General features: G+C 71.2%; 60 protein-coding genes and 1 tRNA gene (1 of these 61 cut by a window edge). 16 read left to right on the forward strand and 45 right to left on the reverse strand.

The annotated features are described in order from the left end of the window. Nucleotides 1–531 carry the start of a polyhydroxyalkanoate depolymerase gene (locus tag GNT64_RS10085; RefSeq protein ID WP_156681534.1) on the reverse strand. The gene continues 699 nt to the left of window position 1, outside the view, so the window shows 531 of its 1230 coding nt (coding positions 1–531); it begins with the start codon at nt 529–531; the stop codon falls past the left edge of the window. Between the two features lie 129 nt (nt 532–660). On the opposite strand from GNT64_RS10085, the gene GNT64_RS10090 reads away from it, so the two are divergent. After that, entirely contained in the window at nt 661–2448 is a 1788-nt protein-coding gene (locus GNT64_RS10090) for an ABC transporter transmembrane domain-containing protein (RefSeq protein WP_156679419.1), read from the forward strand. A gap of 441 nt (nt 2449–2889) precedes the next feature. Here GNT64_RS10090 and GNT64_RS10095 read toward each other — a convergent pair whose 3' ends face one another. The 23 genes from GNT64_RS10095 to GNT64_RS10205 form a co-directional block, all read right to left on the reverse strand. Next, nucleotides 2890–3981, reverse strand: coding sequence for an OmpA family protein (locus GNT64_RS10095; protein WP_156679420.1), 1092 nt, complete (start codon nt 3979–3981; stop codon nt 2890–2892). A gap of 200 nt (nt 3982–4181) precedes the next feature. Then, nucleotides 4182–4682, reverse strand: a complete 501-nt coding sequence (locus GNT64_RS10100) for a DUF2793 domain-containing protein (RefSeq protein WP_338420417.1) — start codon at nt 4680–4682, stop codon at nt 4182–4184. Beyond that, a complete protein-coding gene (locus GNT64_RS10105) occupies nt 4679–6880 on the reverse strand; it encodes a phage tail protein (protein WP_156679422.1) in 2202 nt (733 codons plus the stop codon). Before GNT64_RS10105 ends, GNT64_RS10100 begins: the two co-directional genes overlap by 4 nt. Next, nucleotides 6881–7291, reverse strand: coding sequence for an NlpC/P60 family protein (locus GNT64_RS10110; RefSeq protein ID WP_156679423.1), 411 nt, complete (start codon nt 7289–7291; stop codon nt 6881–6883). A 1-nt stretch (nt 7292) separates the two neighbouring features. After that, nucleotides 7293–8108, reverse strand: coding sequence for a DUF2163 domain-containing protein (locus tag GNT64_RS10115; protein WP_156679424.1), 816 nt, complete (start codon nt 8106–8108; stop codon nt 7293–7295). After that, complete coding sequence (locus GNT64_RS10120) at nt 8105–10423, reverse strand: DUF2460 domain-containing protein (RefSeq protein ID WP_156679425.1); 2319 nt, start codon at nt 10421–10423, stop codon at nt 8105–8107. The genes GNT64_RS10115 and GNT64_RS10120 overlap by 4 nt, the downstream gene beginning before the upstream one ends. Before the next feature lies 1 nt (nt 10424). Then, a complete protein-coding gene (locus GNT64_RS10125; RefSeq protein WP_156679426.1) occupies nt 10425–10997 on the reverse strand; it encodes a tail tape measure protein in 573 nt (190 codons plus the stop codon). Further along, complete coding sequence (locus tag GNT64_RS10130) at nt 10990–11190, reverse strand: phage tail assembly chaperone (protein ID WP_156679427.1); 201 nt, start codon at nt 11188–11190, stop codon at nt 10990–10992. Before GNT64_RS10130 ends, GNT64_RS10125 begins: the two co-directional genes overlap by 8 nt. Beyond that, nucleotides 11187–11465 carry a GTA-gp10 family protein gene (locus GNT64_RS10135; protein WP_156681535.1) on the reverse strand — a complete coding sequence of 93 codons (279 nt, stop codon included), beginning with the start codon at nt 11463–11465 and terminating at the stop codon, nt 11187–11189. Before GNT64_RS10135 ends, GNT64_RS10130 begins: the two co-directional genes overlap by 4 nt. Before the next feature lie 35 nt (nt 11466–11500). Continuing rightward, a complete protein-coding gene (locus GNT64_RS10140; RefSeq protein WP_156679428.1) occupies nt 11501–11908 on the reverse strand; it encodes a phage tail tube protein in 408 nt (135 codons plus the stop codon). 37 nt (nt 11909–11945) lie between these two features. Beyond that, nucleotides 11946–12341, reverse strand: coding sequence for a DUF3168 domain-containing protein (locus GNT64_RS10145; protein ID WP_156679429.1), 396 nt, complete (start codon nt 12339–12341; stop codon nt 11946–11948). Next, a complete protein-coding gene (locus GNT64_RS10150; protein WP_156679430.1) occupies nt 12338–12547 on the reverse strand; it encodes a hypothetical protein in 210 nt (69 codons plus the stop codon). The genes GNT64_RS10145 and GNT64_RS10150 overlap by 4 nt, the downstream gene beginning before the upstream one ends. Beyond that, nucleotides 12544–12876, reverse strand: coding sequence for a head-tail adaptor protein (locus tag GNT64_RS10155; protein WP_156679431.1), 333 nt, complete (start codon nt 12874–12876; stop codon nt 12544–12546). Before GNT64_RS10155 ends, GNT64_RS10150 begins: the two co-directional genes overlap by 4 nt. After that, the gene (locus GNT64_RS10160) at nt 12873–13388 is read right to left on the reverse strand and encodes a head-tail connector protein (protein WP_156679432.1); all 516 of its coding nucleotides are present in this window, start codon (nt 13386–13388) and stop codon (nt 12873–12875) included. Before GNT64_RS10160 ends, GNT64_RS10155 begins: the two co-directional genes overlap by 4 nt. Next, nucleotides 13385–13690, reverse strand: coding sequence for a phage fiber-tail adaptor protein (locus tag GNT64_RS10165; protein ID WP_156679433.1), 306 nt, complete (start codon nt 13688–13690; stop codon nt 13385–13387). Before GNT64_RS10165 ends, GNT64_RS10160 begins: the two co-directional genes overlap by 4 nt. Before the next feature lie 77 nt (nt 13691–13767). After that, complete coding sequence (locus GNT64_RS10170; RefSeq protein ID WP_156679434.1) at nt 13768–14904, reverse strand: phage major capsid protein; 1137 nt, start codon at nt 14902–14904, stop codon at nt 13768–13770. Nucleotides 14905–15092: 188 nt separating this feature from the next. Continuing rightward, nucleotides 15093–15518, reverse strand: a complete 426-nt coding sequence (locus GNT64_RS10175) for an HK97 family phage prohead protease (protein WP_156679435.1) — start codon at nt 15516–15518, stop codon at nt 15093–15095. Further along, nucleotides 15515–15841 carry a DUF6127 family protein gene (locus tag GNT64_RS10180; protein WP_156679436.1) on the reverse strand — a complete coding sequence of 109 codons (327 nt, stop codon included), beginning with the start codon at nt 15839–15841 and terminating at the stop codon, nt 15515–15517. The genes GNT64_RS10175 and GNT64_RS10180 overlap by 4 nt, the downstream gene beginning before the upstream one ends. Continuing rightward, complete coding sequence (locus GNT64_RS10185; RefSeq protein ID WP_156679437.1) at nt 15838–16950, reverse strand: phage portal protein; 1113 nt, start codon at nt 16948–16950, stop codon at nt 15838–15840. Before GNT64_RS10185 ends, GNT64_RS10180 begins: the two co-directional genes overlap by 4 nt. 103 nt (nt 16951–17053) lie before the next feature. Continuing rightward, the gene (locus GNT64_RS10190) at nt 17054–17317 is read right to left on the reverse strand and encodes a hypothetical protein (protein ID WP_156679438.1); all 264 of its coding nucleotides are present in this window, start codon (nt 17315–17317) and stop codon (nt 17054–17056) included. Nucleotides 17318–17340: 23 nt separating this feature from the next. After that, the gene (locus tag GNT64_RS10195; protein ID WP_231639512.1) at nt 17341–18600 is read right to left on the reverse strand and encodes a DNA-packaging protein; all 1260 of its coding nucleotides are present in this window, start codon (nt 18598–18600) and stop codon (nt 17341–17343) included. Nucleotides 18601–18677: 77 nt separating this feature from the next. Continuing rightward, nucleotides 18678–19142 (reverse strand): hypothetical protein, encoded by a 465-nt coding sequence (locus tag GNT64_RS10200; RefSeq protein ID WP_156679439.1) that lies wholly within the window; start codon nt 19140–19142, stop codon nt 18678–18680. Between the two features lie 123 nt (nt 19143–19265). Then, complete coding sequence (locus tag GNT64_RS10205) at nt 19266–19703, reverse strand: DUF6456 domain-containing protein (protein WP_156681537.1); 438 nt, start codon at nt 19701–19703, stop codon at nt 19266–19268. 333 nt (nt 19704–20036) lie between these two features. Here GNT64_RS10205 and GNT64_RS10210 point away from each other — a divergent pair, with 333 nt between their 5' ends. The 6 genes from GNT64_RS10210 to GNT64_RS10235 all read left to right on the forward strand — a co-directional run bounded on the left by GNT64_RS10210 (nt 20037) and on the right by GNT64_RS10235 (nt 23817). Then, nucleotides 20037–20615, forward strand: a complete 579-nt coding sequence (locus tag GNT64_RS10210; protein ID WP_156679440.1) for a helix-turn-helix domain-containing protein — start codon at nt 20037–20039, stop codon at nt 20613–20615. 237 nt (nt 20616–20852) lie between these two features. Next, nucleotides 20853–21803 (forward strand): helix-turn-helix domain-containing protein, encoded by a 951-nt coding sequence (locus GNT64_RS10215; RefSeq protein ID WP_156679441.1) that lies wholly within the window; start codon nt 20853–20855, stop codon nt 21801–21803. A 70-nt stretch (nt 21804–21873) separates the two neighbouring features. After that, nucleotides 21874–21946: transfer RNA gene (locus GNT64_RS10220), tRNA-Val, on the forward strand. A 151-nt stretch (nt 21947–22097) separates the two neighbouring features. After that, entirely contained in the window at nt 22098–22994 is an 897-nt protein-coding gene (locus GNT64_RS10225; protein ID WP_156681538.1) for a tetratricopeptide repeat protein, read from the forward strand. Beyond that, nucleotides 22994–23617: an LON peptidase substrate-binding domain-containing protein gene (locus GNT64_RS10230; protein ID WP_156679442.1), complete on the forward strand. Its 624-nt coding sequence runs from the start codon at nt 22994–22996 to the stop codon at nt 23615–23617. The genes GNT64_RS10225 and GNT64_RS10230 overlap by 1 nt, the downstream gene beginning before the upstream one ends. Continuing rightward, on the forward strand, nt 23614–23817 hold the full coding sequence (locus GNT64_RS10235) for a Trm112 family protein (protein ID WP_156679443.1): 204 nt from the start codon (nt 23614–23616) through the stop codon (nt 23815–23817). The genes GNT64_RS10230 and GNT64_RS10235 overlap by 4 nt, the downstream gene beginning before the upstream one ends. Nucleotides 23818–23823: 6 nt before the next feature. Here GNT64_RS10235 and dapE read toward each other — a convergent pair whose 3' ends face one another. The 8 genes from dapE to GNT64_RS10275 form a co-directional block, all read right to left on the reverse strand. After that, a complete protein-coding gene (dapE, locus tag GNT64_RS10240; RefSeq protein WP_156679444.1) occupies nt 23824–24948 on the reverse strand; it encodes a succinyl-diaminopimelate desuccinylase in 1125 nt (374 codons plus the stop codon). Continuing rightward, entirely contained in the window at nt 24945–25610 is a 666-nt protein-coding gene (locus tag GNT64_RS10245; protein WP_156679445.1) for a glutathione S-transferase family protein, read from the reverse strand. Before GNT64_RS10245 ends, dapE begins: the two co-directional genes overlap by 4 nt. Nucleotides 25611–26057: 447 nt before the next feature. After that, entirely contained in the window at nt 26058–26723 is a 666-nt protein-coding gene (gene yihA, locus GNT64_RS10250) for a ribosome biogenesis GTP-binding protein YihA/YsxC (protein ID WP_156679446.1), read from the reverse strand. Next, a complete protein-coding gene (gene yidC / locus GNT64_RS10255; protein WP_156679447.1) occupies nt 26720–28435 on the reverse strand; it encodes a membrane protein insertase YidC in 1716 nt (571 codons plus the stop codon). Before yidC ends, yihA begins: the two co-directional genes overlap by 4 nt. A 47-nt stretch (nt 28436–28482) precedes the next feature. Continuing rightward, nucleotides 28483–28695 carry a membrane protein insertion efficiency factor YidD gene (gene yidD, locus GNT64_RS10260; protein ID WP_156679448.1) on the reverse strand — a complete coding sequence of 71 codons (213 nt, stop codon included), beginning with the start codon at nt 28693–28695 and terminating at the stop codon, nt 28483–28485. Next, entirely contained in the window at nt 28692–28958 is a 267-nt protein-coding gene (rnpA, locus tag GNT64_RS10265) for a ribonuclease P protein component (RefSeq protein ID WP_231639433.1), read from the reverse strand. The genes yidD and rnpA overlap by 4 nt, the downstream gene beginning before the upstream one ends. A 71-nt stretch (nt 28959–29029) precedes the next feature. Beyond that, entirely contained in the window at nt 29030–29164 is a 135-nt protein-coding gene (gene rpmH, locus GNT64_RS10270; protein WP_156681539.1) for a 50S ribosomal protein L34, read from the reverse strand. 88 nt (nt 29165–29252) lie between these two features. Next, a complete protein-coding gene (locus tag GNT64_RS10275; protein WP_231639434.1) occupies nt 29253–29561 on the reverse strand; it encodes a hypothetical protein in 309 nt (102 codons plus the stop codon). 92 nt (nt 29562–29653) lie between these two features. Here GNT64_RS10275 and GNT64_RS10280 point away from each other — a divergent pair, with 92 nt between their 5' ends. Further along, nucleotides 29654–31162: a YifB family Mg chelatase-like AAA ATPase gene (locus GNT64_RS10280; protein WP_156681542.1), complete on the forward strand. Its 1509-nt coding sequence runs from the start codon at nt 29654–29656 to the stop codon at nt 31160–31162. Nucleotides 31163–31249: 87 nt separating this feature from the next. Here the strand turns inward: GNT64_RS10280 and GNT64_RS10285 are convergent, their stop codons facing one another. Beyond that, complete coding sequence (locus tag GNT64_RS10285) at nt 31250–32041, reverse strand: SDR family oxidoreductase (protein WP_156679449.1); 792 nt, start codon at nt 32039–32041, stop codon at nt 31250–31252. 144 nt (nt 32042–32185) lie between these two features. On the opposite strand from GNT64_RS10285, the gene GNT64_RS10290 reads away from it, so the two are divergent. From GNT64_RS10290 to GNT64_RS10305, 5 genes are read left to right on the forward strand one after another with little or no spacing between them, the layout of a single operon-like run. Then, entirely contained in the window at nt 32186–33385 is a 1200-nt protein-coding gene (locus GNT64_RS10290) for a glycosyltransferase (RefSeq protein WP_231639436.1), read from the forward strand. An 8-nt stretch (nt 33386–33393) separates the two neighbouring features. Next, a complete protein-coding gene (gene glf, locus GNT64_RS10295; protein ID WP_231639438.1) occupies nt 33394–35739 on the forward strand; it encodes a UDP-galactopyranose mutase in 2346 nt (781 codons plus the stop codon). Next, nucleotides 35736–37817, forward strand: a complete 2082-nt coding sequence (locus GNT64_RS21535) for a glycosyltransferase (RefSeq protein WP_197277354.1) — start codon at nt 35736–35738, stop codon at nt 37815–37817. Before glf ends, GNT64_RS21535 begins: the two co-directional genes overlap by 4 nt. Further along, nucleotides 37810–38910, forward strand: coding sequence for a zinc-dependent alcohol dehydrogenase (locus tag GNT64_RS21860; protein ID WP_231639440.1), 1101 nt, complete (start codon nt 37810–37812; stop codon nt 38908–38910). Before GNT64_RS21535 ends, GNT64_RS21860 begins: the two co-directional genes overlap by 8 nt. Further along, nucleotides 38907–41177: a glycosyltransferase family 4 protein gene (locus GNT64_RS10305; RefSeq protein ID WP_156679450.1), complete on the forward strand. Its 2271-nt coding sequence runs from the start codon at nt 38907–38909 to the stop codon at nt 41175–41177. The genes GNT64_RS21860 and GNT64_RS10305 overlap by 4 nt, the downstream gene beginning before the upstream one ends. Nucleotides 41178–41219: 42 nt before the next feature. On the opposite strand, the gene GNT64_RS10310 is transcribed toward GNT64_RS10305, so the two are convergent. From GNT64_RS10310 to GNT64_RS10325, 4 genes are all read right to left on the reverse strand, one after another. After that, nucleotides 41220–42377 (reverse strand): epoxide hydrolase family protein, encoded by a 1158-nt coding sequence (locus tag GNT64_RS10310; RefSeq protein ID WP_156679451.1) that lies wholly within the window; start codon nt 42375–42377, stop codon nt 41220–41222. A gap of 75 nt (nt 42378–42452) precedes the next feature. Further along, nucleotides 42453–42842 carry a DUF1801 domain-containing protein gene (locus GNT64_RS21540; RefSeq protein ID WP_231639441.1) on the reverse strand — a complete coding sequence of 130 codons (390 nt, stop codon included), beginning with the start codon at nt 42840–42842 and terminating at the stop codon, nt 42453–42455. Next, a complete protein-coding gene (locus GNT64_RS10320) occupies nt 42839–43663 on the reverse strand; it encodes a M15 family metallopeptidase (RefSeq protein ID WP_156679453.1) in 825 nt (274 codons plus the stop codon). The genes GNT64_RS21540 and GNT64_RS10320 overlap by 4 nt, the downstream gene beginning before the upstream one ends. After that, nucleotides 43647–44930 carry a caspase family protein gene (locus tag GNT64_RS10325; RefSeq protein WP_197277356.1) on the reverse strand — a complete coding sequence of 428 codons (1284 nt, stop codon included), beginning with the start codon at nt 44928–44930 and terminating at the stop codon, nt 43647–43649. Before GNT64_RS10325 ends, GNT64_RS10320 begins: the two co-directional genes overlap by 17 nt. Before the next feature lie 178 nt (nt 44931–45108). Here GNT64_RS10325 and GNT64_RS10330 point away from each other — a divergent pair, with 178 nt between their 5' ends. Next, a complete protein-coding gene (locus tag GNT64_RS10330; protein ID WP_156679455.1) occupies nt 45109–45297 on the forward strand; it encodes a hypothetical protein in 189 nt (62 codons plus the stop codon). 24 nt (nt 45298–45321) lie between these two features. Here GNT64_RS10330 and GNT64_RS10335 read toward each other — a convergent pair whose 3' ends face one another. From GNT64_RS10335 to GNT64_RS10370, 8 genes are all read right to left on the reverse strand, one after another. Continuing rightward, a complete protein-coding gene (locus GNT64_RS10335; RefSeq protein WP_156679456.1) occupies nt 45322–45591 on the reverse strand; it encodes a GlsB/YeaQ/YmgE family stress response membrane protein in 270 nt (89 codons plus the stop codon). 203 nt (nt 45592–45794) lie between these two features. After that, nucleotides 45795–46781, reverse strand: coding sequence for a flagellin N-terminal helical domain-containing protein (locus GNT64_RS10340; RefSeq protein ID WP_156679457.1), 987 nt, complete (start codon nt 46779–46781; stop codon nt 45795–45797). Between the two features lie 134 nt (nt 46782–46915). Next, a complete protein-coding gene (locus GNT64_RS10345) occupies nt 46916–47437 on the reverse strand; it encodes a DUF1993 domain-containing protein (RefSeq protein ID WP_156679458.1) in 522 nt (173 codons plus the stop codon). Further along, on the reverse strand, nt 47434–47904 hold the full coding sequence (locus tag GNT64_RS10350; RefSeq protein ID WP_156679459.1) for a MaoC family dehydratase: 471 nt from the start codon (nt 47902–47904) through the stop codon (nt 47434–47436). Before GNT64_RS10350 ends, GNT64_RS10345 begins: the two co-directional genes overlap by 4 nt. Beyond that, nucleotides 47904–49775, reverse strand: a complete 1872-nt coding sequence (locus GNT64_RS10355) for an acetyl/propionyl/methylcrotonyl-CoA carboxylase subunit alpha (protein WP_156679460.1) — start codon at nt 49773–49775, stop codon at nt 47904–47906. Before GNT64_RS10355 ends, GNT64_RS10350 begins: the two co-directional genes overlap by 1 nt. Further along, nucleotides 49769–50158 (reverse strand): endonuclease domain-containing protein, encoded by a 390-nt coding sequence (locus GNT64_RS10360; protein ID WP_277873267.1) that lies wholly within the window; start codon nt 50156–50158, stop codon nt 49769–49771. Before GNT64_RS10360 ends, GNT64_RS10355 begins: the two co-directional genes overlap by 7 nt. Before the next feature lie 98 nt (nt 50159–50256). Next, nucleotides 50257–51864: a carboxyl transferase domain-containing protein gene (locus GNT64_RS10365; protein ID WP_156679462.1), complete on the reverse strand. Its 1608-nt coding sequence runs from the start codon at nt 51862–51864 to the stop codon at nt 50257–50259. Nucleotides 51865–52006: 142 nt separating this feature from the next. After that, nucleotides 52007–53164, reverse strand: coding sequence for an isovaleryl-CoA dehydrogenase (locus tag GNT64_RS10370; protein WP_156679463.1), 1158 nt, complete (start codon nt 53162–53164; stop codon nt 52007–52009). Nucleotides 53165–53253: 89 nt separating this feature from the next. Between GNT64_RS10370 and GNT64_RS10375 the strand changes: the two genes are divergently transcribed. Together GNT64_RS10375 and GNT64_RS10380 are read left to right on the forward strand one after the other, a co-directional pair. Continuing rightward, nucleotides 53254–54135 (forward strand): LysR family transcriptional regulator, encoded by an 882-nt coding sequence (locus GNT64_RS10375; RefSeq protein ID WP_156679464.1) that lies wholly within the window; start codon nt 53254–53256, stop codon nt 54133–54135. Nucleotides 54136–54173: 38 nt separating this feature from the next. Continuing rightward, entirely contained in the window at nt 54174–54830 is a 657-nt protein-coding gene (locus GNT64_RS10380; RefSeq protein WP_156679465.1) for a peptidylprolyl isomerase, read from the forward strand. The last annotated feature ends 185 nt before the right edge of the window (nt 54831–55015 follow it).

Below are 55015 nucleotides of genomic sequence, written 5' to 3' on the forward strand. Positions count from 1 at the left end.
CGAGGGCTGGCACACGGCCAGCACATGCGTGCGCGGCCCTATGTGGCGCAGAAAGTCGATCACATAATCGATGTAGGTGTCCAGGTCGAAGCGGCCCGCATCGGTTGGCACCATCTTCGCATCGCGCCAGTCGGTGATGTACACGTCGTTGCCCGGCAGCATCCGCTCCACCGTGCCGCGCAGCAGCGTCGCATAATGGCCGGACATGGGCGCCACGATCAGCAGCTTCGGCCCGCCATCCACACCCTCGCGCACGAAGCGCTTTAGCTGGCCAAACGGCTTGCGCAGCACCACTTCCTCGTGAACCGCAACGCTGCGGCCATCGACGATCGTCTCGGTGAAACCGAATGCGGGCTTCCCGCGGGAGGCCGACGCATGAGCGAACACGTCAAGCCCGGACGCCAGCATCGGCGCGGCGGCGCCATAGGATAGCGGGTTGACCGGGTTCTGCATCCATCTTGCGCCCATGTCGGCGAAGGCGCTCGCTCCGGCCAGGAACGACCTCTGTAACTCATACGCGTTATAGATCATCTGTAACTTTCCTGGCCACTGGCGGGCGCGCCATGCCTGCATGGTCTACGCTTTAAGCCTACAATCCTGCAAACCCGTATATACGGAGGATCATTGAGGACCAACGCGACCGCTGCTAGGCGGTTCCGCATGGCCGATCCCGCCCCCAGCCGCCCCGCAGACCGCAAGCTGGGCAACCTCTCGCTCATATGGCGCTTCGCGGCGCGCTATCCCGGCCATATCGCGATGGCTGGGCTTGGCCTGCTGATCGCGGCCTCGGCCACCCTCGCCATCCCCAGCGGCTTCCGCCGCGTGATCGACAAGGGCTTCATCGCCGGCGGCGGCGATGTCAGCCCCTATTTCCGTTACCTGCTGATGATCGTGCTGGTGCTCGCCGCCGCCACGGCGCTGCGCTTCTACTTCGTCTCCTGGCTCGGCGAACGCGTGGTGGTGGACATTCGCGGCGCCGTCTACCGCAACCTCCTGTCGCTGGCGCCGGCCTTCTTCGAGGAGAACCGGCCGTCGGAGATCGCCTCGCGCCTCACCGCCGACACCTCGATCATCGAGCAGATCGTCGGCACCACGGTGTCGATCGCGCTGCGCAACATCGTGATGGGTATCGGCGGCATCGTCTACCTCTTCACCCTCGCGCCCAAGCTCACCGGCCTGCTGCTGCTGGGCATCCCGATCGTGATCCTGCCGATCGTGCTGCTGGGCCGCCGCCTGCGCGAGATGTCGCGCCACAGCCAGGACCGCATCGCCGACGTGGGCGCGATCATCGCCGAGACGCTCGGCGCGATGAAGATCGTGCAGGCGTTCGGCCAAGAGGCGCGCGAGGATGCGCGCTTCGGCACCGCCGTCGATGCCGCCTTCGCCACCGCCCGCCGCCGGATCGGGGTGCGCGCGATCATGACCTCGATCGTCATCGCTCTGGTGTTCGGATCGATCACGATGGTGATGTGGCAGGGCGCGCTCGATGTCGCCTCGGGGCGCATGTCCGGCGGCACGATCGCGGCGTTCGTCATCACCGGCGGCCTCGTCGCCGGGGCGTTCGGCGCCTTGACCGAAGTCTATGGCGATCTGCTGCGCGGCGCCGGCGCCGCCGGCCGCCTGGCCGAGCTGCTTGCCGAGCGACCGACGATCGCCGCACCCGCTCAGGCGGTCCCGCTGCCGCTGCCCGCGCGTGGCCGCCTGTCGTTCGAGCATGTCACCTTCCGCTATCCCACCCGGCCGGAGGTGAAGGCGCTCGACGATTTCAGCCTCGCCGTGCAGCCGGGGGAGATGGTGGCCGTGGTCGGGCCTTCGGGTGCCGGCAAGTCCACCCTCATCCAGCTCGCCCAGCGTTTCTACGATCCGGCCGAGGGTATCGTCCGGCTCGACGGTGTGGCGTTGCGCGACGCCGATCCCGAGGATGTCCGCGCGCGCATCGCGATGGTGCCGCAGGAGATGGTGATCTTCGCCGCATCGGCGCGCGACAATCTGCGCTACGGCCGCTGGGACGCCGACGATGCCGAGATCTGGGCGGCGGCCGAGGCCGCGAACGCCGCGAGCTTCCTTCGCGCCTTGCCGCAGGGGCTGGAGACTTTCATGGGCGAGGGCGGCGCCCGCCTCTCCGGCGGCCAGCGCCAGCGCCTCGCCATCGCCCGCGCCGTGTTGCGCGACGCGCCGCTGCTGCTGCTGGACGAAGCCACGTCGGCGCTGGACGCGGAGTCGGAGCGGCTCGTTCAGGATGCGCTCGAAGCGCTGATGGTTGGCCGGACGACCATCGTGATCGCCCACCGCCTCGCCACCGTCCGCGCGGCGGACCGGATCATCGTCATGGATCAGGGCCGCATCGTCGAGCAGGGCACCCACGACAGTCTTCTCGCGGAAGGTGGCCTCTACGCCCGCCTCGCCCGCCTCCAGTTCGACGGCAGCCTGGCCGTCCCCGGCAGATAACTCGCCCGCACGCTGCTGCTTATCCCGGGTTCGAGGATCGGCGCGTTCGGCTGAGAGGCCGGAAGATCGCCCCGATACGGGATGCCAGCGGCGCACTTCCCCTCGCTATAACGCTACGTCATGCTGAACTCGCTTCAGCATCCACCGCTTACGACACAAAGCCGACGGGACAGAGTGGACCGACGATCTCAGGCGCTGCCACGGACGGCGACGAACCCTGAACCACGTCGACCCTGACCATCGGCCGCCAGCGGCGATCGCCCCTCGTCCCCGAACAAGCCAAAGTCCAGGCCCACCCCACTCGATCGCCGTCACTGCGACTCGAGAGATAGCCTACACCCACACAGACCGCCCTGCGCTTGAACACCCAGCTGCCTTCGCAGGACAACAAAAAAGGGAGCCGGCTCTCGCCGACTCCCCTTCTTGAACGAGGTAGGTCGCTTACTGACCCGAACCCGGACCGAACGTGATTTCCACGCGGCGGTTCTGCGGCTCGCGCACACCGTCGGCGGTTTCGACCAGCGGACGGCTCTCTCCGAACGCTTCGGTCGACAGCGCGGTCTCCGGGATGCCCTTGCCGGCCAGATAGGCCTTCACGGAGTCCGCACGGCGCTGCGAGAGGCCGACGTTGTACGAGTCGGAGCCCGACTTGTCCGCGTGGCCCGCCAGCATGACCGAAGCCGAACCGCCCGAGGCGTAGGCTGCGGCGGCGTTGTCCAGGATGCCGGCCGCTTCGGTCGTGATGTTCGACTTGTTCCAGTCGAAGAACACGATGAACGGACCAGGCGCTGCCGGAGGCGGCGGCGGCGGGGTTTCCACCGGCGGCGGCGGCGGCGGCGGCGGGGGCGGCGGGGGCGGCGGCGGTGCGGCCGGCTCGCCGAAGTTGTACATCACGCTCGCCAGCAGCGAGTGCGAACGGAAGCGCGTCTCGGCGCGGTTGCCGTTGGCAGCCACAACCTTGATGTCGTCGACGTTGAAGAAGCGATACTTCAGGCCGAGATCGATGTTCTGCGTGATCGGCGCGCGGACACCCGCGATCGCCTGCCAGGCGAACTTCGAGTCGCTGTCGTCGATGAGAATGACCTCGTTCGAGCGCAGGCGATTGATCGCGCCCTTCACGCGGGCGATACCGGCACCGCCGCCGACATAGCCGCTGATGCCATCGTCGCTGCCGAAATCGAGCAGGCCGTTGACCATGAAGCTCAGCGCATCGGTGTGACCGCCGCCACGACCGCCAGTGGTGGTCGCCGTCGTGATCTCGTCGACCTCGGCGCGCTTGTAGCCGACTTCGCCTTCGACACGCAGCATGCCGAAATCGTAGCCGATGATGCCGTCGACGTCGAAGCCGTACTTCGAGTCCACATTGTAGGCATTGTTGGTCGTGACGCCGGCCGCATTCGTCAGATCATATTTCAGATCTTCGACGATCATGCCGCCGCCTTCCGCACCCACATACCAGGCGCCGTCACGCGCCATGGCCGGCGCTGCCAGCGCCGTGGTGGCGAGCGCAGCCATAATGGCGAGCTTCCGCATATTAATCCCCTTTCAATCGAGATTCTTTCGAAACCTCGGGCTACGTAACCAAAGCGGAACTGGCGCGCAAGCGTGCATGTCCCACATCTGTTGCTGAAAAGTCGCGGCTATTAGCTAACGAACAAGTTCGACCCCCGGCTCAGATGCGCGTTGAACTCACCTCGAAGAAAACGGTTTCTCGCGCTGCAAAAAAAATCTGCTCAGCTGTTTATCAGGCCGTGCGCCCGCATTGCGGTTAATATCGCGGCAATGCACGCGCGCGCTTCGGCGTCGATTGTCGTGCCGCCGGCCGGGGCTGCGATGGCGGCCTGCCGGGCGGCGATAACCTGTTGCCCATTCACCGCAATTCCGCCAGTCGGCAGTGCGCCGCTGCGCCACCCGGTGCCGTCATGCCACGCCCACCGGCCGGCCGAGGCCACCCACGCGGTCATCCCCGCCACCGGCACGATGAAGCGCCAGCCACCGGCGCTCGCATGCGCCAGCTCGCCCGCATGGCCGATCCACGCTCCGGTCGGCGCGGCGCCGACGATCCAGGAGGAACCCGTAACGGGCGTCGCGGGCGGATCGTTGGTGGCGGTCGCGGCGACCTGCGCGTGCAGCGCCGCATCGATCCGCACGAGCGCCTCGTTATGGTAGAGCTCCTTCTGTGCCTGGCCAGGCTGCAGCAGCGGCAGGGCGAAGCGGGCACTCGTCTCGGTCACAATCTGCCTCCCATCGGGTTGAACGTGGCACGTGCGGCGTCCGGCGTCGCGCCATGGTTGCCAAGCTGCACTACCGAAACGGCGAAGCGATCCGCCGCCCCGGCGCCATCGGCGGCGATCGCCGCCGCGTCATAGTCGCAACCCGGCAGAGCCACCTCGACGGTGCGGGCGGCGCCGGCATTCGGCGTGATCGTCACGCGATAGCGTTCCGTCTCCTCGCCCAGCAGCACGTCGCCGCCGTCCGTCCATGCCCAGCCGACGCGGCTGCGGCGGACCCAGGAGAGGCGCAGGCCGCCGCCCGGCAGCGGCGCCGCCGTCAGATGCACCGGGCATGGCGGCCGCAGCGCCCGGCCGGTGGCGATCGCGCCGCTCTCCACCCCCGCCGCATCGGCCACCCCGGTCGCGATCACCCGCACATTCGCGCCGATGCGATCGGGCGGGACTTCGATCGGCAGCAGCGTGTCGGCCGTCACCAGCACGAAGCGATCGCCCACCGCATGGCCGCTCATGGCCGCCTCCGTCCCGCGCCGGCCGCGGATCAGGCCCGACAGGCGCCACCGCCCGCCACCGATCGCGTCGGCCTGTCCGAACTGGATCAGTTCGTCGCCGATCATCGCCAGATTGGCGCCGTCCACCAGCGCGTCGCAATCCCGCGAGAGCAGCGTCATCGCTTCGTTCAGCAGCGCCACCTCCACGAACGATCGCGCGTCGAACAGCGCCGTGTCGTCCGGCGGCAGCACGGTGAGCGCATCGCCCATGATCGCCGGCGCCGCCGTCGCGCCGATCTCCTGCCAGCTCGCCCCGCCGTCGGTGCTGGCGATCACCGCCGCCCGTCGCCAGCCGGGTGAGACGCCCGCCGCCGCGAGCCACAGGCGCGGCCCGGCCGCGCCGTCGTCCACGGGCGGCAGGTTGAGCAGCGCCAGGCTGGTCGGCCCGTGCACCGCATCGGCGCCGGCCGTCGCCCGCCCGGGCTGGGCGACGATCGCGGAGAGATCACGCTCCGCCGTCGCGCGCAGGGTCAGGGTCAGCACCATATTCTCAAGCGTCCAGCCGCCGATGCGCCACACGCGGCCGTCCTGCGCGGTGATCGTGTCGCCGGGCCGCAAGTCCAGCCGCCGCCAGGGCAGCGTCGCCTTGGCCGTGGCGCGCGCGTCCCACGCATCAGCCAGCCGACGCTCCGCCACCGCCTTGGCCGCGCCTGCCGCCATCGCCGCGGCAAGCTCGATCGCCTCCACCCGCCGCCCCGGCCCACCGCCGCGGCGCGCCCGCTGCAGACCGGCCTGATAGTCGCGCTCCGGCTCGTAATAGGTGATCGTCACCTCGTCGGGCAGCGTGCCGGCCGCCGCGCGGTCCACCCGCCGCCGCTCCGCCCGCGCCTCGCCGTCCGCCGTGCCCAGCTCGTCGGCGGCGATCGGCATGGCGGCCGGCACCGTATCGCCGATCAGCAGCCGCGTCCCGTCGTCGCGCAGCGAGAGGGGGATGGCGCGCGCGATCGTCTCGATCGCGCCGCGCACGCTGTCGCCGCTCGCCGCATAGCCGCCCAGCGTCGCGGCGGTCGGGCCGGCGACGGCGCCGTCGCTCAGCAGCCCGGCGATCGTGCCGAGCGGCACTGGCGCCGAATCGGCCTCCACCTCGAAGGTGAGCGAGGGGATGCGGTTGCCGAAGTCGGCCAGCTGCATGTCCTCGAACACGGCATAGGCCATGCCGCGATAGGCGGGCGTGCCGGCCGCCCCCTCGGCCGCCGCGATCAGCGGGTCGATCGCCTGCGCCTCGTCGCCGGGGTGGAGCCTGAAGCCGGTCTCGCTCTTCCAGTCGCCGGCGGCGCCGCGCAGCAGCTTGCCGTCCGCCCAGATGCGGTGCACCGCGCGGATCGGCCGGCCGGAAAGCGCCACCGCGAACGAGGCCGAGTAGCTGTAGCTCGTCGTCTTCGGCTTGCCCTTGCCGCCGCCGGATGTGCTGCGGTCCTCGCGAAGGTCGGTGGCCCATATCACCGTGCCGGCCACGCGCAGCGTGCCGAACAGCTTGGGGATGGGCTGGCCGTAGGCGGAGGTCTGCACCGTCAGCGCGCCCAGTCGCGCGCCCTGCCGCCTGGGGCCGAGCAGGCGCTGGTCCACCTGCTGCCCCAGCACCGCGCCGATCGCGCCGCCGATCGGCCCGCCGATGACGGTGCCGATGGTCGTGAGCACCAAGGTCGCCATTCAATCCTCCCCGTCGATCCGCCACGCGCCCGCGATCGGCCATGGCGGCGCGCCCGGCACCTCCGTCACCCGCCGCAGCCGTGCATCGGCGTGCACGAAGCCGTCGGCCGTCAGCACCGCCAGGTGCCACTGGCCCGGCCCGGTCGTCAGCAGCAGCAGGTCCCCCGTTCGCGCCCCGGCGGCATCGATCGGCGCGAATCCCGCCGCCGCGATCGCCGCCACGATCGTCTCGCGCCCGCCGCCGCGCTGCGCATAGGCGCGCGGCACCGCCGTGCCGGACAGGTGATCGCGGCAGGCGACCGCCACCAGCCCCACGCAGTCCAGCCCCGTCGCCGGATTGCGCCCCTGCGGCCGGAACGGTGCGCCCACGCACGCCTGCGCCGCCCGCGCGATCGCCTCACCCCGCTCCATCTCAGGCGCCCGGATAGCGGGTCAGCAGATCGTTGCCGGCCAGATGCGGCTCGCCGCGGAAATTGGCCATGTTGGCGAAGCGCGCCCGGCACGTCGCGAACGCCTTGTCGCACCCCTCGATGAGCTCGACATGGTCGCCGATGGCAGCCGCCGTTGAAGGAGGATCGCGCAGCGTCAGCGTCGTCCCACTGGACGCAAGGATCGCGGTGGCGATGCCGCTGTTCGCGCCGTCGATCCAGCGCAGCCGGCCATAGGCGTAGCTGCCGGGCGCGTTCTCGGCCCGGTCCAGGGTCAGCGATGCGCCGCCCGCCGCGACGATCCGCGCCACGGTGCGGCGCCCGGCCATGTCCACCCGGCAGCGCCGGTCGCCCAGCTCGGCGCGGCATTCCGGCGATGTCTGCTCCACCACCGGCCGCTCCAGCAGCGCGGTCGGCCCGCGCAGCTCGGCGGTGAAGCCGCCGTCGCGTAACCCCACGTCGCCCAGCTCGCCGCGCGCCAGCGGCAGCACGGCGCCGTCCGCGTCCGTCCAGTCGATCGCGAACAGCCGCACCCGCGCGCCGTCCCAGCGCCCGGCCGCGAGATCGTCGGCGCTGATCGCGTCGGCCGAAAGCGCGCCGGATATGTCGAGCGTGTCGACGTCGAACCCGTCCGACAGGCTGATCGCGGACGGCAGCATACCCGGCGCCGCGCGATACGGCAGGCCGGCGATGATGATGTCGCGGTCATGGCCGGTGAAGCCCAGCGACACGCCGTCGCGCCGGTCCAGCCGCCAGCACAAGGCGATCGTGGTCAGCTCGGGCGAGAGGAACGGCGTCACGCCGTCGCCTCGCGCAGTTCGATCAGCGGCACGCTCGGCGCCGCCCCCGCGCCGAATGTCGCGCGGCTCACCTCCAGCCGATCGGTGGCGAAGCGCACCGGTACGTCGAACAGGAAGCCTGCCGTCACCCCCGCGCCGGTCGCGGGCGCGCTGTCGAACGCCACGATGCCGCCGGGTTCCAGCGTCCAGCCGGTGATCCGCTCCACGCCGTTCACGGCCACGCGCACGCTGCCGGCAACCGGCCGCGTGATGCGGCGGCGCTGCGGGTCCTCGCCGCCGTACAGCTTCACCAGCGGGAAGCGCGTCGTCGTCCCGTCGCCCCGCCCGATCGCCTGGTCGGCGAAGCCGGGTGTGCCGCCGGCCGAGCCATGATCGAACGGATCGCGGAAGCGGAAGCCGCGCGCCGCGCCCCGCCGCGCGCGAAAGAAGGCGATCAGCGCCTGCACGTCCGCCTCCGATCGCACGCCCGGCCCGGCGTCGAACCGCAGGCGCGCATCCGCCCAGTCGCTGTTGCGCTGCTCGTGGCCCGATCCCGTTGTCACGATCGCGGTCGAGAAGCCGGGCTCCACGCTCGCCTCACGGCCGATCGCGATCGGGAACGGCACGTCGTCGAAAGCCTGCACCGCGCTCTCCTCACCGATGTCGAAATGGACGAAGCCGTCGCGCAGCACCTGCGGCAGCGCCCAGACGAAGGTTTCCGCGCCGCCGCGCGCCCGCGCCGCCTCGGCCGCCGCGTCGATGTCGGCCCATAGCCCCGCATCCTCCGGCCGCAGCACGAAGCCGGCGAAATAATGCTGCTCGCCGATCGGGTAGCCCAGCCGCGCCGTCGCCGCGGCGATGCCGCGCGCGGTCGATCCGCGATCGCCGGCTGTCACCCAGTCATAATCCTCCAGCTGCAGCACGTCGAAGGCCGGGTGCGCCCAGCCCACCGGCACGTTCGCCCGCTTGGCCTCGGGCGCGGCGGCATCCAGCACGGTGGGCAGATAGACGAGCAGCAGCACCTGCGCGCCCGGCGCCTCGTCGCGCACCGCGTCGCGCAGCGCCAGGGTGGAGGCCGCCAGCAGCGCGCCGGCCGCATCCAGCAGCGTCTTCTGCGCGGGCGACAGCGCGGTCGACCGGATCGTCGGGATGGACGCCGGCGATCCGCCGAACGCCGCGCGCGCCGCCGCGTCGTACAGGCACGGCCGCCCGTCGGCCGGCATCGTCCACCACCACGGCTCGCCGATCTGGAAGCGCACCGCCAGCCCGGCCTCGTCCGCGATCGCCACGAAGGCGCGCGCCACCGCCTGAAGATAGGCCATCGCATCGTCATGCGCCGGGGACAGCAGGGTCGAGGGCGGCACCCACCCGGTCAGCGCCGGGTCGCCATTCTCCGCCCGCTGCTTCCACGCCGCCGGCGCATGGGCATCGAACAGTTCGTACGACAGCGAGAGGATCAGCTCGTATCCCAGCGCCCGCGCCTGCGCGGCCAAGTCGCGATGCCAGGCGCGGCAGGCGGCGTTCAGCGCGCCGCCCGCCAGCGTCACCGTCAGCGGATCGCCGTCGAGCCGAAAATAGTGGCTCATGCCGACATAGTGGTTGATGATCCCGCGATAGCCGAGGTGCATCGCGTTACGCAGCATCCGCGCCGGGGTCATATCGTACAGGTCGTCATAGCCTGTCGCGATGCGCAGTCCGTGCGCCGGCACCTGCCCGTCGCCGATCGCCAGCACCGATCCCGGCCCGTCGCAGACGATGCCGCTCATCTCCGCCCACCCCTCGACCGGCGTCGGCAGCAGGGCGGCGCCGGCATCGTAGCCGGGCGCCACCAGCGAGATGAACATGCGGTCCACGTCGCCCGCCCACACCGGGTCCGCCTCGCCGGGCAGCAGGAAGCCGCCATCCAGGTCGGCGAAGTCCAGCGCCACGGTCGCGTCGGTACGCGTGCCGGTGGCATAGTTCCACAACCGCACGTACCAGGCGCGCGCCACGCCGCCGGCGTCGCGTCCCTCGATCGTCAGCGTCGGGCCGTGCAGCGCGTCCAGCGCCCGCACGCCCGCCGATCGCCAGCGGAAGCGCAGCGTGCAGGCGCGGAAGTCGCGGTTCGTCTCATAGGCCAGCAGCGGGTGGTCGTGGCGGTCCTGCGCCGCCCAGATCAGCCCGGCCAGATCGTCGCGGCGATAGAAGGCGGCGTCGACGCGCAGCGCATCGGGCGCCGTGGTCGTCACCGCCGCCATCATCGGCCGGGGAAAGTTCACCGTCCAGAAGCGCGCGTCGAACCGCTTGATGAAGGCGGTCTCCAGCGCGTCGTCGGCCGCCGCCAGTCGCCAGCCCATCTCAGCGGTCCGCCGCTTCGATGGCGGCGCGCACCGCCCGCGCCACCTGCCGGCTCGATTGGGCGAGCGCGCGCGGCTCGCCGCCGTCGCTTGCGTTCACGGTGATCGCCACGCGCACGTCGCGGCTCCCTCCCATGGCCGTCTCGATCCGCCCGCTGGTCGTCGGCACGAACAGCTCCGGCCCGCGCTCGCCCACCATATAGCCGCGTCCCGGCGCCACCGCCCCGCCGGTGGCCCGTCCCGGCACGCCCAGCAGCGAACCCAGCAGCTGCGTTCCCGCGCCCAGCAGGCCACCGCTGCTGCCGCCGCTTCCGGTGATCGCGCCGATGCCGCTGCGTACCGCCGCCGCGGCGATCTCGCTCAGCGTCGCCAGCGCCACCCGGCGCAGGTCGTCGAAGCCGAACTTGCCGGTGCGCGTCGCGCGGACCAGCGCGGTCTCGATCGCCCGCCCGGCCCGCTCCGCCCCCCGCTCCAGCGGTCCGTCAAGCTGCCCGCGCATGGCCGCCACGTCGCGGGCGAAGCCGGCGGTGTCGGCGCGCACGCGCACCACCAGCCGGTCGATTTCCTCATCCATCGGGGAACATCTCCTTCAGCCGCGCCAGATCGTCCGATCCGGCCGGCACGCTCATCCCGTCCTCGCCGAAGAAGGCGCGCAGCACGGCCGCCAGCTCCGCCGGCGTCGCCCGCCAGAACTCGTCCGGCCGCCAGCCGATCAGCGCGCCGGCGATCCCAGCCAGCCGCGCGGCGCCTTCAGCGAAGCGCATCACCGCCCCTGCAGGATCTGGCCGATCAGCACCCGCAGCGCCGGCGTCGCGGCAACCAATCCGGCCTCCGCCACCGCCTCACCCAGCCGCTCGCGGGTCAGCGCCGCCGGCGCTTCGTGGCGGCAGTGCCAGAACAGGCCCACCAGTTCGGCCAGCGTCAGCCCGCCGCCGGCGGCCCGCTCCACCAGCGCGAACAGCGGCCCCAGCTCCTGCTCGGCCGCCACCAGCGCGCCGAAGCTCGGCCGCAGCGCGATCGCCTCGCCCGCCACCCGCAGCATCGCCTCGCCGCGCGCCGGGTTCGCGCCCGCCGCGCTCACGCCGACACCACCGCGCCGGAGCTTTCCAGCGCCAGCGTGTAGGTGCGTTCGCCGTTGAAGTCGCCGGCATAGTCCAGCCGCGTCACCAGGAAGCGGCCGCGCAGCCGTTCGCCGCTCTCGAAGCTCAGCTCGTAATCGTCGAGGATGCCGGAGAGCGCACTCGCCTTCACCCGCACCTCCGCCGCCGATCCGGTGAACACGCCGGCCGCCGAGACGGAGACGGAGCGGACGCCCGCGCCGGAGAGCAGCTCGCGCCACCCGCCGGAATCCTTGCTCGTCACCACCACGGCCTCGCCGTTGATCTGCGCCTGCGTCGTCCGCATCCCCGCCACGGTCGCGTAGACCACCGGCGTCGCGCCGTTCCCCACCTTCAGCAGGAACGCGCTGCCCTTTTCCGCCGCCATCTTCGTCTCCCTGATTGATTGCCGCCAAGGCCGATCGTCACTCGGCCAGCGTCCGCACCCGATAGTCGGCGATGCTCGCCCACGGCCCGTCCCGGCTCTCGCGCAGCATCCGCGATCGCATCAGCACCAGGCTGACGATGCGATGCCCGTCCAGCACGCGCGCCATGCCCTCGATCGCGCTCTCCACGGCGCCGGCCAGCACGATCGCCCGGCCCGGATCGACGTCCCACAGCGATACCGCCAGCCGGTGCTCGCGCCCGCTGCCGGTCTTGTGGCTCCAGTCGGCGCTCACCGCCCCGCCGATCGCCACATAGGGGTAGACCGCCCGCGCCGGCGGACCGAGGAATACACCGCTTACATCCGCCATCAGCGCCACATGCCCGCGCAGCGCCGCCACGAGGGCGGCCTGCACCGCCGCCGCCGCACCGCTCACGCGTCCCTCGCGGGCAGGCCGGGCGCGGCGAAGCGCGCGTCGAACGCCCGCCGCCGCAGCAGCCGCGGCCCGCTGAAGATCACGCCGTCGGCGTCCCGCTCCGCCGTCACGCCGGGCGGCAGGTCGGCGCTCGCGATCGCCGCCAGCGCGGCCTCGGCCCGCGCCCGGCCGGCGCGCAGGCCGCGCGCCTCCAATCCCTCCATCATCGGATCTCCTCCACCCGCAGCACGATCCTGTCCGGCAGCGCCGGATCCTCGCTCAGCGCGCGCACCCGCAAGGTGCGGCCCGCCCAGCCGATGCGATCGCCCGGTGCCACCGCGATGCCGGGCCGCATCGTCACGCGGAACCGCGCGGGCGCGTCGGCCGCCTCGGCCACCACCGCGTCGCCGCCGCCGTCCGCGTCGATCGCCGCCCAGCGCGTCGCCGTGATCGTCCACCCCGTCTCGGCCGCGCCCAGAGGGTCGCGCTCGTCCGGGGCGTGGGCGATCGTCACCCGCTCGCGCAAGCGCCCGGCCAGCTCCCGCGCCCCGCTCATCGTAGCCGCATCCGGCGCCACGGCCGCCACAGCGCCGCGACGGCCGCCGGCGGCCCCTCCCCGTCCGCCGCGTCGCGATGCGCGTAGAGGTGGGCGACCAGCCGCAGCATCCCCTGCGCCAACGGCTCGGGCAGGCCGGCGGCGTCGGCGGCGATGCCCGCCTGCACGCTCACGATCGCGCGCGACACGCCGGCCGCGCGATCGATCCGCACCCAGCCGTCGCCGGCAGGATCGATGTCGATCGCATAGCTCGCCACCGGCAGGGCGAAGGGCATGCCGGCCGGCGGCAGCCCCTGCACGGCCGTGATCGCCCGCACCGGCGCCGCCTTCAGCCGCCGCCAGTCGCCGGTCGCGGCCACCGTCTCGGTCAGGTCGCGCGCCACCGCCACCTGGCCGATGAACTGCTCGCAATAGCCGCCCGCCGCCGCGATCAGCCGGCCGATCAGCGCATCCTCGTCGCCGCCCTCGATCCGCAGATAGGCCTTGGCGTCCTCGACCGAGACCGCCATCATCGCGCCTCCGCCATCGGCCGCGCGCGTTCCGCCGCCACGCGCAGCGCCAGCCCGCGCGTCGCCACGCCGCCGTCGGCAAAGGTCGCGCGGCCGCTGATCCGATAGTCGTGCCCGGCCACCCCGCCGGTCAGCCGCACGCGCGTCGCGGTCGGGCCGATCAGGTCGGTCGTGATGCCGATGCCGCCGGCCTCGGCCGGGTGGACGCTCCAGTCGCTCGCCGCGATGGCGCGGCCGCTCATGCCGCCGCCCCAGTCGATCAGATAGTCGACCGCGGTCTGCGGGTGCTTGGGATAGATGCTCATCGCCGTCTCCGCCGCGGGTGAAAAAGGGCGTGGACGCGGAAAAGGGGATGTCCGCGTCCACGCAGGCCCGGCGCGCCTCAGCTGGCCGAGAACTTCATCAGCTTGATCGCCTCGGAATTGCTCACCGCGCCGCCGATCCGCTTCACCGCGTAGAACTGCACGAACGGCTTGTTCGTGAAGGGATCGCGCAGGATCTGCGTCTCGCTCCGCTCGGCGATCAGGTAGCCGGCGCGGAAGTTGCCGAAGGCGATCGAGTAGCTGTTCGCCGCGATGTCCGGCATGTCCTCGGCCTCCACGATCGGATAGCCCAGCAGCGTGTCCGGCCGCCCCTCGATCAGCCCCGGCTGCCACAGGAAGGCGCCGTCCGCCGTCTTGAACTTGCGGATCGCGGTCAACGTCGCCGAGTTCATCACGAACGCGGCGCCCTGCCGGTACGGCGACCGCAGGGATTGGATGAGGTCGATCAGCCGGTCCTGCGGGCTGGTCGCCGGGAAGCCGCCGGCGGCACCGCTCGCCAGATACTGGATCGTGCCGAACGCGCGCACCCCGTCCGTCTCGGCCGTGATCGGTCCGGCCAGGAAACCGCGGGGCTTGTTCGTGCCGTTGCCGTTCACGAAGGCCGCGCCCTCGGCCCGCGCGAACTCGGTCGCCACCTCGTTCGCCAGCCACTGCTCCACGTCGAAGGCGGCGTCGTCCAGCATCGCCTGCGTGGCGGCCGGGTTGGCGTAGAGCTCGCCCATCGGCGGCGCCACCTCGGCGAAGGTGGGCGTGTCGGTCACGGGCCGCGCCCCGTTCTCGGCCACCCAGCCGGATGCGACGCCGCCCGTCGTCACCAGCTTGCGATAGCCCGACGTGCCGACCGTCACCACATTCGCGATCGCCCGGATCGGCGAGATCGCCTTCAGCGTCCGGTCGATCATCGCGTCGATCTCGCGCGGCACGGCATAGCCACCGGCGTCGCCGGTCACGGCGGCCAGGCTCTTCAGCTCGACGCCGGTCTCCACCCCCTTGCGCAGATACGCCTCGACGAACGCCTTGCGCTCGGCCGAGATGGCGCCACCGGCACCCGCCAGCGCGGGCCGGGCGGCGGCCACTGCCTGCGCATCCATCCGCCCGCGCATCGTCGCCAGCTCGGCGCGCAGCTCCGCCACCTCGTCCACCCGCGCCGCCTCGGCGAAGCTGGCCTCCAGCGGATCGGCTTTCACTTCGTACATGCACATCTCCTGTCGTGAGTCTTCGGAAGATTTCGAAAAGCGGATGCGCGCGGAGACGCGGAGACGCAGAGAGGAAGCTCTCGCGCCGCAGGCACTTCATAGTGTCGGGCCGAAGCCGGGTGCGGCTTCGCCGCTTCCGCGCCATCCCGGCGTCTCCGCGTCTCCGCGCGAAAATCACAGCGGGCGGGTCAGTCCTCCGCCACCGCCAGCACGGTCGCCCTGGGCTGCATCGGAAACGTCACCAGCGAGACCTCGACCAGGTCGAGATCGCGCAGCTCGCGCACCAGCCCCGGCTTCGCGTCGCGCACCCGGTAGCCGAAGCTCAAGCCCCGCACCGCGCCGTCGCGCAGCAGCGCCGCCGCCTCGCGGCCGGCGCCCGATGTCGCGGAGAGCCGGCCGATCACGCGCAGCCCGCGCCCGTCCTCGGCCATACTCTCGATCCGGCCGATCGGCTTGCCCGCCTCATGCTGCCACAGCAGCGGCACCGCCCCCGGCCCCGCCTGCACCGCGCGGGCGAAGGCGCCGGGCCGCACCACGTCGCCGCCGCGATCCACCCGGTCGAAGATCGCGGCATAGCCTGCGAAGCGGGTGGCCGCGTCGTCCGCCCCGCTCATGCCCGCACGATCCCGAACAGGCTAATCTTCGCCATCAGCCCCAGCTTCATCGCCATGCCCAGCAGCAGCATCGCCAGCATGATCCGCACGAACCACGTCACCGCCGCGTTGCGCGCGCTGCGTTTGGCGTCGCGCCAGGCGCCCAGCAGTTCGCGCAGCTCGCCCAGGTCGGCGTGCGCCCGCGCATCGCCCAGCCCCATCCGCTCCAGCGCGGCGGTGGCGCCGGCGCTGCTCGCCTCCTCGATGATCGCGCGCAGCGTCACCAGGTCGGCGCCCTTCGCCTCGGCCTGGCTCACCAGCCGGGCCAGCATGTCCACGCTCATGCGATGCCTCCCGCCGGGCCGAAGCCCAGCATCTCGCGCTTCTCGTCCACGCTCAGGAAGTCGGCGGCCGCCACCTGGCCCCACAGCCGCTCGCGATCCGCCGACAAAGCCGGGATCGCGTCGAGGTCCAGCTGCAGCGCCAGCCCCGGCCACCACGCCGCGAGCGCCGCGCCCAGTCCCGCCACGATCTTCCCCGCCAGCGGCACGATCGCGAGCCGCCACAGCGCGCGGTTCGCCTCCGAATAATTGGCGTAGCTCACGTCGCCGGGCAGCCCCAGCAGCATCGGCGGCACGCCGAAGGCCAGCGCGATCTCCCGCGCCGCCGCCGCCTTCAGGGCGACGAAGTCCATGTCGGCCGGCGTCAGGCTCATCGCCTGCCACTTCAGGCCGCCCTCCAGCAGCATCGGCCGCCCGGCATTGGCGGCGCCGGCGAAGCCCGCCTCCATCTCCGCCTTCAGCCGCTCATACTGGTCGGGCGAGAGCACCGCCCCCTCGCCCGCATCGTAGACGAGCGCGCCGGAGGGCCGCGCCGCATTGTCGAGCAAGGCCTTGTTCCACCGCGTCGCCGCATTGTGGATCGCCACCGCGCCGGCGGCGGCACCCAGGCAGCCGAGGCCATAATGATCGTCCAGCGGATGCAGCGCCTTCAGGTGGACGATGGTCGCCCGCCCCAGCGCGTCCGCCGCCGGATAGCGCGTCACCGCCTCGCCCGCCCGGTAGAGATAGCCCGCCGGCCAGCCGCGCGCGTCCTGCTCCACCGTCACCCGCTCGGGGCGCAACGGCAGCAGCTCGACCGGCATGTCGCCCGCGTCGGCGATGACCTGCACATAGGCGTTGCCGTGCAGCAGCATCTGCGCGGCGATCGCCTCGATGACCGGCGGCACCAGCGCCGCCGCCGGCGCCTGCCCGGGCGCGGCATAGACGGGCACCCCCGCCACGCCCTCCGCCACCAGCCGCACCGCCCGCTGGGCGACGGGATTGGCGACATAGGCGTCCCGCACCTGCGCCTCATAGGATCGCGGCCACTCGCCCAGCGGCACACCGATGCCCGATCGCACCAGCGCCGGCCGCGCGAGCGGCTGCGCGGCCTTCCAGCCGAACCATTTCATGTGTTTCTCCTGACTAGATCCTCCCCGGCACGGGGAGGGGGGACCATCCGCAGGATGGTGGAGGGACAGGGCGGCAAGAAGCCGCCGGCCCGGTGTCGTCTATTCAGTCACGGATCAAACGAAACGTCGACCAGTCCGGACGTGCGTGCCATGACGGTGTGGAAGCGTGGCGCTCCAATCGGCCTTCAACCTCGAACTCGTCGCCCGGATCGTTGTAGTAGAGCGTCACCTCCTGACCCTGCTCGAGTCTCAGCGACAGGGCCAAGTCGTCGAGGCTGGTGAGCTCGGGGCCATATGCCAAGCACCAGCATGCGTCGTCGTTGCATCCGCCAGAATTGAAGTCGGCCCAGATGCGCAACTTGGTCATCGGCGATTGTCTCTAAGCCGCCTCTACAACGTCCGCAATCCCGGCCGCCCCGCCTTCCCCAGCATCAGCTCGGTCAGCGCCCATACCAGAGCATCCGCCCGGTCCGGGCTGCGCGTCGGCCCGGCATAGCCGCCGCCCGCCTGCAAGCCGGCCAGCTCGTCCTCCAGCATCGGCAGCGCGCCGACATGGAACACCCGCCCCGCCTCGTACAAGGCCGACACCGGCTCGGCCCGCGCGGACTTGCCGCGCGAGGCGTGGACCAGCTTCACTGGCAGCCCGGCGTCGGCGGCGCGCAGCACGCTTCCCACCATCTCGCCGCCATTGTTCGCCTCGGCCACCACCCGGTCCGCGCCGTGCCGCGCCGCCGCCTCCGCCACCGCCCGCGCCCAGCCCTCCGGCGCCAGGCCCGCCACGCTGGCGTCGGCGATCACATAGCCGTGCCCGTCCTCGCCGATCGCCGCCACCACGATGCCGCACGCGTCGCCGTCCACGCTTGCCGGCGGGTCGACCGCCACCACCACGCGACGCAGCGCCGGCGCCGCAGCCACCCGGCATCGCGCGATCAGCGCGCGGGTCCACAGGGCGCCCGCCACATCCTCGATCAGCTCGCCGTCCAGCTCCTGCCGGCCCAGCCGCGTGCCGCCATAGCTCTCCTCCATCGCCGCCACGAAGCTGGGCGGCAGATGGGCGTTGTTGTCGCCGGTGCGCCCGCGCGTGATCGCCACGCCGCGCGCCGCCTTGCCGTCCAGCCCCAGCAGATGCCGCACCAGCGGCACCGGCTTCGGCGTGGTCGTGGCGACGGTGCGGGGGTCGTCGCCCAGCCGCATCCCCAGCATCAGATTGTCCCACGCCTCCTGGCCCGCCTGCCACTTCGCGATCTCGTCCGCCCAGGCGATGTGATGCTGCGGCCCGCGCAGGCTCTCCGGCTCGGCCGCCGAATAGAGGAACGCCTGCGCGCCCCCCGGCCAGCGCAGCCGCCGCAGCGAGGGCTCCCATGTCGGCCTCAGCCAGGGCGGCGCGATCGCCAGCAGCCCGCTCTCGCCCTCGATCATCACCGCGCGCGCCTCCGCCATCGTCGCGCCCACCAGCGCGATGCGCAGCCGCCCGTCCGCCTCCGCCCGCGCCCGCACCCACTCGGCGCCGGCGCGCGTCTTGCCGAAGCCGCGACCGGCCAGGATCAGCCAGATCCGCCACGGCCGGTCCGGCGGCAGCTGCGCCGCCCGCGCCCAGATCGGCCAGTGCCACTCCAGCCCGGCGACGTCCGCGTCGGAGAGGTTGCCGATGCGCGCCAGCCGCTCGGCGGCCGGCAGCGCCGCCCACTGCTCGCAGAAGGAAGCGCCCGGCGGCAGCAGCGCCGCGCTCACCCCTCGCCTCCCAGCCGGCGGTTCATTTCGGCCAGCTTGCGCGCGATCCGCTCGCGCGCCGATGCCGGGTCGGCCGCCACCGCTTCATCGCCGTGCACCGCCGCCCGGTGCGCCGCCAGCAGGGTCAGGCCCAGCCGGTCGGAATATTCGGTCATCTCGCCCGCCACCTTGCCGGCGCTCAGGATCGGCTTCACCGTGCCGCTGATCGCCCGCTCCAGCATCACCACCTCCAGCCGGGCATAGCCCTCGCGCAGCGCCACGTCCCAGCCGGCGCGGAACTCCGGCGATCGCGCCCGCAGTCGGTAGACGCTCGGCTCGCTCATCCGCACCGCCCGCGCCGATGCGCGCACGTTCACGCTGCAGGCGAGGTGATCGAGGAACGCCTTCTGCCTGCGCTCCGTCCAGTCCCGATCGCGCTCGCTTTTGCGCGGCGCGACCGGCGCCATCTCCTGCTCCGCCATCCACGCCCCCGCGCTAACAAGAAGGGCCGCGGCGATTGCTCGCCCGGCCCCGACGCATTTATCCAGCGTTCCCTCTGTATGCCCGAACAGCGCGACGCTGTCAACAGATTTGTACCTATCCGGTTAAATGGAGTAGTGATCTGCCAGCCTGTCGAGCGCCAGCAGCAGCACCAGCTTGCCCGCCCGCTTCGGCCAGCCGAGCGCCTTCTCGGCCGCTTCCAGTCCCTCCCCGGCGCACACCGTCCGCCACAATATGTCGCCAAGGCCACCGCCCACGGCCGCCACCGCCGCCTCGAAGCGCCGCTTCGCCGCGATCTGCGCCAGGGTCGGGTCGATCGCGCCGCCCGGCCCGCGCGCACCGCGTGCCGTGGGGCTCGCATCCCAGCGCATCGTCACGCTCGGGGCCAGGTTGGCGGCGGTCCACTCCGCCCGCAGCCGCTCGCCCGCGTCGAACTGCCGCGCGCTCACCAGCCCGCGCGCCCTCAGCCAGCCGAGCGGCGACTCGGCGGCATTCGCCGTCACACGCCGCCCGCGCACGCGCCCGCCCTCGTCGGCGATCAGCGGGCGCTGCACCAGCAGCCGGTTGCCACCGTCCGCCCCCTCGCTCCGCGCGCCGAAGCCATGGCCCGCGCGGCTGGGTGAGAGCACGTCCCCGTCTGCCCGCACCAGATCGTGCCGCACCAGTTCGGCCACCACCGCGCGCGTCGCGACCAGCGTGCCCGCGCGCCAGTCCTCCCCCATCCGCCGCAGCACGCGGCCCGCCTCGATCGCCGTCATCACCGTTCGCGCCTGCGCGCTGATCTTCGCCATCACCGTCTCCTCGACCCTCCGACGCCTCTTGCCAAAGCCGGGCAGAGGTAGGAAAGCAGCGAACCCATCCGGTTAGGAGCCTCAATGATCACCTGTCTTCGCGAGGTGCGCCTCGCCCGCGGCCTGACGCTGCAGGACGTGGCCGATCGCTGCGATCCGCCGACCACGGCGCAGACGATCGGCCGGCTGGAAACCGGCACGCGCACGGTCTCCGTCGCGTGGCTCAACCGCATCGCGGCGGCACTCGGCGTCGCCGCCGCCGATCTCGTCCGCCTGCCGGAACGGATCGACCTTCCGGTGATCGCGATCATCGCGCCTCAGGGTCTCGCCGCGCCACGCCGCCCGGCCGCCGTCCACGCGCCCAGCCCGGCACCCGGCCAGGTCGCGATCCTCGTCTCGGCGTCGGTTGGCGAGTATCGCGCCGGCGACGAGATCTGGTGCGACAGGCTGGCGCCGCCCGACTATGGCACCGCGCTCGCCCGCGACGTCGTCCTGCCCCGCTTTGCCGGGCGCCTCCTGTTCGGCCGCCTGCTCGGTCGTGAGGGCGGGCACCTGCACGTCCTGCCGCCCGCCCTCGGCGCGCGCCCGCTCGTTGTCGCCGACCCGCCATGGCTCGCCGTCGCCGCCCGCCTGGTGCGCTCACTCGCGCCACCGCCGATGTGACTATGTCCGATACGGATGCTGCCCCGCAGCGCAGCGACGCAACATGCGCCGGGTTGCACCAAGCCGGGATTGCGCAGTGACCGGCACGGCGCCGTTCGCACCAGATTGCGCCATCCGGTAGCTCCCGGCCGGCGGCGGAAAACAGTCTTCCAACCGAAACGGACCAAAGTGATGCTGACCGGGCGTGGTTCGCCTGCGATGGTCGACTAGGTCCGTTTTGGCGAGTGGGAGAAGTCGGTGCAGTCGTCCGTCCAGCAAGGCCCGATCCTTTACGACGATGCGCGCAGCGTCCTGCTCTTCGGCGCGCGGAACGCGCGTAGCGTTGCCCTCCGCCAGATCGTTCAGGAGCTCGGCGGTCGCGTGATCGAGGCGAACGGCTTCACCGATGCGGTCGAGCGGCTGGATGCGCAGATCGCGATCGACGCCGTCGTCGTCGATGCCGGCGATGGCGATGGCGATGGCGATGCGCCCGGCTTCGACGCGCTCGTCGCCCGGCTCAACCGGGCGGCGCAGGCGGGCGACTACCCCAGCGTCATCATTCTGCCGCCGGCCCTGATCGACGTCGCCGCCAAGGAGGGCTGGCACGCCGACATCGCCCTGCTGTGCGATCCGGATCCGTTCGAGCAGGCGGCCGCGATCGGCACCGCGCTTGCCGAGCGCGAGATGGTGCTGAACGACATCAGCGCCGATGGTGGCAACCCGCCGCGCCTGCGCCAGCTGAGCGAGGAGGTCAGCCGCATCGCCCGCGTCCTCGCCACCATGAGCGGCGACGAGCAGCTTGGCGTCCTCACCGCGCCCCGGCCGGACGTGCCCGTTCCCGCGCGGCGCGGCAGCGATGCGATCATCGATGCCATGCAGGTGCGCGCGATGATCCGCGCCCGGCGTCTGCGCGAGCTTTACTTCCCCGCCGATCTGTTCGCCGATCCCGCGTGGGACATGCTGCTCGATCTTATGGCGGCCCGGCTGGAACGGCGGCAGGTGGCGGTCTCCAGCCTCTGCATCGCCGCCGCCGTGCCACCCACCACGGCGCTGCGCTGGATCAAGCTGCTCACCGATCAGGGCATCCTGATCCGCATCGCCGATCCCACAGACGGCCGGCGCGTCTTCATCGAACTCGCCGAGGCGGCGGCGGAAGGCATGATGAACTATCTCGCCGCCGCCCAGCGCCTCGCCACGATCGCACCCTGATCCTTCGCTCCGCGGTTGATCGCCGGCCATCAGGGCTGCTAGGGGCCACGCTTCGGTCGGGCGGCGCCATGGTGGCTTAGCTCAGCTGGTAGAGCATCTCGTTTACACCGAGAGGGTCGGCGGTTCGAGCCCGTCAGCCACTACCGCCCGCCGCATCGCGCCCCACTGGCGCCACACCCCGCCCGTCGCGTGCATCCTCTCGCCCACTCAGGCGAGAGGGGGTTGGCACCACGCCGTTTCGGCCCACATAAGGCGCAGGCGATCGACGGGAGAATCTGCGTGGCGACGATGGGAATGAGCACGGCCGAGCGGGAGGCGATCGAGGCGTTCCGCCGCGATGTCGTCGAGCCTTCGATGACCGCGCTCGTCATCCTCGATTTCTGGGCCGAGTGGTGCGGCCCCTGCAAGCAGCTCGGCCCGGTGCTGGAGAAGATCGCCGCCGATTATGCCGCCCGCGGCGTGAAGCTCGTCAAGATCGATGTGGATAAGGACAAGCTGATCGCGGCCCAGTTCCGCGTCCAGTCGATCCCCACCGTCTACGCGCTGTTCCAGGGCCAGCTGGTCGCCGATCTCACCAGCGCCCGCACCGAGAGCCAGCTCAAGGCCACGCTCGATCAGATCCTCAAGCAGCTGCCGATCGAGAGCGAGGCGACCGCCCTCGCGCAGGATATCGCCCCGCTGATCGCGATGGGCGAGGAGGTGCTCGAAGCCGGCGACGCGGAGCGCGCCGTCTCCATCTTCTCGCAGATCGTCGATATGGCGCCGGAGGATCCCGTCGCGGTCGCCGGCCTCGCCCGCGCGCTGCTGCTCTCCGGCCAGGTGGACGATGCCGAGGCCGTGCTCGCCGGCCTGCCCGCCGATCAGGCGAAGGATGCCGCCGTCGTCCGCGCGCAGGCCGCGATCTCGCTCGCCCGCGATGCCCGCCCGGTCGACGATCTCGGCCCGCTCCGCGCCCGGGTGGAGAGCGATCCGGACGATCATGCCGCCCGCTTCGATCTCGCCGGCGGCCTCATGGCGGCGGGCGACCGCGATGCCGCCGCCGATCAGCTGCTGGAACTTATCCGCCGCGATCGCGGGTGGAACGAGGGCGCTGCCCGCGCGCAGCTGCTCAAGCTGTTCGAGGCGGTCGGCATCGCCGATCCCTGGGTCAGCGCCCAGCGCCGCCGCCTCTCCGCCGTTCTGTTCACCTGATGGCCGCGGCCGGATCGCGCCTGTCCATCTTCCCGCTGGCCGGCGCTCTGCTGTTCCCGCGCATGCACCTGCCGCTGCACATCTTCGAGCCGCGCTACCGCGCCCTCGTCGCCGATGCGCTGGCTCGCGATCGGCGCATCGCGATGATCCAGCCGCGCGGGCCTGGCGATCGGCCCGCTTTGTTCGATATCGGCTGCGTCGGCCGCATCGCGCAGGTGGACGCGCTGGACGACGGGCGCTTCAACATCGTGCTCGAAGGCCTCACCCGCTTCCGCCTGATAGCCGAGATCGACGCCGCGACGCCGTTCCGCCAGGTCGAGGCGAGCTTCGTCGGCTTCGGCGACGACCAGCCCGCCGAGCCCCTGTCGCTGATCGTCCGGGCCGAGCTCGAGCGGGAATCCCGCCGCTTCGCCGATGCGCGCGGCTATTCGGTGGATTGGGATGCGGTGAACCGGCTGGACGACGAGAGCCTCGTCAACGGCATCGCCCAAATCGCGCCGTTCGATGTCGCCGCCAAGCAGGCGCTGCTGGAGGCCGCGACGATCGCCGATCGCGCCGATCTGCTCGTTCAGTTCCTCACTTTCTTCAGCAGCGGCGACGACGACGGGCCGACCCTGCAATGAGCGTGGACGGCCCGGCCGACGTGCCGTCCGGCAGCCTTGATCCCGCTTTGCTGGCGATCCTCGTCTGCCCGCTCACCCGCGCGCCGCTGCGCTACGATCCCGTCGCCGAGGAGCTGATCTCCGACGCCGCCCAGCTCGCCTATCCGGTGCGCGCGGGCGTGCCCGTGCTGGTGATCGAGGAAGCGCGCTACACCGCCTGAAATCGTCTACGATCCGAGTGCGGAGCGGATCACATCCTCGTAGATCGTCGTCAGCAGATGCAGGTCCGGTATCGCGACCGCCTCGTCCAGCTTGTGCATCGTCGCGTTGATCAGGCCGAACTCCACCACCGGGCAAAGGCGCGAGAGGAAGCGGGCGTCGGAGGTGCCGCCGCTCGTCGAGAGTTCGGGCGTGAGGCCGGTCGCGCGCCGGATCGCGGCGGAGACCAGCTCCGATAGCGGACCGGGCCGGGTGAGGAACGCCTCGCCCGAGATCTTCGCGTCCACCGTGGCGCGCGGGGCATGCTCCGCCACCACGGCGCGCACGCGCTCCACCAGGTCGGCGCCGCGCTGCTCGTCGTTGAAGCGGATGTTCAGGCGGGCGCGGGCGGCGGCCGGGATCACATTGGTCGCCGGGTTGCCGATCGCGATGTCGGTGACTTCCAGGTTGGAGGGCTGGAACCACGCATTGCCCTCGTCCAGCCGCCAGCGCGTCAGCGTGTCGAGGATGCGCAGCAGGCGGGTGGCGGGATTGTCGGCGAGGTGGGGATAGGCGACGTGGCCCTGCGTGCCCGGCACCTCGATCCACATGTTCACCGATCCGCGCCGGCCGATCTTGATCGTGTCCCCCATCCGCGCGGCGGAGGTGGGCTCGCCGACGAGGATCATGTCCGGCCGGTGGCCGTTCGCCGCCATCCACGCCATCAGCGCCAGCGTGCCGTGGGTGGCGGGGCCTTCCTCGTCGCCGGTGACGATCAGGCTGAGGGTGCCGGCATGATCGGGCACGCGCGCCGCCGCCGCGACGAAGGCGGCGACGGCGCCCTTCATGTCCACGGCGCCGCGCCCGTGCAGGATGTCGCCGTGGATCACGGGGGCGAACGGATCGGTCGCCCAGCCCTCCCCGGCCGGCACCACGTCGCTGTGGCCCGCGAAGGCGAAGTGCGGCCCGCCGGCGCCGCGCCAGGCGAACAGGTTCTCCACCGGCCCGTCCGGCGGCCCGCCCGCCGCGAAGCGATGGACGGTGAAGCCCAGCACGCCCAGCGCGTCCGCGATCACGCCCAGCGCGCCGGCATCGGCCGGGGTGACGCTTGGGCAGGCGATCAGGCGGCTGGCGAGATCGACCGGATCGATCACGCGAGCGGCGTTTCGAACTTCTCGATCACCCACGGCTCGTCCTGCGCGGCGGCGATCCAGGCCTGCACGTCGGAATGCTTCAGCACCGCCTGCATATAGGCGAGAGCGAAGCGCGGCACCGGGATGCCGTAGGTGACGAAGCGGGTGACCACGGGCGCGAACATAAGGTCCGCCGCGCCATAGTCGCCAAACAGGAACTTGCCGTCTCCGGCGAAGCGCGCCCGCGCCTCCGCCCATAGCGAGACGATGCGCAGCACGTCCTGCTGCACGCCGGGCGAGAGATCGGGAGTCTCGAACACCCGGCGCACGTTCATCGAATGCTCGCGCCGCAGGTTCTGGAAGCCGGAATGCATCTCGGCCGCCATCGAACGCGCCATCGCGCGGGCGGCGTCGTCGGCCGGCCAGAAACGCTCCGCGCCCACCTTCTCGGCGAGATATTCGACGATGGCGAGGCTGTCCCACACCACGACGTCGCCATCCCACAGGATCGGCACCTTGCCGGAGGAGGGCGCGAACTCCGCGCCCTCGCGCCGCCTGTCCCAATCCTCGTCATAGAGCGGGACGACGATCTCCTCATGTGCGAGGCCGGACTGCCGGACGGCGAGCCAGCCGCGCATCGACCAGGAGGAATAGGCCTTGTTGCCGATGAAGAGCTTGAGCATGGCGGCGGTGATAGAGGGGAGGGGCGGCTGGCTCAAGCGGGGAGGGGCGGTGGCGGCTTACGCCCACTTGCGGACATTCGGACGCCGTGTAACACTGGCTACCATGCGGATCGTCCTAATAGTTGCGCTGCTAAACCTGACTGCTTGCGACCAAATAAGCCAGCGTATCTGGAACTGCGCCGTTAAGCCTCTCAAAGTGACAGCGGTTTTAGATAACGGGCAGCGTGTCAGCGATGTCATACCGGCGCGGAGCTATATCGCTTCTATGAACGGTGGAGTTCAAATCGTCGCGCTAGAAATTGGAAATGGCGCTGACCGACGAAACATCTGGAGGCGAGAACAGTCTCAAGCTGGCCTCTCCGCGTCGGCCGATCAGATATGCGGAGAGACGGAGCAGGGCCTTATAGCGGAGCAGCCTTAGATCCGCTTTCCACCACTTGCGGACGCTCAGCCGATCGCCTCGACCACCGCCGCCCGCAGTTCCGCGATGCCCAGACCCGTCTCGCTAGACGTGACCAGTATCTCCGGGTGCGCCGCCACATGCCTGCGCGCCTCAGCCGCCGTCGCCTCCGTCACGGCGGCGAGGTCGCTCGCCTTCACCTTGTCCGCCTTGGTGAGGACCAGACGGTAGGAGACGGCCGCCTTGTCCAGCATGTCCATCAGCTCGCGGTCGACGTCCTTCAGGCCGTGGCGGCTGTCCACCAGCACCAGCGCGCGCTTCAGCACGGGGCGGCCGCGCAGATAGTCGTTCACCAGGAACTTCCACTTGCGCACCACATCCTTGGGCGCCTTGGCGAAGCCGTAACCGGGCATGTCGACGAGGCGGAAGGCGGGAGGCTCGCCGACATCGAAGAAGTTCAGCTCCTGCGTGCGGCCCGGCGTGTTCGACGTGCGGGCGAGGGCATTGCGGCCGGTGAGCGCGTTCAGCAGCGAGGATTTGCCCACGTTCGATCGGCCGGCGAACGCCACCTCGCTCGCCGCCGCGTCCGGCAGGAAGTTCAGCGACGGGGCGGACTTGAGGAAGGCAACCGGCCCGGCGAACAGCCGCCGCGCCGCCTCGATCCGCTCGGCGCGGGCGGCGTCCTCGTCCTCCGGCGGGGCGTCGTCGCTCACTTGGCGGCCGCCGCCGTCGCTTCGGGCATGCCGGGATAGCGGCTGTAGAGGAACTTCTGCTGCGCGATCGTCAGCAGGTTCGATACCGTCCAGTAGAGCTGCAGGCCGGCGGCGAAAGGCGCCATGATGAACATGAAGATCCACGGCATGATCGAGAACACCTGCTTCTGCACGTCGTCCATCGGCTGCGGATTGAGCTTGAACTGGAGGTACATGGTGATGCCGAGCAGGATCGGCAGCACGCCGATGGCGATCATGTGCGGCGGCGTGAACGGCAGCAGGCCGAACAGGTTCACCGGCGTCATCGGATCGGGCGCCGACAGATCCTTGATCCACAGCGCGAACGGCTGGTGACGCATCTCGATCGTCAGGATCAGCACCTTGTAGAGCGCGTAGAAGATCGGGATCTGCAGCAGCAGCGGCAGGCAGCCGGCGACCGGATTGACCTTTTCCTTCTGGTACATCGCCATCATCTCCTGCTGGAGCTTCGGCTTGTCGTCCTTATACTTCTCCTGCAACGCCTTCATCTTGGGCTGCAGCACGCGCATCGCCGCCATCGACTTGAACTGCTTCTGCGCGATGGGGAACATCAGGCCGCGCACCAGGCAGGTGAGCAGGATGATGGCGACGCCGAAATTGCCGGTGACGCGGAACAGCCAGTGCAGCACGTCGAAGATCGGCTTCTCCACGATGCGGAACCAGCCCCAGTCGATCGCCAGCTCGAAGCGGGAGATGCCGAGCTTGGCCTCGTAGCCGTCGAGCAGGTCCACCTCCTTGGCGCCGGCGAACAGGCGCGAGACGGACGTCACCGTCGCGCCCGGCGCGACGATGGCGGGCGCGACGGTGAAGTCGGCCTGATAGGCGCCGCCCGGCGCCGCGCGGAAGCCCGCGTCGATCTGCGCCGCCTGATCGGGGATGATCGCGGTCAGCCAGTATTTCTCGGTGAAGCCGGCCCAGCCGCCCTTGCCGGTGAAGCGTTCGCCGGCCGGATCCTTGTCCAGATGCTTATAGTCCGGCCCGTAATTGGCTTTCCCGTCGAACACGCCCATCGGCCCGACATGGTTGGTCATGGTCGACGCATCCTTGGAATGGCCGACGCGCGAGACGAGCGAGTAGGGGCGCACGGGCACGGCGCCGGTGCCACCGTTGGTCACGCTCTGCGCCACGGTGAACATGTAGTTGGCGTCCACCGACAGGCGGATGGCGAAGCGCTGGCCGGCCGGGTTCGTCCAGCCGAGCGTCACCGGGCTGCCGGGCGAGAGGCGGGTGCCGCTGGCCTGCCACACCGTCGCCGGGCCGGGCACCGCCACGCCGTCGCCGGACCAGCCGAAGCCCGCGAAATAGGCGTCGGCCGAACCGGCCGGAGACAGCAGGCGGATCGGCGGCGAGTCCTTGGCGATCGTCTCCTTGTAGGTGGAGAGGACGAGATCGTCGATCCGCGCGCCTTTCAGGTTGATCGATCCGCGCAGGCGCGGCGTCTCGATCAGCACGCGCGGGCTCTCGGCCAGCACGATCGCGCGGTCGCGCACGGCGGCGGGCGTGTCCGCCGCCGGATCGGCCGCGGGGTTGGGCACCGCTACCGACTTGCCGTCCACGATCCGCGTCGCCGGCGGATTGGCCGTCGGGAAGAAGTGGCCGGACAGCAGCGGCCAGCCGAACAGCACCGCCACCACCAGGATGGCGAACAGCACCATGTTGCGCATGTTATCCACGAGAAACTCTCCGCATCATGGCAGTGCCGAAATCAGATATGGCCCGCTCACGGGACCGGATCGTAGCCGTGCCCGCCGAACGGATGGCAGCGGCAGATCCGCCGCGTCGCCAGCCAGCCGCCCCGCAGCGCGCCATAGCGCCTGAGGGCGGTTATCGCATAGGCCGAACAGGAAGGAATGAAGCGGCACGTGGGCGGCAGCAGCGCCGACGGGCCGAGCTGCCAGCCGCGGGCCAGCAGGATCAGCAGGCGCGCGATCATGCGGCCGCCTTCCGCAGCGCCTTGGCAAGCTCCCGCCGCAGCGCGTCATAGTCGCGTTCGATGCCGCCGTTGCGGCCGATCAGGATGTGATCGGCGCCGGCGACGCCGCCCTGCGGCAGCAGCTCCCGCGCCAATGCCCGCAGCCGCCGCTTCATGCGGTTGCGGACGACGGCGTTGCCGATCTTCTTGGTGACGGTGAAGCCCACCCGCATCGCCGCCGAACCGTCGCCCCGCTCGCGCACGAGCAGCACGAAGCCCGGCATCGCCGCCCGCCGGCCCGTATTGGCGGCGAGGAAATCCGCGCGCCGCCTGATCGTCTCAGGCGCCGAAGGGATCAGGCGGAGAGCTTGTTCCGGCCGCGTGCCCGGCGCGCCGCCAGCACCTTGCGGCCACCCACCGTCGCCGAGCGCGAGCGGAAGCCGTGGCGGCGCTTGCGCACGAGATTGCTGGGCTGAAAGGTCCGCTTCATCGCTCATCCCCGAATACTGCAAACAGAAATGGGCCGCCAAAGAGGCAGCCGTCATGTGCGGTGCGGATAGGCAAGGCGGGCGGCGGAGTCAATCGCAAGCTGCGCCGGCCAGCCTGTCGCGCGCTACCCGCCGCCGCGCGCTGGCCCGGCGCAGGCCCCAGTCCACCCACGCGCCGGTGCCCGGCCAGCGGCGCTTGAACAGCACGTAGCGGCGCTTGGCCCAGCGCGAATTCTTCAGCATCAGGCCGAATCCCAGCGCGAACGTCATCGTGCCGCCCGGCCCCGGCAGCAGCGCCACCGGCGGCGTGACGATGACGAGGAGGCAGCCGAGGCAGAACCACACGCGCCGCATCACCGGCTTGGCGCGCGTCGGCGGTGGCAGGGCAGCGGCTGTCATCGCCGGTCGAGATGGCGATCCGGCGGGCCTCGCGCAACCTTGCGCCGCGCGACGATCCCCTTCATGCCACCGCCACGAAGGCAGGGGGATCGATGGTCGCGCACGTCTCGACGGTAGCGTTTCTGGGCCTGGAGGCGCGGCCCGTGGAGGTGCAGGTGCATGTGGCGCCGGGGGTGCCGGCCTTCGCCGTCGTCGGCCTCGGCGACAAGGCCGTCTCGGAAAGCCGGGAGCGGGTACGGGCCGCCCTCTCCGCGATCGGCCTGGCGCTGCCGCCCAAGCGGATCACCGTCAACCTCTCGCCGGCGGATCTGCCGAAGGAGGGATCGCACTACGACCTGCCGATCGCGCTCGGCCTGCTGGGCGCGATGGACGTGATCGATGCCGAGACGCTCGCCGCCTATGTGGTGCTGGGCGAGCTCAGCCTGGACGGGCGGATCGGCGCGGCGCCCGGCGTGCTGCTGGCGGCGCTGCACGCGGCGGAGCGCGACCTCGGCCTCATCTGCCCGGCGGCGCAGGGGCCGGAGGCGGCCTGGGCCGGCACGATCGAGGTGATCGCGGCGCCGGATCTGCTGACCCTGCTGGAGCATCTGAAAGGGCGCGGCCAGATCGCCCCGCCCGAGCCCGGCGAGGCGGACCTGCGCGCCGCCGGCCCCGATCTCCGGCAGGTGAAGGGTCAAGAGACCGCCCGCCGCGCGCTGGAGATCGCGGCGGCCGGCGGGCACAATCTGGTGATGGTCGGCCCGCCCGGCGCCGGCAAGTCGCTGATGGCCGCCTGCCTGCCCGGCATCCTGCCCGATCTCACGGCGGCGGAGGCGCTGGAGGTCTCGATGGTGGCGTCCGTCGCCGGTGAGCTGCGCGCGGGCCGGCTGGTGCGGCAGCGGCCCTATCGCAGCCCGCACCACAGCGCCTCGATGGCGGCGCTGGTCGGCGGCGGCAACAAGGCGCGGCCCGGCGAGGTGAGCCTCGCCCATCTCGGCGTGCTGTTCCTGGACGAGTTGCCGGAGTTCCAGCGCACCGTGCTCGATTCGCTGCGGCAGCCGCTGGAGGTGGGCACGGTGTCGGTGGCGCGGGCGTCGGCGCACGTCACCTATCCGGCGCGGGTGCAGCTGGTGGCGGCGATGAACCCGTGCCGCTGCGGCCATCTCGGCGATCCGGCGCTGGCCTGCGCCCGTGCGCCGAAATGCGCGGCCGACTATCAGGCCAAGGTCTCCGGCCCGCTGCTCGACCGGATCGACCTGCATGTCGAGGTGCAGGCCGTCTCCGCCGCCGACCTGATCCTGCCGCAGCCGGCGGAAGGCTCGCGCGAGGTGGCGGCGCGGGTGGCGGCGGCGCGCGCGATCCAGACGGCGCGCTACGCCAACGAGCCGGCGCGGACCAACGCCGAGGCAGACGGGCCGCTGCTCGACGCCGTCGCTACGCCGGACGAGGCCGGCCGCGCGCTGCTGGCCCAGGCGGCCGAGGCGATGCGGCTGACGGCTCGCGGCTACCACCGCGTCCTCCGCGTCGCCCGCACCATCGCCGATCTGGCCGGAACCGACGCGATCGGCCGAACGCACGTGGCCGAGGCCCTCAGCTATCGCCGCCGCCCGCCGGTGAGCTGAGCGGCTACCGATGCTCGATCACCATCGTGGCCCATCACCTGAGTGCGCCCGGCCACCTGTCGCGCGCGCCGGCGTCCCGAACCCGCCTCAGCCCGGCGAGGCGGCGCTGCCGGCGAGCAGTCCGCCGTCGATGGTGAACTCCGCGCCCGTCACGTAGCCGGCCTCGTCCGAGGCGAGGTACACCGTCATCGCCGCCACCTCCTCCGGCGTGCCGAACCGCTTCAGCGGCGTGTCGGCGACCAGGGCGTCCATGCGGCTCGCGCGGTCGGCGCCGTCGCCCAGCATCGGCTCCCAGATCGGCGTCAGGATCGCGGCCGGGTGGATCGAGTTGCAGCGGATCGCCAGCCCCTCCTGCGCGCACCACAATGCCACGCTCTTGCTGTGGTTGCGCACCGCCGCCTTGGACGAGGCATAGGCCGCCGCACCCGCTATGCCGACGAGGCCGGAGCGCGAGGAGATGTTGACGATCGCGCCCCTGCCCGCCGGCCGCATCGCGCGGATGGCGGCGCGGCAGCCCAGGAACACGCCGTCCAGGTTCGTCGCGTGCACCGCCCGCCAGTCGGCCAGCGCGGCATGCTCGGGGTCGTGCGGCACGGCGCCGCCTTCGAAGCCGGTGATCCCGGCATTGTTGACCATTATGTCCAACCGCCCGTCGCGCGCCTGCACCGCCGCGATCGCCGCGTCCCACTCCGCCTCCTCGCGCACGTCGAGCCGCAGGAAGCGGGCGTCCGGCCCCAGATCCCGCGCCATCCCTGCCGCATCGACGATGTCGGTCAGCCACACCCTCGCGCCCTCGGCGATGAAGGCGCGGGCGATGGCGGCGCCCATGCCACGCGCGGCGCCGGTCACGATGGCGGTCTTTCCGGTCAGGCGTTCCATCTGGCTCCCACTCCTTCTCACGGCACGAGAATGGCTGCGATGTGGATCGGTATCGATCGGAAGGCGAGCCCGGTCGATACCGTATGCGACGGCACGAACGCACCGCCTCGTGAAGCACATGCCCGGTTCGGGCGTTGCAAAGGCATGCAGACCGTCCTCCCGCTCTCCGCCATTCCCTCCATCGTCGTCATTGGCGACCGCGTCGATCCCGCCGCCCATGGGGTCGACGGCCCCGGCGAAGCGCCATGGCCCGCCTTCGCCACCGACGCGGAAAGGCGCGATCTCGTGGTGGAGGGCGGCTATCTCGAACGCCTGCCGCTCGCCTGCATCAAGGCCGGCCTCGTCGATCATGCGGAGATCTGGCATCATCATCACGGCGGCACGGGCAGCTTCCACCGCGCCGGGCCGCTGCTCGCCTATCGCGGCCTGCCGCTGGACGCGCCCTCCCCGCCATTCGCCTCGCAGGCGATGATCCGCCACTTCGCCGCGCACGGCGCGCCGCACATCCTGGTGGTACTCGGCCTCGGCGTGGACGAGGATGTGCTGCGCGCCTGCGGCCGGAGCGTGATCCTCTACAATTCCATCGATGCGCCGGCGCTCCGCGTGCCGCCGGCGGTTAGCGGGCTGTGCGACATCGTCCTCACCGGCGCGCAGTGGCAGTCGGACGAGGTGACGGCCCGCCATCCCGGCAAGGCCACCCTCATCCTGCCGATCGGGCCGGAGTTCGCCGCGCCGCAGATGTTCCGCCCGCTCGGCGGGCCGAAAGACTATGACCTGATCTATGTAGCGGCGGCGCAGCCCTACAAGTGCCATGACCTGCTCTTCGACGCGCTCGAACGGCTGCCGCGCGATCTGCGCGCGCTGTGTCTGTTCGGCTATGGCGAGATGGGCGATGCGTTGAGGGACAGGGCGGCGCGGCAGGGCTTGCCGGTGGAGTGCATCGGCCCGCCCGGCGTGCCGTTCGACGAGGTGAACCGCCTGATGAACCGCGCCCGCTTCGGCGTGGTGTGCGGGCGGGACGATGGCGCGCCGGCGATCCTCACCGAATATATGCTGGCCGGCCTGCCGGTGCTCGCCAATGCGGAGCTTGCCTGCGGTTCGCAATATATCCTGCCGGAAACCGGGCGCCTCGCCGCGCCGCAGGATTTCGCCGCGGCGATCATGGCGATGCGTGCCGACCACGGCGGTTTCTCCCCGCGCGAGGCGGTGCTGGCGCGCTGGACGTGGCAGCACAGCATCGCCAGGCTCGCGCCCGTGATCGCCGCCGCCGCTGCGGCGAAACGCGCGGAAATGCGGGGGAAACAATCTTCGGCGCGCGAGTTGAACGAAATCTCGGAATGTTAGGAGCTGCCGTGCACGGACCATTTCTTCGCGACGGCTCCGGCGCGGAGACGATGCTTCCGGGCACCACCTCGCCCACCCCGCCCCCGCTGATCTGCTTCTCGCATCTGCGATGGGATTTCGTGACGCAGCGCCCGCAGCACCTGATGCGCCGCTTCGCGGCCGAGCGGCGGGTGTTCTTCTGGGAGGAGGCGATCCCGTGCGATCACCCCCGCCCCTATCTCGAATATCACCCGTTCCCAGAGGATCACGTGATCGCGCTGCGACCGCGTGTGCCCCATTGGTGGGATCGCGCGGCCACCGAGCAGGCGCTGCGGCAGCTGCTGGACATGCTGGTCGCAACGTCCTGCGCCGCGCCGCCGCTCCTCTGGTTCTACACGCCGATGATGCTCGGCTTCGCCGGCCACCTCGCCGCGGATGCGATCGTGTACGATTGCATGGACGAGCTCTCCGCCTTCCGCTTCGCCGATCCGCTGCTGATCGATCGCGAGGCCGAGCTGATGCGCCGGGCCGATGTGATGTTCACCGGCGGCTATAGCCTGTACGAGGCGAAGCGCGATCGCCACGACGACATTCACCCCTTCCCCTCGGCCGTGGAGCGCGATCATTTCGCCGCCGCCCGCCAGCCGCTTGCCGAACCCGGCGATCAGGCCGGCATCTCTGGTCCCCGCCTGGGCTTCTACGGCGTGATCGACGAGCGCATCGATCTGGCGCTGATCGATGCCGTCGCCGCCGCCCGGCCGGACTGGTCGATCGTGATGGTCGGTCCGGTCGTCAAGATCGATCCGGCCGATCTGCCGCGTCGCGCGAACATCCACTGGCTCGGCGGCAAGGGTTATGGCGAGTTGCCAGCCTATCTGCGCGGCTGGGACGCGGCGGTGATGCCGTTCGCGCTGAACGAGGCGACGCGCTTCATCAGCCCCACCAAGACGCCCGAATATCTCGCCGCTGGCTGCCCGGTCGTCTCCACCCCGATCGTGGACGTGGTGCGCCACTATGGCGCGATCGCCGGCGTCGCCATCGCCGAGGGGGCGGAGGCGTTCGTCGCCGCGTGCGAACATGCGCTGGCGCTGCCGCGGCAGGGCGCGTGGCTGCGCGAGGCGGACGAGTTGCTCGCCGCCATGTCGTGGGACCGCACCTTCGCCGCGATGAAGGAGCGGATCGTCGCCGCCTCGCAGCCGGCGCTGGTTGGCGCCAACGACGATCCCGTCGCCCCGGCGATCCACGGCGCCTCCGGCCGGCCGCATTATGACGCGCTCGTCGTCGGCGCGGGTTTCGCCGGCGCGGTGCTGGCGGAACGGCTGGCGGCCGGATCGGGCAAGCGGGTGCTGCTGATCGATCGCCGGCCCCACGTCGGCGGCAACGCCTACGATCATCCGGACGCCGCCGGCATCCTCGTCCACCGCTACGGCCCGCACATCTTTCACACCAACAGCGACGACGTGTTCGCCTATCTCTCGCGCTTCACCGCGTGGCGACCCTACGAGCATCGCGTGCTGGCGAGCGTGGCGGATAAATTGGTGCCGATCCCGATCAACCGCACGACCTTGAACCGCCTCTACGGCCTTGATCTGCAGGACGAGGCGCAGGCCGCCGCCTTCCTCGCCGCGCGCGCCGAGCCGCGCGAGATCGTCACGTCGGAGGATGTGGTGGTGGCGGCCGTGGGGCAGGAACTCTACGAGACCTTCTTTCGCGGTTATACGCGCAAGCAGTGGGGCCTCGATCCGTCGCAGCTCGATCGCTCCGTCACGTCGCGCGTGCCGACCCGGACGAACACCGACGATCGCTACTTCCTCGACAAGCACCAGGCGATGCCGCTCCACGGCTACACCCGGATGTTCGAGGCGATGCTGGACCATCCGAACATCACGATCGAGCTCGGCATCGATTATCGCGACGTCGATCTGCGGGCAGGCCACACCGTGTTCACCGGGCCGGTCGATGAGTATTTCGATCACCGCTTCGGCCGCCTGCCCTATCGCAGCCTGGAGTTCCGCCACGAGACGATCGATCGCGAGACCTTCCAGCCGGTGGCGGTGGTAAACTACCCGTCGCCGGACATCGCCCACACGCGCATCACCGAGTACAAGCATCTCACCGGGCAGACGGCGCCGCGCACCAGCATCAGCTACGAATATCCCCGCGACGAAGGCGACCCATACTACCCGATCCCCAGGGCGGAGAACCAGTTGCTCTACCGCCGCTACGAGGCGCTGGCCGATGCGCTGCCGGACGTCAGCTTCGTCGGCCGCCTCGCCACCTACCGCTACTACAATATGGATCAGGTCGTCGGGCAGGCGCTGGCCACCTACCGCCGGCTCAGCGAGAAGCTGAACCGCGAGGCATCGCTCGCGTGACGGGCACGAAGCGGCGGGTTCACCTCGTCACCGAAAGCCCGGCGCCCTCCGGCGTCGGCGCCCACATGCTCACCCTGGCCGCCGGCCTCGCCGATGGGAACGAGGTCGTGATCGGCGCGCCGCGCGGCACCGATCTGCTGGCGCGGGCGGCGGCGGCGGGTTTCGCCGTCAAGGTGGTCGATCCCGCCGATCCGGCCGATCTGCATCGCTGGTTTGCCCGTACCCGCCCGGCGATAGTTCACGTCCATGCCGGCATCGGCTGGGAAGGCCACGCCACGGCCGAGGCCGCGAAGGCGGCCGGCGCCAGCGTGATCCGCACGGAGCATCTGCCCTATCTCCTCACCGATCCCGGCCAGCGCGCCGCGCACGCGGCCGGGTTGCGATCGGTCGATCGGCTGATCGGCGTCTCGCAGGCGGTGGCGGACAGCCATGCCGGCCTGTCGCCGCCGATCGTCGCCATCGCCAACGGCATCGTCCCGCGCCAGCCCTCGCGCGATCGTGCCGACTTGCGTGGCCTGTGGGGTCTCGGCGACGCGCCGGTGCTGCTGATGGCGGCACGCTTCGCCGAGCAGAAGGGCCATGCGCTGCTGCTCGATGCGCTGCCGCACGTCCGGGCGGCGTTGCCGGACGCGATCGTGCTGCTGGCGGGCGACGGGCCGCTGCTGTGGCCCGTCGCCCGCTCGATCGCGACGCGCGGGCTGGCCGGAGCGGTGCGGCTGCTGGGCGCGCGCGGCGATCTGCCGGATCTGATGGCGGCGGCCGACCTGCTGCTGCTCCCCTCCCGCTTCGAGGGCCTGTCGCTGGTCGCGCTGGAGGCGATGGCCGCCGGGCTGCCGATCGTCGCCAGCGACGCGCCGGGCAATACCGAGCTGCTGGAGCATGGCGACAGCGGCTGGTTGACTCCGGCCAGCGACGCGCGGCAGCTCGCCGCCACGATCGTCGACGCGCTCTCCGATCGCGCTCGGCTCACCGCCGTCGCGCAGGCCGCGCGCCGCCGCCGGGCCGAACGCTTCGATGCGCCGCGCATGATCGAACAGACCGCCGCCCTCTACGACGAGGCGACCCATGACAGGAGAGACGACGCCGTGACACGAACGAGGATCGGCTTCGTCGGCGCGGGTGGCATCGCCCATCGCCACTTCGGCGTGCTTGAGCAGTTCGAGGATGTCGAGATCGTCGCCGTCGCCGACGTCGATCACGCCCGCGCGGCGGAGGCGGCCGCCCGCTTCGGCGCGCGCGCCTTCACCGATGTGGAGGAGATGCTGGACGCCGCCGCGCCGGACGCGCTCTACATCTGCGTGCCGCCCTTCGCCCATGGCCCGGCCGAACGCGCCGCCATCGCCCGCAACCTGCCCTTCTTCGTCGAGAAGCCGGTCGCGCTGGACCTCGCAACGGCCGAGGCGATCGCCGATGCGGTGGCCCGGGCCGGCCTCGTCACCGCGGTCGGCTATCACTGGCGCTACCTTGACACGGTGGACGAGGTGCGCGGCATCCTGGCGCACACTCCGGCGCGGCTGCTCTCCGGCTACTGGCTCGATTCCACCCCGCCGCCGGTCTGGTGGTGGCATGAGGATCAGTCCGGCGGGCAGATGGTGGAGCAGACCACCCACCTGCTCGATCTCGCCCGCTATCTGGTCGGCGACGTGACGCGGGCCTACGGGCTCGCCGGCCACACCGGGCGGGACGCCTTTCCGGGGCTCGACGTGCCGACCGTCTCCACCGCCAGCCTGCTGTTCGAGAACGGGGCGATCGCGAACTTTGCCTCCACCTGCCTGCTGAACTGGAACCACCGCGTCGCCCTGCACCTGTTCGGCGAGGGGCTGGCGATCGAACTCACCGATCGCGATCTGATGGTGGATGTCGGCCGCGGCCGCCCGGTGCGCGGGGCTGATGGCGATCCCGTCTGGCGTGAGGATCGCGACTTCATCGATGCGGTGCGCGGCGGGGAGAACCGCATCCGCTGTCCCTATGCCGAGGCGGTCGCCACGCACCGCCTGGCGCTCGCCGTCGTCCGTTCCGCCCGCACCGGCGAACCCGTCACCTTCGCCGCCGCCTCGCCGGAGCCCGCTTATGTCTGACCACCGCCACATTCGCTCGCTGGGCGTCGAGGCGCCGCACCGCGCCTACCTCCACGGCTATGACGAAGGGCCGCCCGGTGACGGGCAGGTGCGGCTGGAGACGCTCTACACCGGCTTCTCGGCCGGTACGGAGCTGACCTTCTTCAAGAACAGCAACCCCTATCTGCACTCCCGCTGGGACGAGGGGCGCGGCGTGTTCGTGCCCGGCGAGGCGCAGCAGCATTATCCGGTGCCGTTCCTGGGCTATATGGAATGTGCCCGCGTCAGCGAGAGCCGGGCCGGCGACTATGCGCCGGGCGACGTGATCGGCACCACCTTCGGCCACAAGACCGGCCATACCGCCGATCCCTTCCACGATCTGCTGGTCAAGCTGCCGGAGGACGTGGATCCGATCCTCGGCATCTATGTCGGCCAGATGGGGCCGATCGCGGCCAACGGCATCCTCCACGCCGATGCCGAGATGCTGGGGCCGAACGTGCCGTCGCTCGGCGCCGGCATTGCCGGGCGGCCGGCGCTGGTGATCGGCGCAGGGGTAGTCGGTCTGTTCACCGCCCTGTTCGCGCAGGCTGCCGGGGCCAGCGAGGTGGTGATCGCAGATCCGTCCGAGTTCCGCCGGCTGCGTGCCGCCTGCCTCGGCCTTACGGCGATGACGCAGGATCAGGCGTGGGCGCACGCCAAGGCGCGCTGGCACCACGGCCCGGGCGATCGCGGCGCCGACATCGTGTTCCAGACGCGGGCGGACAGCGCCAGCCTGCACGCCGCGATGCAGGCGCTGCGCCCGCAGGGCACCGTGATCGATCTCGCTTTCTACCAGGGCGGTGCCGATCGCCTGCGGCTGGGCGAGGAGTTCCACCATAACGGCCTCAACCTGCGATGCGCGCAGATCAACCGCGTGCCGCGCGGTCTGGGCTTCGCGTGGGACCGGCGCCGCCTGGCCGAGGCCACGATCGCGCTGCTGCGGGCGCGTGGCGACGAGATCAGGGCGCAGCTCATCACCCATGTCGTGCCGATCGAGGAGGCGCCGGGCTTCCTCGCGCATCTGGTGGCGGAACGGCCCGAGTTCCTTCAGATCGTGTTCAAGGTGGCCGATTGACCGCGCCGGACGCGCCGCGCCCGCTCAGCATCCTGTTCGTCTTCGCCTGGCTCGTCGTGGGCGGCGAGGAGACGGAGGTGCGGCTGCTCGCCGCCGCGCTCGATCCGCGCCGCTACCGCATCGACGTGGTGGCCTGCTTCCGCAAGGAGGGCATGCCGGAGCAGACGCACGATCAGCTGCGCGGGGCCGGCGTGCGCGTGGATACCACGCCCTATCATCTCGGCTTCGACGAGACCGTCGCCTATCTCGCCTCGATCGTGCCCGGCTACGACATCGTCGTCTCGTGCCAGAACGTCGCCGACATCTATCCGGCGCTGGAGCGGCTGCACGCCCGCCCGCCGCTGATCGAGCATGGCGGTCTGGTGTCGGAGGCGCTGGCCGGCCCCAAGCATTTCACCAGCCGCTACGTCGGCGTGTGCGCCAGCATCCGCGATGCCGCCGCATCCCGGATGCCGGGGCGGGAGGCGGATGCGCGCGAGATCCCGTCGATGGTGGATCTCGCCGCCTTCGATCCCGCCCTCCGCCAGCCAACCCGCGCGGCGCTGGGGATCGCGACGGGCGCGCCGCTGATCGGCTGGCTCGGTCGGCTCGACGCGAAGAAGCGCGTCGAGGATTTCATCGCCGCCGCCGCGATCGTCCACGCCGCCCGGCCGGACGCGCGCTTCCTGGTGATCGGCGGGCCGGATGCGTTCATGCCGGATTATGCGGTGTCGCTGCGCCGCCGGGCGCACGCGCTCGGCCTGGATGGCGTGCTGCACTTTCTGGGCGACCGGGCGGACGTGCCGGCTCTGCTGGCGGCGCTCGACATCTTCGTCTGGCTCTCGCGCGGCGAGGGGATGCCGCACGTGATCGCGGAAGCGGGCGCCGCCGCCCTGCCGGTGATCGCCACCGCCGACAACGGCACCTTGGAGCAGATTGAGGACGGCGCCACCGGCCTGTTCGTGCCGCACGAGGATCCGCCCGCCGTCGCCGCCGCCATCGTGCGGCTGATCGACGATCCCGCCCTGCGCCGCCGTCTGGGTACCGCGCTGCAGGCGAAGGTGCGACGCGACTATGCGGTAGACGCGGTGGTGCCGCAGTGGACCGCGTTGTTCGAGGAGCTGCGCCGCCCGCCCGCGCCCGCACCCGCCCTGTTCCGCAGCCTGTTCCACGGCGGCTTCGAATGTTCCACCCACCGCCGCGCGCATGATCGCCAGCGGATCGACGTCATCGCCGCGACCCACCACGACAGGCTGGCCGAGCATGACTATCGCGCCCTCCAGGGACACGGCATCCTCACCGTGCGGGATGGCGTGCGCTGGCACCTGATCGAGCGGGCGCCCGGCGACCATGACTGGTCGAGCCTGGCGGACCAGCTGGCGGCGTCCCGCGCCACCGGCACGCAGGTGATCTGGGATCTGCTCCATTATGGCTGGCCCGACGATATCGATGTCTGGAGCCCGGCCTTCGTCCCCCGCTTCGCCGCCTTCGCCGCCGCCGCCGCCCGCGTGATCGGCGGCGCGACGGCGGGGCCGCGCTTCTACGCCCCGGTCAACGAGATCTCCTTTCTCTCGTGGGGCGGGGGCGATGCCGCCTACCTCAATCCGTTCGCGCGCGGGCGCGGTTACGAGCTGAAGGTGCAGCTGGCCCGCGCCGCCATCGCCTCCATGGAGGCCATCCTCCTCGTCGATCCGGCGGCGCGCTTCGTCCATGCCGATCCGCTCATCAACGTCGTCACGGAACCCACGCGGCCGCACGATGCGCCCCATGCGGAAGGGCACAGGCTGGCGCAATATCAGGGCTGGGATCTGATCGCCGGCCGGCTGTGGCCGCAGATCGGCGGGCGGGCGGCCCTGCTCGATATCGTCGGCGTCAATTACTACCACAACAACCAGTGGATCCACGGCGGCCCGCCGATCGATCGCCGGCATCCGCTCTACCGCCCCTTCCACCGCCTGCTGGCCGAGACCCACGCCCGCTACGGCCGCCCGATCTTCATCGCGGAAACCGGGATAGAGGGCGATGCCCGCCCCGAATGGCTGGCCTATGTGTGCGAGGAGGTGCGGCGCGCGATCGCGCTCGGCGTGCCGGTGGCGGGCATCTGCCTCTATCCCGTGCTCGATCATCCCGGCTGGGACGATGGGCGCTACTGCCCCAACGGCCTGCTGCACGACGAGGGGCTGGCGCCCCGCCGTGCCTACGCGCCCCTCGCCCGCGAACTGGCCCGCCAGCAGGCGCTAGGCCTCTACCCGCCTGCCCCCGGCCGCGCGAACACGTTCCGCGCCTGACCGTCGGCGGCTCTCGACCGTCAGGGTCGTGCGGGCGCGCGGTCAGGCACGCTTGTCGCGGAAGAAGGCGCGGATGTCTTCGGCCAGCAGTTCGGGCTCCTCATAGGCGGCGAAGTGGCCGCCGCGGGGCATCTCGGTCCAGCGGGTCACGTTGAAGAACCGCTTGGCCCAGGCGCGCGGCGGCGTGCCGATATCCTTCGGGAACAGGGCGAAGGCGGCGGGCGTCGCGTCGCTGCCCAGCCAGCCGCGTGCGGCCTCCTTCAGCCAGCGGGTCGCGCCGGCCTTGGTGAAGTCGCGATAGGGCAGGAAGGCCGATCCTATCGTGCCGGTCGCCCAGTAGATCATCACGTTGGTCAGCAGCTCGTCCTTGCTGAAGCGCGTCTCCACATCGCCGCCGCAGTCGCTCCACTCGCGGAACTTCTCCACGATCCACGCCGCCAGCCCGGCCGGCGAGTCCGCCAGCGCCGTGGCGGGCGTGGCGGGGCGCGTGCCCTGGATCATCGTATAGGCGCCGTGCTGCATCTGCCACGCCTTGCTCTCCGCCAGGAACCTGGCCTCGGCCGGCGAGGGATCCTTCGGCGCGTCGAAGCTGTGCCAGAACGGCACGTCGGTCAGGTGGATGCCGGCCACGTGTCGCGCATGGCTGCGCGCGAGCAGCTCCACCACCGTCGAGCCCCAGTCGCCGCCATGGGCGCCGTAGCGGTCGTAGCCGAGCGTCGACATCAGCCCGGCGAACAGATCGCCGAAGCGGAAGGTGCCGCCGGCCTCCGCCAGCGGATCGGACCAGCCGTAGCCGGGCAGGCTCGGCGCGACGACGTGGAACGCATCGGCCGGGTCGCCGCCGTGCGCGCCGGGGTCGGTCAGCAGCGGGATGATCTTCTCGAACCGCCAGATGCTGTCGGGATAGCCGTGCACCAGCAGCAGCGGCAGCGGCGCGGGGCCGATGCCGCGCTGGTGGATGCAGTGCAGCCGGGTGCCGTCAATCTCCCCGCGCACCTGGTCGAAGCGGTTCAGCGCCGCCTCCCGGGCGCGCCAGTCGAAGCGGTCGCGCCAGTGCGCCACCAGCGCCTGCGCATAGTCCGGCGGCGTGCCGTCGTCCCACCGCGCGAAGCCGGTGTCGCCGGCGGGGCGCGTGCGGGCCAGCCGCTCTTGCAGGTCGCGCAGGGTCTCGTCGGGCACGGCGATGGTGAATGGCGTCACCACATCCTCCAGGATTGATCGCGACAGTCTCCGGCGGGAACCGACGGAGCGGCCATTATATCCGGACGGGGTCTCTCAACGGCGCTTGCGCGGGGTGTTCAGGGCAGCGGCCGATCGGATCAGCGCTCTGAACGCCTCGTCGTCCACCTCCACGCCCTCGGCGAAATCGATCGCTCTGCGGGTATTGCCCTCAAGGCTGGCGTTGAACAGGCCCGCCGGGTCGGCCACGGCGGCACCCTTCATGAAGGTCAGCTTCACGACCTTCCCGTAGGTCTCGCCGGTGCAGATGATGCCGTCGCGCGACCATATGGGCACGCCGCGCCACTTCCACTCCTCGATCACCGCCGGCTCCGCCTGCCGGATCAGCGCGCGCAGCCGGGCGAGCATGTCGCCGCGCCAGTCGCCCAGTTCGGCGATCCGCCGGTCGATCAGCTCGGCCGGCGTCAGGTCCGCCTCAGTGCTCACGATGAAGCCGCCGCACGATCCCGCGCCACGGCGATGATCTCCGGCCGATATTCGAAGTGGAAACTGTCGAAATGCGCCCACTTGCCGCCCCAGATGAAGCCGTGCCGCTCGAAGACGGCGACGATCGCCGGCGGGATCGTCCGCCCGGGCACGCCGCTGCGCGACCATCGCCAATAGTCGCCGTAGCGGCTGGCAAGGTCGATCGCCGCGCCGTAGCCGTGCATCGATCGCGCCTCGGTGCCGGCGATCGCGCGGCAGGCATAGCTGCCCGATGTCGGCCAGAGATAGCGTGCGTAAGCGGGGCCTAGCGCCTCCAGGTCACGCGCCGCCGCCTCCAGCGCCGCCGCCGCGCCGTTGATCCGGGTGAAGCGCAGCGATCGCCCGCCCACCCAGCGCACGGGCACCAGGTGCGGCTCCACCTCGCCCTTCGCGCAGTCGCCGTACATGCGCGTGAACAGCGCCGCCGGCCGCGCGCGGCCCGGATCGCCGGCGGGTGCGGTCGCCGGCCCCAGCGGATAGGGCCAGGCGAAGATGTCGCGCACGGTGGGCGCGTCGACGATCCGCTGCGCCGCGCGCGCCGGATCTGCCCGCCCGATCGGTGTCGGCGGGCCGGCGCGCCACAGCAGCGAGGTGCCGTCGTGGCCGCGCAGATGATCCGGATAGGCGGAGACGAGCCGGTCGAGTTCCCGAGCAACCGTCTCGCCCGATCGCTCCGCCGGCGGCGCCACCGCGATCGCCGGCGGCGTGCCGGGCCGCGTGGCGCGCGCATACAGCGTCGCGGCGGCGTTCAGCAGCACGCCCAGGCTAATGGCCAGCGGCACGCTCCTTCTCCTCGGCCTGCATCAGCAGCACGTTCTTCTGCTCGATCGCGCTCAGCGTGATCGGCGCGGCGGGCTTCGGCCTGTACCAGGGGAAGCGGCTGAAATAACGCTCAAGATCCGGCGAGGTGAAGATCCGGCCGTGCCGGGCGTAGATCTCGTTCCGGGCGATGCGCAGTTCGCCGGGGGAGAGCTTCGCCAGTTCCGCGCGGGACAATGCGCGCGTCGAGCTTTCCGGCAGCAGCACGCGCGGCACGATCGCACTGCCCGCGGCCGGGGCGATCGTGTCGGCGGAGGCGACCTCCGCCGGGCGGGCCGCGGCCTTGCCGATCCGGGCGAGGTTCTGCTCGGCCAGCGATGCGAACCGCCCGTTCGGGAACTGCCGGCGATATTCCTCGAAGGCCTCGCGGCTGTTGGCCGATACCGCGCCCTGCCACGTCAGCGCATCCAGCGTCGCGGCATCCACCGTCGGCGCGGGCGCCGGCGCGGCGGCGGCCGTCGCCGGTCCGCCGCCGGCGGCGGTGCGCGGCACCAGATAGACGGGCGTGCCGGTGATGCTGGCGCTGATGAACGGCCGCTGCTCGCCATTGGTCGATTTCAGCACGTCGTCGCGCACCGCGCCGCCCAACAGCTGGATCGGCAGGTCCGGCTGCACCATCCGCCGCGCCAGCGAGACGGCGAAGGGCGAGTTGCCGCCGGTGCCGTCGCTGGCGGTCTGCCCGGGCGCCGCCGCGTAGATGACGAGCACGTCGTCCACGTCCACCCCGCCCAGGCCGCGCGCCACCGCGCGCGTGCCGCTGCGCCAGGATCGCCCGAACGGGTTGTTGCGGCACGCATCCAGGATCACCATCCGCACCTGCGCGCCGGAAATCGCCTCCATCACGCGATCCAGGTCGATCGCCTCGTAAGCGAGGTCCAGTCCGGAGTTGAGCTTGGCGTCGACCGGGATCAGCCAGTTCTTGCCCGATCCCTCGATGCCGTGGCCGGCATAATAGACCATCGCCACCTCCGCCCCCTCGGCCCGACCGCGAAAGTCGCGCAGCGCGCGCTGGAAATCCGCGAGCGAGAGGTTGGCGGCGAGCGTAACCGACTGGAAACCGGCCTTGCGCGCCGCCTCCGCCACGATCCGCGCGTCGTTGGGCGGGTTGCCGAGCTGGCCGGCATTCGCATAGGCCGCGTTCGAGATCACCAGCGCCACCTTGCCGCCCGCCGCACAGGCGGCGGACGCGGTGAGCAGCAAGGTAACGAAGAGGAACAGCCGCTGGATCATCTCGCCTCCTCCGCATCGCGCCGGATCGGCGGCTGGGTAGCAGCGACAGTGCTCTGGCGAAAGGCGGCGCGGCGTGCGCCGGGTAGTTGCTGCGGTGCGGCGGAACCGCGCGGCGTGACTTGAACCGTTAACCGGCTCGCCGCTAGCACCGCGCGATGGCATCGGATCGGGGACAGCGATGATCGAGGGCGCGGCACTTCTCTACAGCCTCACGACGGCCTTCGTTCTGACGAGCGCGGAGCGGAACCGCAAGGCGGCCCGCCCCCACGCCCGCAGGATCGTCTATGCCGGCTGGATGCTGATGGGCGCATCCTTCACCGGCGCCGGCCTGCTCGGCATCACGGCGATCCGGCACGCCCTGGTCTGAGCGCCGGATCGCCGCACCATCGGCTCAGCGCACCGCGCCGCGACGAACGAGGTTGACGATCGCGAGCAGCACGACCGCGCCGAGGAACGAAACCAGCAGCGACCGGATGTCGAACGCACCGCTGGTGATCGGCGCCCCGCCGAGGATCGGCGTCAGGATGAAGCCAGCCAGCAGCGCGCCAACCACGCCGACCACGACGTTGAGGAAGATGCCTTGCTGCGCGTCCGTGCGCATGACGATGCTGGCGAGCCAGCCGAGGATGCCGCCAACGATCAGCATGAGGATGATGCCCATGGGTCTCTCCTGGTAAGGATGCGGGAGCATGTCGTCTCGCATCTTCAAAGACTCACAGGCGGCGGATTAGGTTCCGGGCGCGAAACGGCACGTCGCGGGCACCGATGGCGGCACCCGCGACGCGCTTTACGCCAAGCAACGATACACAAGCTCGCGGCCGCCCCCACCCGAACGACGCGGCGGGGGCGGCCCTGGATCAGGTCTTAGCGGAGCAGGCTGAGCACGCCCTGCTGGCTCTGATTGGCCTGGGCCAGCATCGCGGTGGCCGCCTGGCTCAGGATCTGCGACTTGGCGAGCGCGGTCGTCTCGACCGAAAAGTCTGCGTCCTCGATGCGCGAGCGGGCGTCGGTCAGGTTCGTCGAGGTGGAGGTCAGGTTGTCGACCGTCGCGTCGAGGCGGTTCTGCACGGCGCCCAGGTTCGCGCGGCCGGCCGTCACCTGCGTCAGCGCGCGGTCCACCACGGCAAGCGCGGCGGTGGCGTTGGCGGCGGTGGAGAAATCGACCTCGTTGATGTCGGACGGCGCGGCGGCGGCGGCGGCCTTGGCGTTGTCGAGCGCTGTCTTGTTGGTGGCGTTCGGCGTGGTGTTGTAGGTCGCCTGCGCCGTCGTAACGTTCGAGGTGGTCGTCGGGATGGCCGCGCGGCTGCGATCCGCGCCGATATCGGTCGTCTTCAGCGAGATGGACGACATCGAGACGGTCTCGTTCGCCTTCACGCCGGTCTGGAGCGAGAAGGTGGCGTCGGCGGTGAGGCCGGTCGTGGCGTTCGCGGTGCCGCCGTTGACGATCGCGATGTTGTTGAAGGTCGTGCGGCTGGCGATGTTGCCGATCTGGTCCTTCAGCTGGGAAACCTCGATCTGCAGGTTGGCGCGGTCGCCGTCGGAGATGGTGCCGTTGGCCGACTGCACGCCCAGCTCGCGCATCCGCTGCAGGATGTTGGTCACGTCGCCCATCGCGCTCTCCGCCGTCTGCGCCAGCGAGATGCCGTCGTTCGCGTTGCGGATGGCGACCGTCAGGCCGCGGATGTCGGAGGTCATGCGCGTTGCCACGGCGAGGCCGGCGGCGTCGTCCTTGGCGGAGTTGATGCGCTTGCCGGACGACAGGCGCTCCATCGCCTGGCTCATGTCCATGCTGGCGTTGCGCGAGGCGTTCTGTGCGCGGAGAGCGGCGGAATTGGTGTTGATGACGGTCACTGGTCTGGTTCCCTTCCGGCGGACTTGGTTGCGCGGACAGTCCGCAGCAGTCACGCTCTGGGTAACGGCGAACGCGCCCCCGCCTTTAGCGGGGCAGACGATGATCCCCTCGCGCCGATGACGCCGGGGCGGCCTCAGCCCTTCACCGCCGGCCGGCCGATATAGTCCATCTTGCCCAGCGCCACGCCGCGCGACCGCAGGATGCCGTAGGCGGTGGTCGCGTGGAAGTAGAAGTTGGGCATGGAAAAGGAGAGCAGGAAGCCCGCGCCGGTAAAGTCCAGCCGTCGCGGCCCGGCCTCGAAGCGCATGTCGCGCTCCGCCAGCGCGTCCACCGCCGCCGGGTCCAGCGCCGCCAACGTTACGATCGTCTCCTCGATCAGCCGGCGCAGGCCGGCGAAGTCGGCGGGCGGAGTGGTCCTGTCCGGCGTGAACAGCCCGGCTTCGACGCCGCGGATCGCGCCGATCGAGTGGACCGCCGTCGATTTCACCTGATAGGCGAAGGGCAGCATGTCCTCGTGCAGGCGCGCCTCCACGATCTCGTCCGGGGCGATCCCGCGCTCGCCGCAGAACGCCTCGGCCTTGTCGATCAGACGTCCCACCTGCGTCAGCAGCTGGCGAAACTGCGGCACGGTGGCGGTGTAGAGCGAAACGGTCATGGTCTCTCCTCGGGATGGGGCGGGCGCCGCCGGATCAGCGCGCTGCGCAGGCACTGGCAGACGATCTCGTCGCGCTGGTTGGTCAGGTGGTGGGCGAAGGTGACGATCCCGGCATCGGGGCGCGACCGGCTCTCGCGCAGCTCCGTCACCTCGCTGCCGGCGCGCATGGTGTCGCCGATGAACACCGGCTTCGGCATCACCAGCCGGTCATAGCCGAGATTGGCGACGAGCGTGCCGAGCGTCGTATCGCCTACCGACAACCCAACCATCAGCGCGAAGGTGAAGGTGCCGTTGACGAGGATGCGGCCGAACTCGCTCGCCTTCGCCGCCTCCGCATCCAGGTGCAGCGGCTGCGGATTGTGCGTCATCGTCGAGAAGAGCAGGTTGTCCGTCTCGGTCACGGTGCGGCGGATCTCGTGGACGATCCCGTCGCCCACATGCCATTCCTCGAAGAAGCGCCCCGCCATCAGCCGTCCGCCGGCGCGATGCGGACCAGCAGGGTGCCCTCCGCCACCTGCCCGCCCTCGCGCGCCTTCAGTTCGGCGACAATGCCGTTGAACGGGGCGACCAGCGCCTGTTCCATCTTCATCGCCTCCAGCACCACCAGCCGCTCGCCCTTCGCCACCGTCGCGCCGTCGGCCACCAGCACCGTCACGATCCGCCCGGGCATCGGCGCCACGATCGCCCCGTCGGACGCGGCCGCGCCGCCGGCGACATCGTCCGCGCGCGGCGGCCCGAACGCCCACGCCTCGCCGGCGGAGAACAGCACCCGGCCCTCGTCGGTCGCGATCGCGCGGGCGGCGGGCGCATCGGCGTCGAGATCGACCAGATGCGGCTGCCCGGCGATCTCCAGCGCGATCCGCCGCTCGGCCGGGGCGTTGGCGCGGAAGCCGGTCAGGTCGGTCCACGGATCGCCGCTGCGCGCCGGCACCAGAGCCGCCGCCGCCGCCGCGCACACCGCCGCCGACGGATCGGCCGCCGGCACCAGCGCGGCCAGGTGCCGCTCGATGAAGCCGGTGTCCACGTGCCCGGCGACGAAGTCGGGGTGCGCCGCCGCGCGGGCGAGGAAGGCGGCGTTGGTCCGCACCGGCCACACCTCCACCTTCGCCGCCGCCCGCGCCAGCCGGGCCGCGGCCGCGGCGCGCGTCTCGGCCTGCACGATCAGCTTGGCGATCATCGGATCGTAGAAGGGCGTCACCTCGCCCCCCTCCTCCACGCCGCTGTCCACGCGGATGCCGCGCGGCAGCCGCAGCCGCTCCAGCGGTCCGGTCGAGGGCAGGAAGCCCGTCGCCGGGTTCTCGGCATAGAGCCGCGCCTCCATCGCCCAGCCGCGGATGCGCAGATCCTCCTGCCGCCTGGGCAGCGGCTCGCCGGAAGCGACGCGCAGCTGCCACTCGACCAGATCCTGCCCGGTGATCGCCTCCGTCACCGGATGCTCCACCTGCAGCCGCGTGTTCATCTCCATGAACCAGATGCGGTCGGCCCGCAGCCCGGCCGATCCGTCGGCGATGAACTCGATCGTGCCCGCGCCGACATAGTCGACGGCCCGCGCCGCCTTCACCGCCGCCGCGCAGATGCTGGCGCGGGTCGCCTCGTCCATGCCCGGCGCGGGCGCCTCCTCGATCACCTTCTGGTGGCGACGCTGGAGCGAGCAGTCTCGCTCGAACAGGTGGACGACGTTGCCGTGGGTGTCGCCGAACACCTGCACCTCGATGTGGCGGGGGCTCAGGATGTACTTCTCGATCAGCACGCGATCGTCGCCGAAGGACGCCGCCGCCTCGCGCCGGCAGCTCTCCAGCAGGGCGGCGAAATCGGCCGGGTCGTCCACCCGCCGCATGCCCTTGCCGCCGCCGCCGGCCACCGCCTTGATGAGCACCGGCCAGCCGATCGCCTCCGCTTCCGCGCGCAGCCTCTCCGGGGACTGGTCCGCGCCGAGATAGCCGGGCGTCACCGGCACCTGCGCCGCGATCATGCGCTGCTTGGCGGCATCCTTCAGCCCCATCGCGCGAATGCTGGCCGCCGGCGCGCCCACCCAGACGAGCCCCGCCGCCTGCACCGCCTCGGCGAACCCGGCATTCTCGCTGAGGAAGCCGTAGCCGGGATGGATCGCCTCGGCGCCGGTCGCGGCGGCGGCGGCCAGGATCCGCTCCTGCACCAGATAGCTCTCCCGCGCCGGCGAGGGACCGATATGCACCGCCTCGTCGGCCATGCGCACGTGCGGCGCCCGCGCGTCCGCATCGGAATGGACGGCGACCGTGCGCACGCCCAGCCGCCGCGCGGTACGGATGATCCGGCAGGCGATCTCGCCCCGATTGGCGATGAGGAGTGAGTTCAGCATGACGGCGCTTTCTCAAGATCCTCCCCGGCACGGGGAGGGGGACCATGCGCAGCATGGTGGAGGGGGTGCGCGACACGCGCTGCGATGGCGGCGGTGACGGCATCGGGATCACACAGGATATCGGCCGCGGCGATGCGGACGACGGTCAAACCATTGGCCGCCATGAATCGATCGCGCGCGGCATCGTGCCTCGCTTTGTTGCCCATGTCGTGCGCGATGCCATCGATCTCGACGACCAGCCCGCTCGCGCGACAGAAGAAGTCGACCACATAAGGGCCGACCGGATGCTGCCGGCGGAACTTTACGCCTGCTTGTCCGCCCCGCAAGCGGGTCCAGAGCAGAACCTCCGGCAACGACATCGCGCGCCGCAATCGCCGCGCCACCGCGACTTCGGGCCGACGGAGTTGCCGGGCACCCCCTCCACCAGCCTGCGGCTGGTCCCCCTCCCCGTTTCGGGGAGGATCCGAGGCAGCCATCGTCGTCACATCCGGAACACGCCGAACTGCGCGCGCTCGGGGATCGGGGCGTTCAGCGTGGCGGCGAAGGCGAGGCCCAGCACGTCCCTTGTCTGCGCCGGGTCGATGATGCCGTCGTCCCACAGGCGGGCGGTGGCGTAATAGGGGTTGCCCTCATCCTCATATTTGCGGCGGATCGGCGCCTTGAACGCCTCGGCCTCCTCCGCCGTCCACGTCTCCGCGTCGCGGTGCACCGTGGCGAGCACGGCGGCCGCCTGCTCGCCGCCCATCACGCTGATCCGCGCATTGGGCCAGCTGAACAGGAAGCGCGGCGAATAGGCCCGCCCGCACATGCCGTAATTGCCCGCGCCGAAGCTGCCGCCGATCAGCACCGTGATCTTCGGCACGCTCGCCGTCGCCACCGCCGTCACCAGCTTGGCGCCGTGCTTGGCGATCCCCTCCGCCTCATACTTCCCGCCCACCATGAAGCCGGAGATGTTCTGCAGGAACAGCAGCGGCACGCGCCGCTGGCAGGCCAGCTCGATGAAGTGGGCGCCCTTCTGCGCGCTCTCGGAAAAGAGCACGCCGTTGTTCGCCAGGATCGCCACCGGCATCCCCCAGATGCGGGCGAAGCCGCACACCAGGGTGGTGCCGTAGAGCGGCTTGAACGCGTGGAACTCGCTGCCGTCGACGATGCGGCCGATCACCTCGTGCACGTCGTAGGGCGCGCGCACGTCCTGCGGCACGATGCCGTAGAGCTCGGCCGGGTCCAGCCGTGGCGGGCGCGGCGGCTGGATGTCGATGTCGACCGCCTTCGGCCGGTTCAGGGTCGCGACGATGTCGCGGACGATCAGCAGCGCATGCTCGTCATTCTCGGCGACATGATCGACCACGCCGGATCGGCGGCCGTGCGTTTCCGCCCCGCCCAGCTCCTCGGCGGAGATCACCTCCCCCGTCGCCGCCTTCACCAGCGGCGGCCCGGCCAGGAAGATCGTGCCCTGGTCGCGCACGATCACCGTCTCGTCGGACATGGCCGGCACATAGGCGCCGCCGGCCGTGCAGCTGCCCATCACGCAGGCGATCTGCGGGATCCCCTCGGCCGACATCTGCGCCTGATTGTAGAAGATGCGGCCGAAATGGTCGCGATCGGGAAACACCTCGGCCTGGTGCGGCAGGTTGGCGCCGCCCGAGTCGACGAGGTAGATGCACGGCAGCCGGTTCTGCTGCGCGATCTCCTGCGCCCGCAGATGCTTCTTCACCGTCATCGGGAAATAGGCGCCGCCCTTCACCGTCGGATCGTTGGCCAGGATCATGCACTCGCGGCCCTGCACCCGGCCGATGCCGGCTATCACGCCCGCGCCCGGCGCGCCGCCCTGCCCGTCCACCTCGCCATACATGCCGTTCGCCGCCAGCGCGCCCACCTCCAGAAACGGCGAGGCGGGATCGAGCAGGCGGTGGACGCGGTCGCGCGGCAGCAGCTTGCCGCGCGACACGTGCCGCTCGCGATGCGCGGCCGATCCGCCGAGCGCGGCGGCGGCGATCCGCCCGCGCAGGTCCGCCGCCAGCGCGCGATTGTGCGCGGCATTGGCGGCGAAGGCCTCGCCCGCCGGATCGACGAGAGTGGTGATCGTCATCACGCAAGATCCTCCCCGGTACGGGGAGGGGGACCGCCAGCGAAGCTGGTGGTGGAGGGGGCGTGCGGCAAGGCACGGCGCGCGACGCGCCCCCCCTCCACCATGCTGCGCATGGTCCCCCTCCCCGGCACGGGGAGGATCCTCATGCGCCCGCTCCGATCAGTTCGCGGCCGATCAGCATGCGCCGCACTTCGTTGGTGCCGGCGCCGATGTCCAGCAGCTTGGCGTCGCGCAGATAGCGTTCCACCGGCCAGTCCTTCGTATAGCCGGCGCCGCCCAGCGCCTGGATCGCCTCGTTCGCCACCTTCACCGCATTTTCCGATGCCAGCAGGATCGCGCCCGCCGCGTCGAACCGCGTCGTGCGTCCGGCATCGCAGCTCCGCGCGACGGCATAGACGTAGGCGCGCGACGAGTTGAGCGCGACGTACATGTCCGCCACCTTCGCCTGCATCAGCTGGAACTCGCCGACCGGCCGACCGAACTGGCGCCGCTCCCGCACATAGGGCAGCACCACGTCGAGGCACGCCTGCATGATGCCCAGCTGGATGCCGGAGAGGACGACCCGCTCATAGTCCAGGCCGGACATCAGCACCTTCACGCCGCCGTGCAGCGGGCCCATCACCGCGCTGTCGGGCACGAAACAGTCGTCGAACACCAGCTCGGCGGTGGGCGATCCGCGCATGCCCATCTTGTCGATCTTCTGGCCGATCGAGAAGCCGGCGAACTCCTTCTCGACCAGGAAGGCGGTGATGCCGCGCGATCCCGCCGCCGCGTCCGTCTTCGCATAGACCACCAGCGTGTCGGCATAGGGCGCGTTGGTGATCCAGAACTTCGTACCGTTCAGGCGGAAGCCGCCGTCCGCCCGCTCCGCCCGCAGCTTCATCGAGACCACGTCCGATCCGGCCCCCGCCTCGGACATGGCGAGCGACCCGACATGCTCGCCGGAGACGAGCTTCGGCAGATATTTCGCCTTCTGCGCCGCATCGCCCCAGCGGCGGATCTGGTTGACGCACAGGTTGGAGTGGGCGCCGTAGCTGAGCCCGATCGAGGCGGAGGCGCGGCTCACCTCCTCGCAGGCGATCACATGCTCAAGATAACCCAGCCCCAGCCCGCCATGCTCCTCCTCCACGGTGATGCCGTGCAGGCCGAGCGCGCCCATCTCCGGCCACAGCTCGCGCGGGAAGCTGTCCTCCGCGTCGATCCGCGCGGCCAGCGGCGCAATGCGCTCGGCGGCGAAGCGGCGCGTCGTCTCGCGGATCGTGTCCGCCATCTCGCCCAGCGCGAAATCCAGCTCGGCCATCGCCCTCTCCTCTTGTCCACCCGCCTGATACGCCATCGCTGCGCTTTGGAAAAATTGAAGTTGGCGGAAGCCAGGCATAGATGGCGTCTATGATAGACCGCTATCTGCTGCGTTACTTCCTCGCCGTGATCGATCAGGGCGGCTTCTCCAGGGCGGCCCTCGCCTGCAACGTCTCGCAGCCCACCTTGTCCGTCGGCATCGCCAAGCTGGAAAAGCATCTCGGCCAGCCGTTGTTCCTGCGGGCCAACCGCCGCATCGCCCTCACCGATGCCGGCAACCGCCTCGCCACCCACGCCCGCCGCATCGAGACGGAGTTCGCCCTAGCCGAGCGTTCGCTGCGCGGCGCGCCCGCCGAAACGGTGCTGCGCCTGGGCGTGCTGGCGACGATCCCGTCGGCGTGGATCGAGGCGTTCCTCGCCCGCCGCGCCGCGGCCGGGCGGGAAAGCCGGGTGGAGATCGTCGAGGGGCGCGAGCGCGAGCTGATCGCCCGGCTGGAGCGGGGCCGCATCGATGTGGCGCTGACGATCGTCGGCCACGATACCGGCGCCCTCGCGCATGACGTGCTGTTCTCGGAAGGCTACCGACTGGCGCTCGCCGCCACGCATCCGCTGGCGACGCGCGCCAGCATCGCCGCGGGCGAGCTCGCCGCCGAGACGATGATCGTGCGCCGCCAGTGCGAGCTGCTCGGCGCCACCAGCCGCTTCTTCACCGCGCGCGGCGTGCGCCCCTTCTTCGCCGCCCGCACGATGAGCGACGATCGCGCGCTCGCCTACGTCCGCTCCGGCATCGGCATCACGATCATGCCGGACGGGTTCGCCGCGCCCGGCGTGGCGCGCGTGCGGATGGCCGATTTCGATCACACCCGCCGCATCGGCCTGGTCCACGCGCCTCATGCCGACGTCGCGCGGCAGCGGCAGAGCCCCGTCCTCCCCGATCTCGCCGCCGCCATCGCCCAGGTCCGCACCGGCTGACCCTTTTGGCGCGGCGCCGGACGCGCTATCCTGCCGCCATGATCCGCAAACTCGCTCCGCTGGCGCTGCTGTGCCTCCCGCTCGCCCCGCTGCTCGCGCAGGGCGCGCCACCGCCCGCGCCGGCGGCGTCTGCGCCCGCCGTGCCCGTACCCGCGCCGAAGCCCGCCACCACGCGGGTCACGCTGCAGACCGCGGACGGCCCGATCGTGGTGGAGGTGGAGATAGAGCGGGCGCCGATCACCGCCGCCAACTTCCTGCGCTACGTCGATCAGAAGCGGCTGGACGGCACCAACTTCTACCGCGCGGTGAAGGTGGGGCCGGGCATCGGTCTGGTCCAGGCGGGCACGCGCAACAACCCGAAGAAGACGCTGAAGCCGATCCCGCACGAGGCGACCACCAAGACCGGCCTCTCCCACGTGGACGGCGCGCTCTCGATGGCGCGCGGCGCGCCGGGCACGGCGGGCGGCGACTTCTTCATCACCGTCGGCGCCTTTCCCTCGATGGATGCCGATCCCACCCAGCCGGGCGACAATGCCGGCTACGCCGTGTTCGGCCGCGTGGTGGAAGGGATGGACGTGGTCCGCAAGATATTGGAGGCCCCGGTCTCCCCCACCGAGGGCGAGGGCGACCTGAAGGGCCAGATGCTGAGCCCGGTGATCGCGATCACGACCGCCCGCCGCACGCCGGCGCCCTGACGGTGGCCGGCGTTCCCGGACACCCATCGTCCCGAACGTGTCCGGCGGACAACCCGCCCGAACATCGTCCGTCATCCTGAACTCGTTTCGCGATCCATGCGACACATCGGGGGGCACTGCGCAGCGTCGCGTGCATGGATCCCGAAACGGGTTCAGCATGACGGCTCTCATGCCCCGCCTGACAT

This window comes from Sphingomonas profundi (assembly GCF_009739515.1).
GTDB lineage: Bacteria > Pseudomonadota > Alphaproteobacteria > Sphingomonadales > Sphingomonadaceae > Alterirhizorhabdus > Alterirhizorhabdus profundi.

Coding starts and splice junctions, on each gene's coding strand:
- GNT64_RS10110 (WP_156679423.1), bottom strand. CDS start 7,291: ATGGAGCGGGGTGAGGCGATCGCGCGGGCGGCGCAGGCGTGCGTGGGC.
- GNT64_RS10155 (WP_156679431.1), bottom strand. CDS start 12,876: ATGAGCGGGGCGCGGGAGCTGGCCGGGCGCTTGCGCGAGCGGGTGACG.
- GNT64_RS10150 (WP_156679430.1), bottom strand. CDS start 12,547: ATGATGGAGGGATTGGAGGCGCGCGGCCTGCGCGCCGGCCGGGCGCGG.
- GNT64_RS10380 (WP_156679465.1), top strand. CDS start 54,174: ATGATCCGCAAACTCGCTCCGCTGGCGCTGCTGTGCCTCCCGCTCGCC.
- GNT64_RS10245 (WP_156679445.1), bottom strand. CDS start 25,610: ATGCTCAAGCTCTTCATCGGCAACAAGGCCTATTCCTCCTGGTCGATG.
- GNT64_RS10135 (WP_156681535.1), bottom strand. CDS start 11,465: ATGCTGCGGGTGGCGGGCGAGGCGATCGCGCTGCGGCCGAGCTTCGGC.
- GNT64_RS10370 (WP_156679463.1), bottom strand. CDS start 53,164: ATGGCCGAGCTGGATTTCGCGCTGGGCGAGATGGCGGACACGATCCGC.
- GNT64_RS10095 (WP_156679420.1), bottom strand. CDS start 3,981: ATGCGGAAGCTCGCCATTATGGCTGCGCTCGCCACCACGGCGCTGGCA.
- GNT64_RS10230 (WP_156679442.1), top strand. CDS start 22,994: ATGGCCGCGGCCGGATCGCGCCTGTCCATCTTCCCGCTGGCCGGCGCT.
- GNT64_RS10275 (WP_231639434.1), bottom strand. CDS start 29,561: ATGACAGCCGCTGCCCTGCCACCGCCGACGCGCGCCAAGCCGGTGATG.
- GNT64_RS10210 (WP_156679440.1), top strand. CDS start 20,037: ATGATCACCTGTCTTCGCGAGGTGCGCCTCGCCCGCGGCCTGACGCTG.
- GNT64_RS10325 (WP_197277356.1), bottom strand. CDS start 44,930: ATGATCCAGCGGCTGTTCCTCTTCGTTACCTTGCTGCTCACCGCGTCC.
- rpmH (WP_156681539.1), bottom strand. CDS start 29,164: ATGAAGCGGACCTTTCAGCCCAGCAATCTCGTGCGCAAGCGCCGCCAC.
- GNT64_RS10365 (WP_156679462.1), bottom strand. CDS start 51,864: ATGACGATCACCACTCTCGTCGATCCGGCGGGCGAGGCCTTCGCCGCC.
- GNT64_RS21860 (WP_231639440.1), top strand. CDS start 37,810: ATGTCTGACCACCGCCACATTCGCTCGCTGGGCGTCGAGGCGCCGCAC.
- yidD (WP_156679448.1), bottom strand. CDS start 28,695: ATGATCGCGCGCCTGCTGATCCTGCTGGCCCGCGGCTGGCAGCTCGGC.
- GNT64_RS10345 (WP_156679458.1), bottom strand. CDS start 47,437: ATGACCGTTTCGCTCTACACCGCCACCGTGCCGCAGTTTCGCCAGCTG.
- GNT64_RS10105 (WP_156679422.1), bottom strand. CDS start 6,880: ATGGCGACCTTGGTGCTCACGACCATCGGCACCGTCATCGGCGGGCCG.
- GNT64_RS10375 (WP_156679464.1), top strand. CDS start 53,254: ATGATAGACCGCTATCTGCTGCGTTACTTCCTCGCCGTGATCGATCAG.
- GNT64_RS10140 (WP_156679428.1), bottom strand. CDS start 11,908: ATGGCGGCGGAAAAGGGCAGCGCGTTCCTGCTGAAGGTGGGGAACGGC.
- GNT64_RS10175 (WP_156679435.1), bottom strand. CDS start 15,518: ATGAGCGGGGCGGACGACGCGGCCACCCGCTTCGCAGGCTATGCCGCG.
- GNT64_RS10165 (WP_156679433.1), bottom strand. CDS start 13,690: ATGAGCATCTATCCCAAGCACCCGCAGACCGCGGTCGACTATCTGATC.
- GNT64_RS10235 (WP_156679443.1), top strand. CDS start 23,614: ATGAGCGTGGACGGCCCGGCCGACGTGCCGTCCGGCAGCCTTGATCCC.
- GNT64_RS10170 (WP_156679434.1), bottom strand. CDS start 14,904: ATGTACGAAGTGAAAGCCGATCCGCTGGAGGCCAGCTTCGCCGAGGCG.
- GNT64_RS10160 (WP_156679432.1), bottom strand. CDS start 13,388: ATGATGGCGGTCTCGGTCGAGGACGCCAAGGCCTATCTGCGGATCGAG.
- rnpA (WP_231639433.1), bottom strand. CDS start 28,958: ATGCCGGGCTTCGTGCTGCTCGTGCGCGAGCGGGGCGACGGTTCGGCG.
- GNT64_RS10200 (WP_156679439.1), bottom strand. CDS start 19,142: ATGGCGGAGCAGGAGATGGCGCCGGTCGCGCCGCGCAAAAGCGAGCGC.
- GNT64_RS10090 (WP_156679419.1), top strand. CDS start 661: ATGGCCGATCCCGCCCCCAGCCGCCCCGCAGACCGCAAGCTGGGCAAC.
- GNT64_RS10280 (WP_156681542.1), top strand. CDS start 29,654: ATGGTCGCGCACGTCTCGACGGTAGCGTTTCTGGGCCTGGAGGCGCGG.
- GNT64_RS10285 (WP_156679449.1), bottom strand. CDS start 32,041: ATGGAACGCCTGACCGGAAAGACCGCCATCGTGACCGGCGCCGCGCGT.
- GNT64_RS10125 (WP_156679426.1), bottom strand. CDS start 10,997: ATGGATGAGGAAATCGACCGGCTGGTGGTGCGCGTGCGCGCCGACACC.
- GNT64_RS10120 (WP_156679425.1), bottom strand. CDS start 10,423: ATGGGCTGGCGACTGGCGGCGGCCGACGACGCGCTGGAGACCGCCTTC.
- GNT64_RS10335 (WP_156679456.1), bottom strand. CDS start 45,591: ATGGGCATCATCCTCATGCTGATCGTTGGCGGCATCCTCGGCTGGCTC.
- GNT64_RS10225 (WP_156681538.1), top strand. CDS start 22,098: ATGAGCACGGCCGAGCGGGAGGCGATCGAGGCGTTCCGCCGCGATGTC.
- GNT64_RS10180 (WP_156679436.1), bottom strand. CDS start 15,841: ATGAGCGTGGACATGCTGGCCCGGCTGGTGAGCCAGGCCGAGGCGAAG.
- GNT64_RS10350 (WP_156679459.1), bottom strand. CDS start 47,904: ATGGCGGGGCGCTTCTTCGAGGAATGGCATGTGGGCGACGGGATCGTC.
- GNT64_RS10190 (WP_156679438.1), bottom strand. CDS start 17,317: ATGACCAAGTTGCGCATCTGGGCCGACTTCAATTCTGGCGGATGCAAC.
- GNT64_RS10330 (WP_156679455.1), top strand. CDS start 45,109: ATGATCGAGGGCGCGGCACTTCTCTACAGCCTCACGACGGCCTTCGTT.
- GNT64_RS10185 (WP_156679437.1), bottom strand. CDS start 16,950: ATGAAATGGTTCGGCTGGAAGGCCGCGCAGCCGCTCGCGCGGCCGGCG.
- GNT64_RS10290 (WP_231639436.1), top strand. CDS start 32,186: ATGCAGACCGTCCTCCCGCTCTCCGCCATTCCCTCCATCGTCGTCATT.
- GNT64_RS10355 (WP_156679460.1), bottom strand. CDS start 49,775: ATGCTGAACTCACTCCTCATCGCCAATCGGGGCGAGATCGCCTGCCGG.